At 71.2% G+C, this 56,724-nt stretch carries 50 protein-coding genes, 1 tRNA gene and 1 other RNA gene (1 of these 52 only partly in view); 16 read left to right on the top strand and 36 right to left on the bottom strand.

Features of this window, described 5'->3' with window-relative positions:
* A protein-coding gene (locus ACFP1K_RS13025) for an aldehyde dehydrogenase (protein ID WP_380751318.1) crosses the window boundary here: on the top strand, positions 1-1,244 show its 3' portion. 193 nt of this gene lie to the left of the window's left edge; only the last 1,244 of its 1,437 coding nucleotides appear in the window; its start codon lies beyond the left edge, outside the window; its stop codon occupies positions 1,242-1,244.
* A 162-nt stretch (positions 1,245-1,406) separates the two neighbouring features.
* Here ACFP1K_RS13025 and ACFP1K_RS13020 read toward each other — a convergent pair whose 3' ends face one another.
* Both ACFP1K_RS13020 and ACFP1K_RS13015 read right to left on the bottom strand, forming a co-directional pair.
* On the bottom strand, positions 1,407-2,531 hold the full coding sequence (locus ACFP1K_RS13020; RefSeq protein WP_380751315.1) for an acetate/propionate family kinase: 1,125 nt from the start codon (positions 2,529-2,531) through the stop codon (positions 1,407-1,409).
* Positions 2,532-2,642: 111 nt separating this feature from the next.
* Complete coding sequence (locus ACFP1K_RS13015) at positions 2,643-3,434, bottom strand: alpha/beta hydrolase (RefSeq protein ID WP_380751312.1); 792 nt, start codon at positions 3,432-3,434, stop codon at positions 2,643-2,645.
* 411 nt (positions 3,435-3,845) lie between these two features.
* Here ACFP1K_RS13015 and typA point away from each other — a divergent pair, with 411 nt between their 5' ends.
* On the top strand, positions 3,846-5,696 hold the full coding sequence (gene typA / locus ACFP1K_RS13010) for a translational GTPase TypA (RefSeq protein WP_380751309.1): 1,851 nt from the start codon (positions 3,846-3,848) through the stop codon (positions 5,694-5,696).
* A gap of 22 nt (positions 5,697-5,718) precedes the next feature.
* On the opposite strand, the gene ACFP1K_RS13005 is transcribed toward typA, so the two are convergent.
* From ACFP1K_RS13005 to ACFP1K_RS12995, 3 genes are all read right to left on the bottom strand, one after another.
* Positions 5,719-6,588 (bottom strand): polysaccharide deacetylase family protein, encoded by an 870-nt coding sequence (locus ACFP1K_RS13005; protein ID WP_380751306.1) that lies wholly within the window; start codon positions 6,586-6,588, stop codon positions 5,719-5,721.
* A gap of 30 nt (positions 6,589-6,618) precedes the next feature.
* On the bottom strand, positions 6,619-6,924 hold the full coding sequence (locus ACFP1K_RS13000; protein WP_380751303.1) for a hypothetical protein: 306 nt from the start codon (positions 6,922-6,924) through the stop codon (positions 6,619-6,621).
* A gap of 137 nt (positions 6,925-7,061) precedes the next feature.
* A complete protein-coding gene (locus tag ACFP1K_RS12995) occupies positions 7,062-7,643 on the bottom strand; it encodes a helix-turn-helix domain-containing protein (RefSeq protein WP_380751300.1) in 582 nt (193 codons plus the stop codon).
* Between the two features lie 92 nt (positions 7,644-7,735).
* On the opposite strand from ACFP1K_RS12995, the gene ACFP1K_RS12990 reads away from it, so the two are divergent.
* Entirely contained in the window at positions 7,736-8,569 is an 834-nt protein-coding gene (locus tag ACFP1K_RS12990; protein ID WP_380751297.1) for an EamA family transporter, read from the top strand.
* A gap of 111 nt (positions 8,570-8,680) precedes the next feature.
* Here the strand turns inward: ACFP1K_RS12990 and ACFP1K_RS12985 are convergent, their stop codons facing one another.
* A complete protein-coding gene (locus ACFP1K_RS12985) occupies positions 8,681-9,277 on the bottom strand; it encodes a sigma-70 family RNA polymerase sigma factor (RefSeq protein WP_380751294.1) in 597 nt (198 codons plus the stop codon).
* A 286-nt stretch (positions 9,278-9,563) separates the two neighbouring features.
* On the opposite strand from ACFP1K_RS12985, the gene ACFP1K_RS12980 reads away from it, so the two are divergent.
* Positions 9,564-10,634 (top strand): PLP-dependent cysteine synthase family protein, encoded by a 1,071-nt coding sequence (locus ACFP1K_RS12980; RefSeq protein ID WP_380751291.1) that lies wholly within the window; start codon positions 9,564-9,566, stop codon positions 10,632-10,634.
* Between the two features lie 79 nt (positions 10,635-10,713).
* On the opposite strand, the gene ftsY is transcribed toward ACFP1K_RS12980, so the two are convergent.
* The 12 genes from ftsY to ACFP1K_RS12920 form a co-directional block, all read right to left on the bottom strand.
* Positions 10,714-11,826 (bottom strand): signal recognition particle-docking protein FtsY, encoded by a 1,113-nt coding sequence (ftsY, locus tag ACFP1K_RS12975; protein WP_380751573.1) that lies wholly within the window; start codon positions 11,824-11,826, stop codon positions 10,714-10,716.
* 168 nt (positions 11,827-11,994) lie between these two features.
* The gene (smc, locus tag ACFP1K_RS12970) at positions 11,995-15,675 is read right to left on the bottom strand and encodes a chromosome segregation protein SMC (RefSeq protein WP_380751288.1); all 3,681 of its coding nucleotides are present in this window, start codon (positions 15,673-15,675) and stop codon (positions 11,995-11,997) included.
* A 229-nt stretch (positions 15,676-15,904) separates the two neighbouring features.
* Positions 15,905-16,099, bottom strand: a complete 195-nt coding sequence (locus ACFP1K_RS12965; RefSeq protein WP_248958190.1) for a hypothetical protein — start codon at positions 16,097-16,099, stop codon at positions 15,905-15,907.
* Positions 16,100-16,288: 189 nt separating this feature from the next.
* On the bottom strand, positions 16,289-16,573 hold the full coding sequence (locus tag ACFP1K_RS12960) for an acylphosphatase (RefSeq protein WP_380751570.1): 285 nt from the start codon (positions 16,571-16,573) through the stop codon (positions 16,289-16,291).
* On the bottom strand, positions 16,573-17,451 hold the full coding sequence (gene mutM / locus ACFP1K_RS12955; protein WP_380751284.1) for a bifunctional DNA-formamidopyrimidine glycosylase/DNA-(apurinic or apyrimidinic site) lyase: 879 nt from the start codon (positions 17,449-17,451) through the stop codon (positions 16,573-16,575). Before mutM ends, ACFP1K_RS12960 begins: the two co-directional genes overlap by 1 nt.
* Before the next feature lie 4 nt (positions 17,452-17,455).
* Positions 17,456-18,181, bottom strand: coding sequence for a ribonuclease III (gene rnc / locus ACFP1K_RS12950; protein ID WP_380751567.1), 726 nt, complete (start codon positions 18,179-18,181; stop codon positions 17,456-17,458).
* Positions 18,182-18,434: 253 nt separating this feature from the next.
* Positions 18,435-18,614 carry a 50S ribosomal protein L32 gene (gene rpmF, locus ACFP1K_RS12945; RefSeq protein ID WP_380751281.1) on the bottom strand — a complete coding sequence of 60 codons (180 nt, stop codon included), beginning with the start codon at positions 18,612-18,614 and terminating at the stop codon, positions 18,435-18,437.
* A 1-nt stretch (position 18,615) separates the two neighbouring features.
* Positions 18,616-19,191, bottom strand: coding sequence for a YceD family protein (locus tag ACFP1K_RS12940; RefSeq protein ID WP_380751278.1), 576 nt, complete (start codon positions 19,189-19,191; stop codon positions 18,616-18,618).
* Between the two features lie 48 nt (positions 19,192-19,239).
* The gene (coaD, locus tag ACFP1K_RS12935) at positions 19,240-19,716 is read right to left on the bottom strand and encodes a pantetheine-phosphate adenylyltransferase (RefSeq protein WP_380751275.1); all 477 of its coding nucleotides are present in this window, start codon (positions 19,714-19,716) and stop codon (positions 19,240-19,242) included.
* A gap of 1,423 nt (positions 19,717-21,139) precedes the next feature.
* Positions 21,140-21,700 carry a 16S rRNA (guanine(966)-N(2))-methyltransferase RsmD gene (gene rsmD / locus ACFP1K_RS12930; protein WP_380751272.1) on the bottom strand — a complete coding sequence of 187 codons (561 nt, stop codon included), beginning with the start codon at positions 21,698-21,700 and terminating at the stop codon, positions 21,140-21,142.
* 1,303 nt (positions 21,701-23,003) lie between these two features.
* Entirely contained in the window at positions 23,004-25,181 is a 2,178-nt protein-coding gene (gene recG / locus ACFP1K_RS12925) for an ATP-dependent DNA helicase RecG (RefSeq protein WP_380751269.1), read from the bottom strand.
* Between the two features lie 81 nt (positions 25,182-25,262).
* Complete coding sequence (locus ACFP1K_RS12920; RefSeq protein WP_380751266.1) at positions 25,263-26,861, bottom strand: DAK2 domain-containing protein; 1,599 nt, start codon at positions 26,859-26,861, stop codon at positions 25,263-25,265.
* A 272-nt stretch (positions 26,862-27,133) separates the two neighbouring features.
* On the opposite strand from ACFP1K_RS12920, the gene rpmB reads away from it, so the two are divergent.
* Positions 27,134-27,319, top strand: coding sequence for a 50S ribosomal protein L28 (rpmB, locus tag ACFP1K_RS12915; RefSeq protein WP_184985553.1), 186 nt, complete (start codon positions 27,134-27,136; stop codon positions 27,317-27,319).
* Between the two features lie 66 nt (positions 27,320-27,385).
* Here rpmB and thiD read toward each other — a convergent pair whose 3' ends face one another.
* The 3 genes from thiD to ACFP1K_RS12900 form a co-directional block, all read right to left on the bottom strand.
* Complete coding sequence (gene thiD / locus ACFP1K_RS12910) at positions 27,386-28,171, bottom strand: bifunctional hydroxymethylpyrimidine kinase/phosphomethylpyrimidine kinase (protein WP_380751263.1); 786 nt, start codon at positions 28,169-28,171, stop codon at positions 27,386-27,388.
* A 33-nt stretch (positions 28,172-28,204) separates the two neighbouring features.
* Positions 28,205-30,007 carry a hypothetical protein gene (locus ACFP1K_RS12905; RefSeq protein ID WP_380751260.1) on the bottom strand — a complete coding sequence of 601 codons (1,803 nt, stop codon included), beginning with the start codon at positions 30,005-30,007 and terminating at the stop codon, positions 28,205-28,207.
* A 78-nt stretch (positions 30,008-30,085) separates the two neighbouring features.
* Positions 30,086-31,048 (bottom strand): thiamine-phosphate kinase, encoded by a 963-nt coding sequence (locus tag ACFP1K_RS12900; protein ID WP_380751564.1) that lies wholly within the window; start codon positions 31,046-31,048, stop codon positions 30,086-30,088.
* Between the two features lie 76 nt (positions 31,049-31,124).
* Between ACFP1K_RS12900 and ACFP1K_RS12895 the strand changes: the two genes are divergently transcribed.
* Both ACFP1K_RS12895 and ACFP1K_RS12890 read left to right on the top strand, forming a co-directional pair.
* On the top strand, positions 31,125-31,358 hold the full coding sequence (locus ACFP1K_RS12895) for an Lrp/AsnC family transcriptional regulator (RefSeq protein ID WP_380751257.1): 234 nt from the start codon (positions 31,125-31,127) through the stop codon (positions 31,356-31,358).
* Positions 31,359-31,382: 24 nt separating this feature from the next.
* Positions 31,383-31,811, top strand: coding sequence for a DUF3515 family protein (locus ACFP1K_RS12890; protein ID WP_380751254.1), 429 nt, complete (start codon positions 31,383-31,385; stop codon positions 31,809-31,811).
* 35 nt (positions 31,812-31,846) lie between these two features.
* Here the strand turns inward: ACFP1K_RS12890 and ACFP1K_RS12885 are convergent, their stop codons facing one another.
* Genes ACFP1K_RS12885 through ACFP1K_RS12870 form a run of 4 tightly spaced genes read right to left on the bottom strand, consistent with a single transcriptional unit; the run spans position 31,847 to position 36,048 of the window.
* The gene (locus ACFP1K_RS12885; protein ID WP_380751251.1) at positions 31,847-32,962 is read right to left on the bottom strand and encodes a D-alanine--D-alanine ligase family protein; all 1,116 of its coding nucleotides are present in this window, start codon (positions 32,960-32,962) and stop codon (positions 31,847-31,849) included.
* Between the two features lie 56 nt (positions 32,963-33,018).
* Positions 33,019-34,254, bottom strand: coding sequence for a trans-sulfuration enzyme family protein (locus tag ACFP1K_RS12880; RefSeq protein WP_380751561.1), 1,236 nt, complete (start codon positions 34,252-34,254; stop codon positions 33,019-33,021).
* 14 nt (positions 34,255-34,268) lie between these two features.
* Entirely contained in the window at positions 34,269-35,276 is a 1,008-nt protein-coding gene (locus tag ACFP1K_RS12875) for an NAD(P)H-dependent glycerol-3-phosphate dehydrogenase (protein WP_380751248.1), read from the bottom strand.
* Positions 35,277-35,328: 52 nt separating this feature from the next.
* On the bottom strand, positions 35,329-36,048 hold the full coding sequence (locus ACFP1K_RS12870; protein ID WP_380751245.1) for a lysophospholipid acyltransferase family protein: 720 nt from the start codon (positions 36,046-36,048) through the stop codon (positions 35,329-35,331).
* 80 nt (positions 36,049-36,128) lie between these two features.
* Here ACFP1K_RS12870 and cofC point away from each other — a divergent pair, with 80 nt between their 5' ends.
* Positions 36,129-36,812: a 2-phospho-L-lactate guanylyltransferase gene (cofC, locus tag ACFP1K_RS12865; protein WP_380751242.1), complete on the top strand. Its 684-nt coding sequence runs from the start codon at positions 36,129-36,131 to the stop codon at positions 36,810-36,812.
* Between the two features lie 126 nt (positions 36,813-36,938).
* On the opposite strand, the gene ACFP1K_RS12860 is transcribed toward cofC, so the two are convergent.
* Positions 36,939-38,648 carry an MFS transporter gene (locus ACFP1K_RS12860; RefSeq protein WP_380751239.1) on the bottom strand — a complete coding sequence of 570 codons (1,710 nt, stop codon included), beginning with the start codon at positions 38,646-38,648 and terminating at the stop codon, positions 36,939-36,941.
* Positions 38,649-38,909: 261 nt separating this feature from the next.
* On the opposite strand from ACFP1K_RS12860, the gene ACFP1K_RS12855 reads away from it, so the two are divergent.
* On the top strand, positions 38,910-39,755 hold the full coding sequence (locus ACFP1K_RS12855) for a TetR/AcrR family transcriptional regulator (RefSeq protein ID WP_380751236.1): 846 nt from the start codon (positions 38,910-38,912) through the stop codon (positions 39,753-39,755).
* 22 nt (positions 39,756-39,777) lie between these two features.
* Positions 39,778-40,746: an endonuclease/exonuclease/phosphatase family protein gene (locus ACFP1K_RS12850; RefSeq protein ID WP_380751233.1), complete on the top strand. Its 969-nt coding sequence runs from the start codon at positions 39,778-39,780 to the stop codon at positions 40,744-40,746.
* A gap of 1,309 nt (positions 40,747-42,055) precedes the next feature.
* Here ACFP1K_RS12850 and ACFP1K_RS12845 read toward each other — a convergent pair.
* Both ACFP1K_RS12845 and ACFP1K_RS12840 read right to left on the bottom strand, forming a co-directional pair.
* Entirely contained in the window at positions 42,056-42,922 is an 867-nt protein-coding gene (locus ACFP1K_RS12845) for a GNAT family N-acetyltransferase (RefSeq protein WP_380751230.1), read from the bottom strand.
* Positions 42,919-43,992 (bottom strand): dipeptidase, encoded by a 1,074-nt coding sequence (locus ACFP1K_RS12840; RefSeq protein WP_380751227.1) that lies wholly within the window; start codon positions 43,990-43,992, stop codon positions 42,919-42,921. The genes ACFP1K_RS12845 and ACFP1K_RS12840 overlap by 4 nt, the downstream gene beginning before the upstream one ends.
* 106 nt (positions 43,993-44,098) lie before the next feature.
* On the opposite strand from ACFP1K_RS12840, the gene ACFP1K_RS12835 reads away from it, so the two are divergent.
* The 4 genes from ACFP1K_RS12835 to rnpB all read left to right on the top strand — a co-directional run bounded on the left by ACFP1K_RS12835 (position 44,099) and on the right by rnpB (position 47,492).
* On the top strand, positions 44,099-44,938 hold the full coding sequence (locus tag ACFP1K_RS12835; protein WP_380751224.1) for a Nif3-like dinuclear metal center hexameric protein: 840 nt from the start codon (positions 44,099-44,101) through the stop codon (positions 44,936-44,938).
* Entirely contained in the window at positions 44,939-45,679 is a 741-nt protein-coding gene (locus ACFP1K_RS12830; protein ID WP_380751221.1) for a zinc ribbon domain-containing protein, read from the top strand.
* Entirely contained in the window at positions 45,637-47,043 is a 1,407-nt protein-coding gene (locus ACFP1K_RS12825; RefSeq protein WP_380751218.1) for a bifunctional RNase H/acid phosphatase, read from the top strand. Before ACFP1K_RS12830 ends, ACFP1K_RS12825 begins: the two co-directional genes overlap by 43 nt.
* A 49-nt stretch (positions 47,044-47,092) precedes the next feature.
* Positions 47,093-47,492: RNase P RNA component class A (rnpB, locus tag ACFP1K_RS12820), an RNA gene on the top strand.
* A gap of 925 nt (positions 47,493-48,417) precedes the next feature.
* Here the strand turns inward: rnpB and ACFP1K_RS12815 are convergent.
* From ACFP1K_RS12815 to ACFP1K_RS12795, 5 genes are all read right to left on the bottom strand, one after another.
* Positions 48,418-48,489, bottom strand: a tRNA-Ala gene (locus tag ACFP1K_RS12815).
* Between the two features lie 921 nt (positions 48,490-49,410).
* Complete coding sequence (locus ACFP1K_RS12810) at positions 49,411-50,592, bottom strand: hypothetical protein (RefSeq protein WP_380751215.1); 1,182 nt, start codon at positions 50,590-50,592, stop codon at positions 49,411-49,413.
* A 31-nt stretch (positions 50,593-50,623) separates the two neighbouring features.
* On the bottom strand, positions 50,624-51,019 hold the full coding sequence (locus ACFP1K_RS12805; RefSeq protein WP_380751212.1) for a RidA family protein: 396 nt from the start codon (positions 51,017-51,019) through the stop codon (positions 50,624-50,626).
* A 35-nt stretch (positions 51,020-51,054) separates the two neighbouring features.
* Positions 51,055-51,435, bottom strand: a complete 381-nt coding sequence (locus ACFP1K_RS12800; RefSeq protein ID WP_380751209.1) for a protoglobin domain-containing protein — start codon at positions 51,433-51,435, stop codon at positions 51,055-51,057.
* 373 nt (positions 51,436-51,808) lie between these two features.
* Positions 51,809-52,546: an SDR family NAD(P)-dependent oxidoreductase gene (locus tag ACFP1K_RS12795; protein WP_380751206.1), complete on the bottom strand. Its 738-nt coding sequence runs from the start codon at positions 52,544-52,546 to the stop codon at positions 51,809-51,811.
* 139 nt (positions 52,547-52,685) lie between these two features.
* Here ACFP1K_RS12795 and ACFP1K_RS12790 point away from each other — a divergent pair, with 139 nt between their 5' ends.
* Positions 52,686-53,333 (top strand): TetR/AcrR family transcriptional regulator, encoded by a 648-nt coding sequence (locus tag ACFP1K_RS12790; RefSeq protein ID WP_380751203.1) that lies wholly within the window; start codon positions 52,686-52,688, stop codon positions 53,331-53,333.
* 133 nt (positions 53,334-53,466) lie between these two features.
* Here ACFP1K_RS12790 and ACFP1K_RS12785 read toward each other — a convergent pair whose 3' ends face one another.
* On the bottom strand, positions 53,467-53,898 hold the full coding sequence (locus tag ACFP1K_RS12785; RefSeq protein ID WP_380751200.1) for a PPOX class F420-dependent oxidoreductase: 432 nt from the start codon (positions 53,896-53,898) through the stop codon (positions 53,467-53,469).
* 213 nt (positions 53,899-54,111) lie between these two features.
* Here ACFP1K_RS12785 and ACFP1K_RS12780 point away from each other — a divergent pair, with 213 nt between their 5' ends.
* Positions 54,112-55,113, top strand: coding sequence for a hypothetical protein (locus ACFP1K_RS12780; protein WP_380751197.1), 1,002 nt, complete (start codon positions 54,112-54,114; stop codon positions 55,111-55,113).
* On the opposite strand, the gene ACFP1K_RS12775 is transcribed toward ACFP1K_RS12780, so the two are convergent.
* On the bottom strand, positions 55,103-55,510 hold the full coding sequence (locus tag ACFP1K_RS12775) for an SgcJ/EcaC family oxidoreductase (RefSeq protein ID WP_380751194.1): 408 nt from the start codon (positions 55,508-55,510) through the stop codon (positions 55,103-55,105). The two genes, ACFP1K_RS12780 and ACFP1K_RS12775, sit on opposite strands and share 11 nt — an antisense overlap.
* Before the next feature lie 87 nt (positions 55,511-55,597).
* The coding region (gene groEL / locus ACFP1K_RS12770) for a chaperonin GroEL (protein WP_380751191.1) at positions 55,598-56,724 on the bottom strand (1,127 nt) is incomplete at its 5' end.

Here is a 56,724-nt window from a genome sequence, read left to right as displayed (position 1 = left end):
TGGCGGAGCGCGCCGGGATCGTCGACAGGCTGGCCGATCTGTACGCCGCCCGCCAGGCCGAGATGGCCGAGCTCATCACGATGGAGATGGGTTCCCCGATCACCTTCTCCCAGCTCGCCCAGGCGCCGCAGCCGCTCGGCATGCTCAAGTACTTCGCCGAGCTCGGGAAGACCTTCGCGGTCGAGGACGAGCGCCCCGGCCTGTTCGGCCCGGTGACGGTGCGCCGCGAGCCGGTCGGCGTGGTCGCCGCCGTGGTGCCGTGGAACGTCCCGCAGTTCGTCATCATGACCAAGCTCGCCCCCGCCCTGATCTCCGGCTGCACGGTCGTGGTCAAGCCCGCCCCGGAGACCCCGCTCGACTCCTACCTGCTCGCCGAGATGGTCAAGGAGGCGGGCATCCCGGACGGCGTCGTCAACATCGTGGCCGCCGGCCGCGAGGCGGGCGAGCACCTGGTGTCCCACCCCGGCGTGGACAAGGTGGCCTTCACCGGCTCCACCGCCGCCGGGCGCCGCATCGCGTCCATCTGCGGCGAGCAGCTCAAGCGGTGCAGCCTGGAGCTCGGCGGCAAGTCCGCGGCGATCATCCTGGACGACTGCGACCTCGGCGCGGCCATGGGCTTCCTGTCCATCGCCTCGCTGATGAACAACGGCCAGGCGTGCGTGGCGCAGACCCGCATCCTGGCCTCCACCTCGCGCTACGACGAGGTGGTGCAGGCCGTGGCCGACATGGTGGCCGGCCAGGCCGTCGGCGACCCGGCCGACCCCGCCACCGGCATCGGGCCCCTGGTGGCGCGGCGCCAGCAGGAGCGGGTCGAGGGCTACATCAAGATCGGCATCGACGAGGGCGCCAAGCCGGTGGTCGGCGGCCTGGACCGTCCGCACGACCGCGGGTGGTACGTCGCGCCGACCGTCTTCGCCGGGGTCTCCAACGACATGCGGATCGCCCGTGAAGAGATCTTCGGCCCGGTGCTCGCGGTGATCCCCTACGAGGACGAGGCCGACGCCGTGCGGATCGCCAACGACAGCGAGTACGGCCTGTCCGGCACGGTCTGGACCGGCGACACCGACCACGGCATGGACGTCGCCCGCCGGGTGCGCACCGGCACCTACGGCGTGAACATGATGAACACCATGGAGCCGTCCTCGCCGTTCGGCGGGTACAAGGCCAGCGGCATCGGCCGCGAGCTCGGCCCCGAGGGCCTGTCCGCCTACCTCGAGTACAAGTCGATCGCACGGCTCGGCTGACCGGCCGGGCGCACGGCCGCCGCCCAGCGCGCCCCCGCGTCGCTGGGCGGCGCCCCCGTCCGCCCTGGACGCGGGAGACCGCCCTGTCACAGGTATCACACCGGCCGCTACGGCACCGGTGGCCCCGGGGCGATCACCCACCTCCGGAGATGTAGACGACTTTTATTCGGAAAAGGTTCGATCCACCACGGTGGAAGTTTCCCGCGCGATCTCCAGCTCCTCGTCCGTCGGCACCACGAGGACGGCCACGGCGGAGTCGTCGGTGGAGACGATCCGCGCGCCGTCGGCCGCCGCGTTGCGCAGGGGGTCCAGCCGGATGCCGAGCGACCCGAGCCCGGCGAGCACCGTGCGCCGGACGAGCGCGGAGTTCTCCCCCACGCCTCCGGTGAAGACGACCATGTCCACCCGGCCGAGGACCGCGTAGTACGCCCCGATGTATTTGCGCAGCCGGTGGCAGTAGACCTCGTAGGCCAGCGTGGCCGCCGGGTCCTCCGCCTGCACGCGCTCGACGACGGCGCGCATGTCGTTGTCGCCGCACAGGCCGAGCAGCCCGGACCGGTGTTCCAGCATCGACTCCACCTCGTCGGGCGACATGCCTGCCCGGATCAGGTGGAAGATCACGGCGGGGTCCACGTCCCCGGAGCGGGTGCCCATGACCAGGCCCTCCAGCGGGGTCATGCCCATGGAGGTGTCCACGCACCGGTCGCCGTGGACGGCCGTGGCGCTCGCGCCGTTGCCGAGGTGCAGCACGATCCCCTTGGCCTCCGGCTTGCGCAGGAGCCGCCTGGCCACCCGGCTGACGTACGCCACGGAGATGCCGTGGAAGCCGTAGCGGCGCACGCCGTACCGCTCGGCGAGCCCGGCGTCGATCGCGTAGGTGCGGGCGGAGGGCGGCATCGTGGCGTGGAAGGCGGTGTCGAAGACCGCGACCTGGGGGAGGTCGGGGCGCAGGCGGCGGGCCACCTCGATGCCGGCGAGGTTGGCGGGGTTGTGCAGCGGGGCGAGGGACGCGATGTCGCACAACTGCTTGAACACGTCGTCATCGATCAGCGTGGGCTCGGTGAACAGCGGCCCGCCGTGCACGACGCGGTGCCCGACGGCGGTCAGCCGCGGCGACTCGATGTCCGCCGCCTCGCCGGCCAGGGCGAGCGCCGCCTCGTGGTCGGGGACGTCCGACCCCGGCTCCCCGATGCGCTCGATCTTGCCCGCCTTCACCCTGGTGGGGCCTGCCATGTCGATGAGCTGGTATTTCACTGACGAGGATCCCGAGTTGATCGCCAGGATCACTGGGTCCACCTCCCGGCCTGGGAATGCGGTGCCTCCACCGCGGGGGCGATGTCGCGGATCGGATAGGGCGGGCAAAAGGTGCTGTCAGGTGGGTGTTTCGCGAGGGAGCGTTTATCCGGCGGCGGGGGCCCGCCGCGGCTGGGCGCCGGAGGCGGGGACGGCGGCCGCCCAGGCGCCGATGCGGTGGATCAACTGGGGGGTGGCGGCGGACTCGGCGTGGCCGAACCCGCGTTCGATCCACAGTTCCTTGGGCTCGCGGGCGTTGTCGAAGAGCTGGTGGGCGTGCTCCAGGGGGAAGAACGCGTCGGCGTCGCCGTGCACGACCAGCAGCGGGGTGGGGGAGATCTTCGCGGCGGCCTCGTACGGCGGGAGCGGCACGGGATCCCACTGGCCGTTGCTGATGCGGGTGCGCTTGGCGACGCGGGCCACCAGGCGGCCCGAGGTGCGCTCGATGGCCCAGTGGACCTGCCGCATGGGCCTGGTGCCCCGGTAGTACCAGCGGGCGGGCCCGCTGACCGCGACCACGGCGTCGGTGCCCCGGTGCAGCGCGGCGTGGCGCACGGCCACGGCGGCGCCCATGGAGAAGCCCACGCTCACCACGCGGGAGTACCCGATGGAGCGGGCGTGCGCGACGGCGGCGTCCATGTCCAGTACCTCGGCGTCCCCCACGGTGGACCGGCCCCCCGACCTGCCGTGCCCGCGGAAGTCGAACGCCAGCACCCCGCCGTAGCCGCTCAGCACGTGCGCGATGCGCCGGGTGGTCTTCTCCCGCCACGAGCCGGTGAAGCCGTGCGCGAGGACGACGCCGAGATCCTCGTGGCCGCGCGAAGGCGTGTGCGCCGCGTCGATCCGGACGCCGTCCTTGGTCATCAGCGTCGCGGGGAAAGCTGTCGCGAGAGGCATGCGTCGAGCTTATGCTCCGCCGTCGCGGCGCACACCGTCCCCTGACCGCCCGCGTGGGCCTCGCCCCTGGCGGCCATCGGGGTGACGCACGCGGCGACGAACGCGACCACCACGACCGCCCACACCGCCAGCCGGCAGCGTTCTCCCATGTACCGCCTGCACGGGAACCGGCCGAGAGGTTCGACGGCCTGGCGCGCGGAGGCGGCGAGATGTGAGATTCCTTCGTCCACCATGTTCGCTGTCTGCCCGAGTCGTACGTCCTTAGTCCCTGACAGGCGAGACCAGAGTGGTTTTTAGGAGATATGTGGTGGTTTGCGAAGTGACGGCACCCGGCGGTAACAGCGATCACCTAAAATGGAGTCTGCCGCGACGTCCGCGGCGGCCTCCACGACCTCAGAGCGAGACCCCATCATGCCTTTGAACAGCCGCGACGACCTGCGGAACATCGCGATCATCGCGCACGTCGACCACGGCAAGACGACACTCGTCGACGCCATGCTGTGGCAATCCGGGGCGTTCCGCGCCAACCAGGACATCGACGAGCGGGTCATGGACTCCAACGACCTCGAACGCGAGAAGGGCATCACCATTCTCGCCAAGAACACCGCCGTCCGTCACGGCGGCATGACACTCAACATCATCGACACCCCGGGCCACGCCGACTTCGGCGGCGAGGTCGAGCGCGGGTTGTCCATGGTCGACGGCGTCGTGCTGCTGGTGGACGCCTCCGAGGGGCCGCTGCCACAGACTCGTTTCGTCCTGCGCAAGGCCCTCGGCGCCAAGATGCCGGTGATCCTGTGCATCAACAAGGTCGACCGCCCCGACTCCCGCATCAAGGAGGTCGTGGACGAGGTCTACGAGTTGTTCATGGACCTCGACGCGACCGAGGAGCAGATCGACTTCCCGATCGTCTACGCCTCGGCCAAGGCGGGCCGCGCGTCGCTGTCGCGCCCGCTGGACGGCGGCATGCCCGACGCGCCGGACCTCGAGCCGCTGTTCGAGACCATCGCGTCCACCATCCCCGCGCCGACCTACGACCCCGTCGCCCCGCTCCAGGCGCACGTCACCAACCTCGACGCCTCCAGCTACCTCGGCCGCATCGCGCTGTGCCGGGTCCACCAGGGCACCATCTCCAAGGGCCAGCAGGTCGCCTGGTGCCGCACCGACGGCACCATCCAGCGGGTCAAGATCAGCGAGCTGCTGATGACCGAGGCGCTGGAGCGCAAGCCCGCCGAATCCGCGGGCCCGGGCGACATCATCGCCATCGCCGGCATCCCGGACATCATGATCGGCGAGACGCTGGCCGACCCCGAGGACCCGCGCCCGCTGCCGCTGATCACGGTGGACGAACCCGCGATCTCGATGACCATCGGCACCAACACCAGCCCGCTGGTGGGCAAGCTGAAGGGCTCCAAGGTCACCGCCCGCATGGTCAAGGACCGCCTCGACAAGGAGCTCGTCGGCAACGTCTCGCTGCGCGTGCTGCCCACCGACCGGCCCGACGCCTGGGAGGTGCAGGGCCGCGGCGAGCTGGCGCTGGCCATCCTGGTCGAGCAGATGCGCCGTGAGGGGTTCGAGCTCACCGTCGGCAAGCCGCAGGTGGTCACCCGCGTCGTCGACGGCGCGGTGCACGAGCCGGTGGAGCGTCTGACCGTCGACGCCCCCGAGGAGTACCTCGGCGCGATCACCCAGCTCCTCGCGGTGCGCAAGGGCCGCATGGAGCACATGACCAACCACGGCACCGGCTGGATCCGCATGGAGTTCGTGGTCCCGGCCCGGGGCCTGATCGGCTTCCGCACCGAGTTCCTCACCGAGACCCGGGGCACCGGCCTGGTGCACCACGTCTTCGAGGCGTACGAGCCGTGGCACGGCGAGCTGCGCACCCGCAACACCGGGTCGCTGGTGGCCGACCGGCCGGGCGTGGTGACCGCGTTCGCCATGCTCAACCTCCAGGAGCGGGGCGCGCTGTTCGTCTCGCCCACCACCGAGGTGTACATGGGCATGATCGTCGGGGAGAACTCCCGGGCCGACGACATGGACGTGAACATCACCAAGGAGAAGAAGCTCACCAACATGCGCTCGTCCACCAGCGAGGAGACCGAGAAGGTCATCCCGCCGCGGGCGCTGTCGCTGGAGCAGGCGCTGGAGTTCTGCCGCGAGGACGAGTGCGTGGAGATCACGCCGCAGACCGTCCGCCTGCGCAAGGTGGTCCTGGACTCCGCCAGCCGCGCCCGCAGCACCGCCCGCGCCAAGCGCGGCTGACCCGGAGGGCGCTGGGCTCCGCTCAGCGCCGCCCGGTCGCGGCCTCCCCGGCGTAACGCTCGCCGGGGACCAGGGGGCGGGTGCCGTAGAGCTCGGAGACGGTGACGAAGGTGTAGCCCTTGGCGCGCAGCTCGCGCAGCAGCGTGGGCACGGCGTCGGCGGTGGTCTTGTGGATGTCGTGCAGCAGCACCACCGAACCCGCCCGCGCGCCGGCCGCGCGCCGGGCCACCAGGGGCGTGTTCCTGTCGCGCCAGTCCATGGTGTCCACGTCCCAGAGGATCTGCGCGAGCCCCTCGCGCTTGGCCTGCCCGGCCACCTTGCCGTCGGTGGCGCCGTACGGCGGGCGGAACAGGCGCATGGTCACGCCGGTGACCGCCCGCACCGCGTCCTGCGTGCGGGCCAGCTGCGTGTGCACGCCGTCCGCCGAGAGGCCGGGGAGCGCGGGGTGGTCCCAGGAGTGGTTGCCGAGCTCGTGGCCCTCGGAGACCATGCGGCGCAGCAGCGGCCCCGTGTGGTCGGTGACCATCTGGCCCACCACGAAGAACGTCGCGCGGGCGTTGTGCGTGGCCAGCATGTCGAGCACCGGCCCGGTGTGGTCGAAGGGCCCGTCGTCGAAGGTCAGCGCCACGCACTTGACCTGCGGGCAGCGGATCGCGCGGGGCGGGGGCGCGACCAGGGGTCTGCGTCCGCGCCAGCCGGGCTGGGCGAGCGTCAGGCGCAGCGCCATCAGCGCGGGGGCGGCGGGCCGCACCGGCGGGGTGGTCCGGACGCGTGAGGCGCCCTCGCGGCGGCTGAGGCCCATCGGCGCCACGACCTGGCCGCACGCCTGGAGTCCCAGGAGCAGCACGAACGACATCGGCAGCGACAGGACGTCTTTCCGGATACTCGCCATCCCCGTGCTCCCCCCGTGTCGCGGCAGGGGTCACGGATAGTGGTCGGCCGCGTCCCCTCGCGGAGTCGCGGTGAGGTCCTCCCACCAGGACGGGACGTTCGCCCGCAACTCCGCATGACGGCGCGCCACTCGAATGGCGCATCCAACCGCATCCGTACCCAAATGCCGCCTTTTACCCACTCCCTCCTGCCAGCGGTAGAAACCATCCTTATAACTGACAACTAGCCCGATCCATACGGAAAGTATTGCTTCATCACATACTTCATAGGCATCGGTCACCCCCAGGCCCACCAGCTCCACGCGGAGCTTCGCGATGGCCGCGCGGGCATCAGTCACGCGCCCACCTCCGCCGGCGGGCCCGCCGATTGGCACGAACTCCTGTCAGTGCTCACATTGGGGGTGTACCCCACATTTACCGGAGTTTTGCCTACAGCCGTAACACATTCCGGCTTATGGCGTCATTGCCCGGCCAGTCACTGGTCAGGGGTCTCCCGGGGTTCGGTGACCACCATGATGAAACGCAACGGCGCGTCACCCTCGTTGGCGTAGCGGTGCGGGCGGTCGGCGCTGAACAGCACCGCCTCGTCGCGGCGGATCACGTGCCGCTTGCCGTAGACCGACAGGCTCAGCTCGCCCTCCAGGATGGTGAGCATCTCGCGGGTGCCCGCCGGGTGCGCGTCGCCGTCGTGGTGCTCCCCCGGCCCAAGGCGCCAGTCCCACAGCTCGAGGATCGCCGGGGCGTCCGACCCGACCAGCAGGCGGGCCGAGCCGCCCTTGTCGCCGCGCCACAGGGTGGCCACGTCGGCCGAGTGGACCACGCGCACCACGGGGGTGTCGGAGACCTCCACCAGGCGGGCCACGGTCACCCCCAGGGCGTCCGCGATGCGGGTCAGCGTGGTGACGCTCGGGTTGGTGCGGCACTGCTCGATCTGGACGAGCATGCCCCGGCTCACCCCCGACCGGGCCGCCAGCGCGTCGAGGGTCAGGCCGCGGTGGGCGCGCTGCGCGCGGACGTTGTTGGCGATGGCCGCCGTGATGGTCTCCGGATCCGCCATGAGTGCAGTGTAGTGAAAAGCAGATGCAATGTAGTGGTCAAATAAAGCACTATATTGTGCTAACAGAACAGTCTGGAGAAGGGTGAGAGCGGATGACGGCCGTCCTGCTGGCGACGACCTGTGCCGTGGTGTACGGCACCGCGGACTTCTTCGGAGGCCTCGCCACCCGTCGCTCCCGCGTACTGGCCGTGGTGCTCCTCACCCAGCTCACCGGCCTGGTGTTCGTGCTGCCGCTCACGCCCCTGCTCCCCGGCGTCATCACCCCTGCCGCCCTCGCCTGGGGCATGGCCGCCGGCCTGGCCGGCGGCGCCGGGGTGATCCTCTTCTACCGCGCCCTGGCCGACGGCGTGATGTCCGTGGTGGCCCCCACCACCGCCACCACCTCGGCGGCACTCCCCGTGGTCTCCGGCCTCCTGATGGGCGAGCGACCCGAGCCCCTGGCCCTCGGCGGCGTGGCCCTGGCCCTGCTCGCGGTGATCCTGGTCAGCCGCACCCCCGGCACCGTCGGCAAGGTACGCCTGCGCCCCGTCCTCCAGGCCCTGGCGTCCGGCATCGGCTTCGGCGCGTTCTTCGTGCTCCTCAAGCAGGTACCCGCCGACGCCGGCGTATGGCCCCTGTTCGGCTCTCGACTTATGTCCGTGCTCCTGGTGGTGGTCCTCGCCCTCGCCACCCACCGCACCCTCCGCCCCGGCAAGGGCAGCCTGCCCGTGATCGTGGCCGCGGGCATCCTGGACATGGCGGCCAACGTCCTGTTCCTCCTGGCCGCCCAGCGCGGAATGCTGGTACTGGTCTCGGTCCTGGCCTCCCTCTACCCGGCCAGCACCCTCCTGCTGGCCCGCTACGTCCTCGGGGAACGCCTGAATCCCGTCCAGGCGACCGGCGTGGCCCTGGCCCTGGGCGCGGTGACCCTGATCGCGGGAGCCTGAAGCCCCTCAACAATCACGAACTCCGTCACCCGCCCGGGAACCCGCTCCATCGGCGTGAAAAAGCTCTGGGGCCGCCCCTCGCGGGGCGGCCCCAGAGGGTGGGCTCGGGGGTCAGGCGGCCTGGAACTCGGGGGAGGGGCGGAGGGCGCCTTCCTGGTGGGCGTAGTCCTCCAGGAGGGTGCGGAGCTGGCGGCGGCCCCGGTGCAGGCGGGACATCACGGTGCCGATGGGGGTGCCCATTCGCTCGGCGATCTCCTTGTAGGCGAAGCCCTCGATGTCGGCCAGGTAGACCGCCACGCGGAAGTCTTCGGGGAGGGAGCGGAGGGCGTTCATCACGACGCTGTCCGGCAGCTGCTCCAGGGCCTCGGTCTCGGCCGAGCGGAGGCCGGTGGAGGAGTGGGACTCGGCGGCGGCCAGCTGCCAGTCCTCGATGTCCTCGGCGGTGGAGAGCTTCGGGGAGCGCTGCTTCTTGCGGTAGTCGTTGATGAAGTTGTTGGTGAGGATCCGGTGCAGCCAGGCGCGCAGGTTGGTGCCGGGGCGGAACTGGTGGTACGAGGTGAAGGCCTTGGCGACGGTCTCCTGGACGAGGTCCTCGGCGTCGGCGGAGTTGCGGGTGAGTCGCATGGCGGACGCGTACAGCTGGCTCGTCACGGGCATGACGTCACGCTCGAACCACGCCTGCCGCTGCTGCTCTGTCATAGAGATCATCTCATCCCCCTCATCCTGCCTTGCCCCCGCTACCCATCCGGCATGAACCCATGCAGGGTCGGTAACCGCTTTACTCCATCTGACGGCTGATGCCATGCTCATGGTTCACCCATAAGGGCCACGTTAAGGGTTTCAGCTGGTCAGAAGGCCCCTGGAAGCGATTAGGCCCGGGGTGGCGTTGTCACACCTCAGGCCGGACAAGTCCCACTACAATAACAGATAACGCTCAAATTTGTGGAAATGTGACTAAGGTCACACAGAACGGACATACGTGGAGCTTGGCGGCATGATACAGGCGGACCGGCACGATCCCACGACCCGCGCCTGGGTGGCCGAAGCCATCAGGCGGGTGGAGGCCGACGCCAACCGCAGCTGCGACACCCACCTCCACGTCTTCCCGCTCCCGCAGCGCTGGGGCATCGACCTCTACCTCAAGGACGAGTCCGTCCACCCCACCGGCTCGCTCAAGCACCGCCTCGCCCGTTCACTGTTCCTGTACGGCCTGGCCAACGGCTGGATCGGGCCCGCCACCACCGTGATCGAGGCGTCCAGCGGATCCACCGCGGTCAGCGAGGCGTACTTCGCCCGCATGCTCGACCTGCCGTTCGTGGCGGTGATGCCCGCGTCCACCTCGCCGGAGAAGATCGCGCTCATCGAGTTCTACGGCGGCAAGTGCCGTCTGGTGGACGACCCGTCGGCGATCTACGAGGAGTCGCGGCGGCTGGCCGAGGAGACCGGCGGCCACTTCATGGATCAGTTCACCTACGCCGAGCGGGCCACCGACTGGCGGGGCAACAACAACATCGCCGAGAGCATCTACCAGCAGATGACGCTGGAACGCCACCCCGAGCCGTCCTGGATCGTCGTCGGCGCCGGCACCGGCGGCACCTCCGCCACCATCGGCCGCTACATCCGCTACCGCCGCCACGCCACCCGTCTCGCCGTCGTCGACCCCGAGGGCTCCGCCTTCTACCCCTCCTGGGTCACCGGCGACCCGGCCCCCGCCCGCGGCTCCCGCATCGAGGGCATCGGCCGCCCCCGCGTGGAGCCGTCCTTCCTCCCCACGGTCATCGACCGCATGATCCAGGTCCCCGACGCCGAGTCGATCGCCGCCATGCGGTGGGTCCACGAGGTCACCGGCCGCCACGTGGGCGGCTCCACCGGCACCAACGTCGCCGCCGCCGCCCGCCTCATCCAGGAGATGCGCGCCCACGGCCGGCAGGGCAGCGTCGTCACCCTGATCTGCGACGGCGGCGACCGCTACCACCACACCTACGGCGACGACTCCTGGCTGGCGAGCCAGGACATCGACATCACCGCCCCGCTCGCCGCCCTGCGCGCCTTCCCGACGAGCTGACGCCCCCTGGTCGGCACGGAGCCACCCCAGGGACGCCTGCCCACACGCACCCCCGGCTGCTGCGCCGCCGCCTTGGACGTCAGTCGCCCAGGATGGCGTCCACGAAGACCTCGGGGTCGAACGGGGCCAGGTCGTCCGGGCCCTCGCCCAGGCCGACGAGTTTCACCGGGACGCCGAGCTCGCGCTGCACCGAGATCACGATGCCGCCCTTGGCGGTGCCGTCGAGTTTGGTGAGCACGATGCCGGTGACGTTGACGGCCTCGGCGAAGACCTGGGCCTGGCGCATGCCGTTCTGACCGGTGGTGGCGTCGAGGACCAGCAGGACCTCGTCGACCGTGGCCTTCTTCTCGATGACGCGCTTGACCTTGCCGAGCTCGTCCATCAGGCCGGTCTTGGTGTGGAGGCGGCCGGCGGTGTCGACGATGACGGTGTCGACCTTGTCGGCGATGCCCTTGCTGACGGCGTCGAACGCCACCGAGGCGGGGTCGGCGCCCTCGTCCTTGCGGACGACCTCGGCGCCCACCCGATCGCCCCAGGTCTGGAGCTGGTCGGCGGCGGCGGCACGGAAGGTGTCGGCGGCGCCGAGCAGCACCCTCTGGCCGTCGCCGATCAGGGCGCGGGCGAGCTTGCCGGTGGTGGTGGTCTTGCCGGTGCCGTTGACGCCGACCACCAGGACGACGGCGGGGCGCTCGCCGTGAGGGGCGGTGTGCAGGGTGCGGTCGAGGTCGGCCCCGACCAGGATGAGCAGCTGCTCGCGCAGGAGCTTGCGCACCTCGTCGTGGCTCCGGGAGCCGAGCACCTTGACCTTGGTACGCAGTTCCCCGGTCATCGCCTGGGTGGGCGTGACCCCGACGTCCGCGGTGATCAGGGTGTCCTCGATCTCGTCCCAGGCGGCGTCGTCCAGGCGGTCACGGGACAGCAGGTCGAGCAGGCCCCGGCCGAGCGAGCTCTGCGAACGGGCCAGCCGGGCGCGCAGCCGGACCATGCGGCCCGCCGACGGCGGCGGGATCTCGATGACCGGCGCGGGCGGCGCCACCGGCTCGACCGGTTTGGCGGGTGGCGGGATGGTGGTCGTCGCCGCTTCGTCCTCGACGACACCGGCCGGTGCGCCGCCCTCTCCGGTGAGGTCCGGCGCGCGCGGCGGCGTGACCGGCGGAGCCTCCCGGCCGCGCGGCCGGAACAGCAGAAGCATGCCTCCGACCGCGAACACCGCGATCAAGACGACGATCAGGATGATGCCGATATACCCGTCCACGGACGTCAGTTTCCCAGACGACCGCCCATGGTCACGCCCCGGCCCGCTGTCCTTGTGGACAACCCGATGATGTTTCCCGGTGGACGGGCCCCCGCGCGGGAGGCGTCAGGCGGTCTCGCGGTCACGCATGCGCTGGCTGACGACCTGGGTGACGCCGTCGCCGCGCATGCTCACGCCGTACAGCGCGTCGGCGATCTCCATGGTGCGCTTCTGGTGGGTGATGACGATGAGCTGGGAGCTCTGGCGCAGCTCCTCGAAGAGGGTGAGGAGGCGCTGGGTGTTGGTGTCGTCCAGCGCGGCCTCGACCTCGTCCATGACGTAGAAGGGCGACGGGCGGGCCTTGAAGATGGAGATGAGGAACGCCACCGCGGTCAGGGAGCGCTCGCCGCCGGACAGCAGCGAGAGGCGCTTCACCTTCTTGCCGGGCGGGCGGGCCTCGACGTCCACGCCGGTGGTCAGCATGTCGGACGGGTCGGTGAGCACCAGGCGGCCCTCGCCGCCGGGGAACACCCGGGTGAAGATCGTCTCGAACTCGCGGGCGACGTCCTCGTAGGCGGCCGTGAAGACCTGCTCCACCCGCTCGTCGACCTCCTTGACCACGGTCAGCAGGTCGCGGCGGGTCTTGCGCAGGTCCTCCAGCTGGGAGTTCAGGAAGGTGTGCCGTTCCTCCAGCGCCGCGTACTCCTCCAGCGCCAGGGGGTTCACCTTGCCGAGCTGGGTCATCTGCCGGTCCGCCGCCCTGGCCCGCTTCTCCTGCTCCTCGCGGACGTACGGCACCGGGTCGCCCTCGGCGAGCGGCACGGGCTGGTCGGGGCCGTACTCGCGGATCAGCGCCTCGGTCTCGACGCCGTACTCTTCGAGGGCCCTGGTCTCCATCTGCTCCAGGCGCATCCGCCGCTCGGTGCGGGCCACCTCGTTGCCGTGCGCCCGGTTGACCAGGCGGTCCAGCTCGGTGGACAGCTCGCGGACCCGTACCCGCACCGCCTTGAGCTCGGTGTCGATCTCGCCGCGCGCCGTCTCGGCCTCGGCCCGCTCGCTCTCGGCCAGGCGGAGCGAGTAGTCCAGCGCGCCGAGGGCCCGCTTGGCGCCACGCAGCACCGCCTCGGCGACCTCGGCCTGCGCCCGGCGCCTGGCCCGCAGCGCGGCGGCGCCTGCCCGCTCCTCGCGCTCGCGGCGCGCGGCCCGCGTGAGCTGCTCGGCGCGGCCCGCGATGCCCCGCACCCGCTCCTCGGCGGTGCGGACGGCCAGGCGGGCCTCCATCTCGGCCTGCCGGGTCACCGCGCACGCGGTGGCGAGCGTGTCGCGGGTCTCGGTGGTGGGCTCGGCGGTCAGTTCGTCGGCGTACTCGGCCTCGGCGAGGCTTTCCTCGAGCTCGGTCACCCCGGCCAGGTGGCGGTCGCGCGCCTCGCGGGCCGCGGTGACGCTCGCGGCCAGGCGCTCGCACTCGTCCCTGGCGGCCCGGGCCGCCGCGTCCAGCTGGGCCAGCCGCCGGGCCGCGACCGCGACCCGCTGGTCGGCCTCGCGCTGCCGCCCGCGCACGGCGTCCAGGGATCCCTGGGCGGTGTTCACCCCGGCCTGGGCGGCGTCGGCGGCCGTGCGCGCCTGGGCGGCGTGGGCCTGGGCGGCCTCCACGGCGGCCTGCGCGACATGCTCGGCCTCGGCCGCCAGCGCCATCGCGCCGGTGGTGCGCCCGGCGGCGAGGCGGGCCTCCTCGAGGCCGGCGGACGCCTGGTCCAGCGCCGCGCGGACCTGGAGCACCGAGGTGACGCTCCCCGAGCCGCCCTGGGCGTGGTACGCGCCCACCAGGTCGCCGGTCCAGGTGACCGCGCGCAGGTCGGGACGCTCCTCCACCAGCTTGCGGGCCACCGCCACGTCGTCCGCGACGACCACGCCGTACAACAGGGTGTCCACGGCCGCCCGGAAGGGGTCGGCCACCTCCACCAGGTCGGCGGCCCAGCGGGCGCCGTCCACCGGGGCGGGCCTCGGCACGGCGGCGTCGGAGGCGACGACGAGGGACGCGCGCCCGGAATCGTCGGCGCGCAGCAGCTCGACCGCGTCGACCACCGTGGACAGCGACTCGACCGCGACCGCCTCGGCGGCGGCGCCGAGCACCGCCGCGACCGCGGCCTCGGCCCCGGCCTGGACGGTCATCATCGCCGCCAGCGGGCCGAGCACGCCGGCCAGCCCGGCCGCCAGCAGGGCCGCGCCGCCGTCCGCGCCGCTCGACAGGCTCATCTCAAGGGCGTCGCGCCTGGCCTCCAGCGCGGCGACCGCCCGCTGCGCCTCCTGGTCGGCCGTGCGCGCCGTGCCGACGGCCGTCCGCGCCTCGGCGAGTGCCCTGCGCGGGCCCTCGGCGGCGGCCCTGGCCTCGTCGGCGACGGCTCTGGCCTCGTCGACCGCGGCCCTGGCCTCGTCGAGGCCGGCCTGCGCGCGGGCCAGCTCGGCGGCGAGCTCGGGGTCGGCGGCGGGCTCGGCCAGCTCCAGCTCGTCGTGTTCCTCCTGGGCGCGGGCGCTGCGCTGCCCGGCCTCGTCCAGGGCCTTGGTGAGGCGGCCGATCTCTTCCTCGGCCGCCCTGGCGCGCCCGCGCACCGTGGCGACCTCGCCGCGCAGCCGGGCCAGGCCCTCGCGGCGGTCCGCCGCGGCCCGGGCGGCGGCGGCCAGGCGACGTTCCTCGGTCTCCAGCGAGCCCTCGGCCTCGGTGCGCCGCCACACCGCCTGTTCCAGGATCTCTTCGGCGACGTCCAGCTCGCCCTTGAGCGCCTGCTCGCGCTCGCGCACCTCGGCGGCCTCGCGCTCGTAGTCCTCCGGGTCGCGCCCGCGCCGCTCGATGGTGGCGGCCTCCATGGCGTGCCGGTGGCGCTCGGCGGCCAGGGTCTCGACGCTGTGCAGGCGTTCCTTCAGCCCGGCCAGGCGGTAGTAGGTCTCCTGGGCCGTGGCCAGGCGCGGCTGCGCGGTGGCCTCGGCCGCCTCCAGCTCCGCCTCCCTGGCCTGGCCCTGCGCGAGCTCGGTCTCGACCTGGGCGCGCCGGGCGAGGACGGCCGTCTCGTCGGCGGCCTCCTTGTCCAGGTGGTCGCGCAGGCGCACGACGTCGTCGGCCAGCAGGCGCAGCCGGGCGTCGCGCAGGTCGGCCTGGATCACGGCCGCCTTCCTGGCGATCTCGGCCTGGCGGCCGAGGGGCTTGAGCTGGCGCCGGAGTTCGTTGGCGAGGTCCTGGACGCGGGTGAGGTTGGCCTGCATGGCGTCGAGCTTGCGCAGCGCCTTCTCTTTGCGCTTGCGGTGCTTGAGTACGCCCGCGGCCTCCTCGATGAACGCCCGGCGCTCCTCGGGGCCCGCGTGCAGCACGGTGTCGAGCTGGCCCTGGCCGACGATCACGTGCATCTCGCGGCCGATGCCGGAGTCCGACAGCAGCTCCTGGATGTCCAGCAGGCGGCAGGTGTCGCCGTTGATGGCGTACTCGCTCTGGCCTGATCGGAACATCAGCCGGCTGATGGTGACCTCGGTGTAGTCGATCGGCAGGGCGCCGTCGGTGTTGTCGATGGTCAGCGTCACCTCGGCCCGGCCGAGCGGGGGCCGGGAGGAGGTGCCGGCGAAGATGACGTCCTCCATCTTGCCGCCGCGCAGGGACTTGGCGCTGTGCTCGCCCATGACCCAGGCGAGGGCGTCCACGACGTTGGACTTGCCCGAGCCGTTGGGGCCGACCACGCAGGTGATGCCGGGCTCGAACCGCAGGGCGGTGGCCGAGGCGAAGGATTTGAAGCCGCGCAGGGTGAGGTTCTTGAGGTACAACCCGCCGCCTCCCCCTCTGCCGGGCGACCGCCGTTCCGGGCGATCCCTGCGGGGCAGACTATCGGCTCACGGCTTCCCGGGCGGCCAACCGGCGGCGCAGTGCCAGGAAAACATGACGATCATCGCCGTGGAGGGTTGAAACCGGGCGGATCCGGGTACCTGCGGAGCGACAAATGACTAGGGACGCCTTTGCGGGGCGTCCCTGACACGTTGTACTGCCGTACCGACCTCAGGTGAGGGCCGGCTCGCGATCTTGCAAACGCGAGAACGCCTCATCGCGCGACTGCGCGGCGAGAGCGTCGTTCTGCGCCTGGAGCCTGGTGAGCTCTGCCTCCAGATCCCGGATTCGCTGCTGGAGACGGCGCATTTCCGAGACCATTCGAGGGTCAAGACCGCCGACGTGGCCGAGTAGAGCCTTCGCCATGGTTAAGGGTCCTCCACGCTGAGTGACCAAACTGGTTCGCGCACTTCTTGCCGCGGGAGGGGTGCGCGTGTTTCCTCTCAAGAGTCGCACTGGCGATGGAGGCGGTCAAGTTGAACGCTCCCCATGAATGCACCAATGGGCACTCCCGACATGTAAATATACCGCATTTGTGGGGTTTTAGGGAAGCGGCTACCGCTCGACAAATCCGCCAAAACCTCCACGGGCCTGCGACCAGCGCTCCACGACGGTGTCCACCCGCCCAGGGGTGGCACCCCCTCTGAGCAGGGCGAGGAGCCGTTCGCAGGCCTCCCGCGGCCCCTCGGCGACGACCTCCACCCGGCCGTCCGCGAGGTTGGACGCCGCGCCCACCAGGCCGAGTTCCAGCGCCCGCGCCCGCGTCCACCAGCGGAAACCCACCCCCTGCACCCGGCCGCGCACCCACGCGTTGAGCCGGACCTGCCCGGTGGGTCCCATCATGCGCGGACCCGGGGTTGACAACGAGGGCAACTGTAGGAGGACCTGTTCATGAAGGCCTCGCGCAGCACCGGGGCGCCGCACCGGCCGCACGGCTCGCCCTCGCGTCCGTAAACGTTCAGCGAGCGGTCGAAATACCCGCTCTCACCGTTCACGTTGACGTAGAGGCTGTCGAACGACGTGCCGCCCTGGCCGAGCGCCTCCCCCATCACCGCGCGCACCGCCGCCAGCAGCTCGTCGACCTTGGCCCGGCCGAGCGACCGGGTGGGCACGCCGCCGTGCAGGCCGGCCCGCCAGAGCGCCTCGTCGGCGTAGATGTTGCCGACACCGCTGATCAGCGACTGGTCGAGCAGGGCGCGCTTGATCTCGGTCTGCCGGGCGGCCAGGCGCAGCGCGAACACCTCGTCGTCGAACACGTCCTCGAACGGATCGGCGGCGATGTGCGCGATCGGCTCGGGCACCGGGCGCCCGCCGTAAAGCTTCGAGGGCACCAGCGGCGCCACCAGCAGGTGCCCGAACGTGCGCTGATCGACGAACCGCAGCTCACCGCCGGCGTCGGTGAAGCCCAACCGGACCCGCAGATGCTTCTCCGCCGGGGAGTCCGGCCCGATGACAAGGAGCTGGCCGCTCATCCCGAGGTGCGCCAGCAGCGCGTCCCCGCCCGCCTCCGACTCGCCGAGCGGCATCCACAGGTATTTGCCGCGGCGCTCCGCCGAGCGGATCATGCGTCCCTTCAGGCGGGCCGCGAACTCGGCCGGGCCCGGCACATGCCTGCGGACCGCACGCGAGTGCAACACCTCGGCGCCGGTGACGGTGCGACCCGCCACCCAGCGCGACAGGCCGTCACGGACGACCTCTACCTCCGGCAACTCGGGCATGGCGTCAGGTGGTCGCCTTCTCCAGGCTCTCGTCGGCGTCGCGGCGGGCGCGGATCGCGTTCCACGCGGCCTCCGCGGCCTGCTGCTCGGCCTCTTTCTTGCTGCGGCCGGCACCCGAGCCGTACTCCTGGCCGCCGACGCGCACCACCGCGGTGAACGACTTGGCGTGGTCGGGCCCGCTCTCGTCCACGTGGTACTCGGGGACGCCCAGCATCTCCGACGCGGTCAGCTCCTGCAGGGAGGTCTTCCAGTCCAGGCCGGCGCCGAGCGAGGCCGAACGCTTGATCAGCGGGTCGAACAGCAGGTGGACCACGCGGAACGCCTCGTCCAGCCCCTTGTCGACGTACACCGCGCCGATCAGCGCCTCCAGGGTGTCGGCGAGGATCGACGACTTGTCCCTGCCGCCGGTGCCCTCCTCGCCCCGGCCGAGCCGCATGAAGCGGCCGAGACCGAGGGCGCGGGCCACGTCGGCGAGCGCGCGCATGTTGACCACCGCCGCGCGGAGCTTGGCCAGCTGGCCCTCCGGCAGGTCGGGGTGGCCGCGGAACAGGGTGTCGGTGACCACCAGGCCCAGCACCGAGTCGCCGAGGAACTCCAGGCGCTCGTTGGTGGGCAGGCCACCGTTCTCGTAAGCGTAGGAGCGGTGGGTCAGCGCCCGCTCCAGCAGATCTTCGTTCAGCTGGACGCCCAGCTCGCGGTCGAGTTCGTCTTTCGCGATCTCCACAGCGATCGGCTTACCACCTGCGGCCACGTCTCCTCCTCGGACGGAATCTCCGGCCGTCACGCAGCACTACCACGTCACGACCATGGTCGCGATGGCGGATGGAACACGGGCCCGAAAACGTGGTGGACGCCGGGAGATTGCGGCAGCCCCGGCGCCCACCACGGCCGCGGGCGAACCGCCACCGCACGCCTTCGACGGGGTCGGTCTTCCCGGCCGGACGCGCCTCGCATCCGGCCGGATCACCGGCCGATCGAGGGCGTCAGGCCGACGGCTCGATGACCTGACGGCGGTTGTAGGTGCCGCAGGTCGGGCAGGCGATGTGCGGCAGCTTCGGCGAGCGGCACTGGTTGCACTTCACGAGCACGGGCGCGGTGGTCTTCCACTGCGCGCGGCGGGAGCGGGTGTTGCTCCGCGACATCTTCCGCTTCGGGACGGCCACGTCAACCCTCCTGGTCCTTGGTGTTCGATTCGGTTCTAAGGCCCTGCAACGCCGCCCAGCGGGCGTCGGTCAAGTCGTGCCTGTGGTCCGGGCCGGCTTCCGCCAGCTTCGTCCCGCATTCCACGCACAACCCGGGGCAGTCTTCACCGCACACCGGGCTGAGCGGCAGTGCGAGCACCACCGCGTCGCGGAAGATCGGCTCAAGATCGAGGAGTTCACCGTCGAGGAGTGAGTCGTCCTCGGCGGCGTCTTCCGCCGAGTAGAAGTAGAGCTCCTGGAAACCGACCTCGATCTCCGAGGTCAGCGGATCCAGGCAACGCGAGCACTCGCCGCTGAGCGGAGCCCGCGCCGTGCCCGTGACGAGCACGCCCTCCATCACTGCCTCAAGCCGGATGTCCAGCTCGATATCGGCACCTTCTGGGACGCCGATCATGTCCACAGAGAGATTCACCGGAGCCGGGAGCACAGGAGAGAGCCGCCGCATGGACCCCGGCCGCCGGCCCAGATCATGGGTGGAGATAACCCAGGGGGCTCGGGGGTCGAGGCTGTGCAGCGTCTTCCTGCTCTCATGAGGCATGGCGAATCACCGCCGTCGTACAAGGCCGAATAGAAACAATACCAGGACTCAGCCGCGCAACCGCTCGACCAGCATCCGTCGTACCAGATCGGGCACCAGGCCCGACACGTCGCCACCGTACCTGGCGATCTCCTTCAGCCTGCTCGACGACAGGAAGGAGTACTCGGGGTTGGTCGACATGAAGAGCGTCTCCACGCCGGACATGCGGTAGTTGAGCTGCGCCATCTGCAACTCGTAGTCGAAGTCGCTGACCGCGCGCAGCCCTTTGACGATCGCCGGGATCCCCTGCTGCTTGCAGAAGTCGACCAGCAGCCCGTGGAACTTCTCCACGCGCACGTTGCCGTACTCCAGGGTGACCGTCTGCAACGTCTCGACCCGCTCGTCGACCGTGAACAGGCTCTTCTTCTCGACATTGATCAGCACCGCGACGACGACCTCGTCGTACAACCGAGACGTCCGCCCGATGATGTCCAGATGACCATTGGTCACAGGGTCAAACGACCCCGGACAAACAACCCGCCGCAAGTCCTACCCCCACCATCCCAAGCTTCCCGGCGCCGCGACCGTACCAAACACTAGCTTCCCCCCACCCACCCCTCCCCCTTCCCCCACCCTCACTGTCCCCCCACCTACCCATCCACCCCCCACACTGTGCCCCCGCCCACCCAATCCGTCACCCACCCACCCCAAACCGTCACCCCCGCGCGCGATCCGGCCCGGGGGCGGTGGGGACTCGGCCATGCAGCGAGCCCGTCACCCCCGCGCGCGATCCGGCCCCAAGCCCTCCATCCCCGCCCCCCACGTGATCGGCCCCAAGCCCAGGGGCCTCACCCCACCCGCCCCCCACCCGGCCCAAGCCCCCCACCCCGGGCCGCCCACCGCGCGCATCCGTAGTCCTCGCTCACTCCCCCGGCGCCGGTACGGCGGAACGTGGTACGGCGAATCCGGCGCCCGCCGTACGGCGAACAACCCGGCGTGTGCGCGGCGCCGGTGAAACGGTCCTCGCGGGAGGCCGCGCTTCGCGCGGAAGGCGCAAGGGCTGTTCTCATGCGGGGGACACCCCCGCACCTCCGGGTCCTGCCGGGCTCATGGTGCTCCACTGCGACGCGTTCCGCCGGGCCGGTGTCCCGCCGTACGAGGGCGCCGTGTTCGCCGTTCACCCTCCCGCCGACCCGGCGCCGGAAGACGAACCGGACGAGGCGACGGGGCTCCGGCGGCGCCGCTTTACGACGGGAAGCCCGTCGTGTGTGCGGGGTCGGTGAAATGGTCCTCGCGGAGGGGCGCGCTTCGCGCGGAAGGCGCGCGAGGGCTGATCTCATACGGGGGACACCCCCGCACCCCCGAGTCCTGCCGGGCCCATAGTGCTCCACCGCGACCCCTTGGCACGCCGAGACGCTGACCGCCTTCAAGTGGACCGTGAAGACCGAGGAACGGCCTCGTCTTCGGCTATGAGGCACTATCGCCTGCTGGATCACGCCGGTGCTGGTCGGCGAGAAGTCCGGCGGCGACGGCTACGGCGTGGGCTTCGACGAGAGGCTGCCCGTCCGCGACAAGGCCGGCATCGACGCGGCCCTCACGGTCCAGCTTGGGTGTCCCGCCGTACAGCGGCGCCGAATTCGCCGTACCACGTCCCGCCGACTCGGCGCCGGTAAGACGAACCCGGACGAGGCAACGGCTTCGGTGGGACGGGGAGGACGCCGCAGGGCAACGGGCTCCGTGGGGCAAGGACGCCACGGAGCAACGAGCTTCATTGAGGCGGGGAGCAGGCCACGGCGCGAGGAGCAGGCCACGGCGCGAGGAGCAGGCCACGGCGCGAGGAGCAGGCCACGGCGCGAGGAGCAGGCCACGGGGCGACGGGCTTCGGCTGCGCCGGGGCTCCCGCGGCTTCACCGCCGACGGCACCGGCTCCCATTGGTGGCGGCGCCGTATGGGGGGTCGGGCTCGCCTTCTACACCGCGCGGGCGTACCAAACGGCCGCTTCTCCGTACCGGCGGACCTTCTCCGGCTCGTACCCCGGGGGCCACTCGAGATCCGCCCCCCGGGACTCCCGCTCCACCGCGACCAGCGCGTCCTCAGCCAGCCACCCATTGGTGACCAGGAGCCCCAGAACCCGCCGCACGGCCTCATCCCCCACCGCGTACGGCGGATCCGCGAACACGAAGTCGTACGGCTCGTCGCAGGGGCCCCCCACCACCCGCTCGACCTTGTCGAGGACCACGACCGCCCCGTCCAGCCCCAGTGTCCCCACGTTCCCCCGTATCGTCCGTGCCGCCCGTGCGTCCGACTCCACCAGCAGCGCGTGCGAAGCCCCCCGGGACAACGCTTCCAGCCCCACCGCCCCCGACCCCGCGTACAGATCGAGCACCCGAGCCCCGTCCAACTCTCCGAACAGGGATCCGACGGTGGAGAACACCCCCTCCCGGGCACGATCACTCGTAGGACGAGTCCCCCGACCCGGCGGCACCGCGATCCGCCGCCCTCCCGCACTCCCCGCAATGACCCGGCTCACCCACCCATTCTTACCGCCCCGCCCCCCAGGCCGATCCGCCGTCCGCCAGAGTCAAGAGTCCCCAAGTGTCGGCGACGAATGAGCAAGGGTCGTTCCCCCCGCCCGCCCGAACCCACATGATGAGTTCTGCGGCCTTCATGGTGACCCAGGGGAAGGCCGACCGGCGTGATCGTGAGCCCTTCCGCGCGCCGGTGCCCTCGGCACCTGACCCGAGGGTGGGCCCAGCCAGGGACGGCATTCGGGGGGAGGCCGTCCCAAGGCTGGGCCCTGGGTCATTTACCCCCGACACCCGGCCGGGCCTGGCGCGACCCGACGGGCATGGACCGAGCCAACGGGCATGGACCGAGCCGACGGGCATGGACCGAGCCGACGAGCGTGAATCGAGCCGGTGGGCGGGCACCGCATCGCGGCGAACGGAACGCAGCACGGTGAGCCCGGCCCCGCAGTACTAGTTCACCATGCCCAACCACTTCGGGCTCTCCCACGAGCGCCTGACCTGGAACACCACCGGCTTGACCGCATTCCTCTACGGCAGGCCCCGGAGATGCGGGGATGTCCCCCGCACGAAACAGCCCTCGCGCGCCTTCCGCGCGAAGCGCGCCCCTCCGCGAGGAGCATTTCATCGGCCCCGCATACACGACGGGCTTCCCGCCGTAAGGCGGCGCCGCCGGAGCCCCGTCGCCTGGTCCGGTTCGTCTTCCGGCGCCGGGTCGGCGGGAGGGTGAACGGCGAACACGGCGCCCTCGTACGGCGGGACAGCCCTACGGAACGCCTCGCGGTGGAGCACCATGAGCCCGGCAGGACCCCGGGGGCGCGGGGGTGTCCCCCGCATGAGCACAGCCCTCGCGCCTCCCGCGCGAAGCGCGCCCCTCCACGAGGACCACTTCATCGGCCCCGCATACACGACGGGCTTCCCGCCGTAAGGCGGCGCCGCCGGAGCCCCGTCGCCTGGTCCGGTTCGTCTTCCGGCGCCGGGTCGGCGGGAGGGTGGACGGCGAACACGGCGCCGTCGTACGGCGGGACACCGGCCCTACGGAACGCGTCGCGGTGGAGCACCATGAGCCCGGCAGGACCCGGGGGCGCGGGGGTGTCCCCCGCATGAGCACAGCCCTTGCGCCTTCCGCGCGAAGCGCGCCCCCTCGCGAGGACCATTTCACCGGCGCCGCACACACGACGGGTTGTCCGCCGTACGGCGGCGCCGGATTCGCCGCGCCACGACCCGCCGTATCGGCGCCGGAAGGACAGTCCGCTGTGCGTGCCGATCACGGTGGTGTGGCGGGACCGCAGGGCGGGGGGTCGGGGGTCAGGTTTTTTCTAGGTAGTCGGCGCGGGAGTCGTCTAGGAGGCGGGTTATTTCGGCTTTTAGGTGGGGGTGGGTGGTTAGGTGGGGGTCGGTGGTCAGGAGGGTGGTGGCTTCGTCTCGGGCCTGGTGGATTACCTCCTCGTCGCGGAGGAGTTGGAGCATTTTCAGGGAGGAGCGGCGGCCTGACTGGGCGGCGCCGAGGACGTCGCCTTCGCGGCGTTGTTCCAGGTCCACCCGGGAGAGTTCGAAGCCGTCGACGGTGGCGGCGACGGCGTCCAGGCGCTCGCGGGCGGGGGTGCCGGTGGGGAAGTCGGTCACCAGGAGGCAGAGGCCGGGGAGGCCGCCTCGGCCTACTCGGCCGCGGAGCTGGTGGAGTTGGGACACGCCGAAGCGGTCGGCGTCCATGATGACCATGACGGAGGAGTTGGGGACGTCCACGCCCACCTCGATCACGGTGGTGGAGACCAGGACGTCGATCTCACCCTGGGTGAAGGAGCGCATCACGGCGTCCTTCTCGTCGGGGGGGAGGCGGCCGTGCAGGATCTCGATCCGCAGGCCCTGCAAGGGGCCGGCGGCCAGGGTGGTGGCGACCTCGGACACCGACAGGGGCGGGCGGCGCTCCTCGTCGGACGGCATGCCGGACAGGACGTCCTCGTCGCTCTCGTCGTCGCCGATGCGCGGGCACACCACGTACGCCTGGCGGCCCAGGCCGACTTCCTCGCGGACCCGCTCCCAGGCCCGCTCCAGGTAGTGGGGCTTGTCGGCGGCGGGCACCACGTGGGTCGTGATCGGCGCCCGGCCGGCGGGGAGCTGGCTGAGCGTGGACACCTCCAGGTCGCCGAAGACGGTCATGGCGACGGTGCGCGGGATGGGTGTGGCGGTCATCACCAGCACGTGCGGACGGCCGTCGCCGGCCTTCTCGCGCAGCGCGTCCCGCTGCTCGACGCCGAAGCGGTGCTGCTCGTCGACCACAACCAGGCCGAGGTCGGCGAACTGGACGTGCTCCTGGAGCAGCGCGTGGGTGCCCACCACGATGCCCGAGGCGCCGGACGCGGCGTCCAGCAGCGCCCGGCGCCGTGCGGGCGCGCCCATGGAGCCGGTGAGCAGGGTGACGCCGGTGCCGCCGAACACCCCGCCGGTGCCGAGGTCGCCCAGCATGCGGGTGATCGACCGGTGGTGCTGCTGCGCCAGGACCTCGGTGGGGGCGAGCAGCGCCGCCTGTCCCCCGGCGTCGACCACCTGGAGCATCGCGCGCAGCGCCACCACGGTCTTCCCTGCGCCGACCTCGCCCTGGAGCAGGCGGTGCATGGGGTGGTCGCGGGCCAGCTCGGCGGCGACGCGCTCCCCCACCTCGACCTGCCCCTCGGTGAGGCTGAACGGCAGGCGGCCGTCGAAGTCGGCCAGCAGGCCGTCCTCGCGGCGTGGCCTCGGCGTGGCGGGCCACGCGGCGGCGGCCTGGCGCCGCTGGGCGAGCACCGCCTGCAGGACGAAGGCCTCGTCGAACTTGAGCCGTTTGCGCGCCTTGCCGATGTCGGCCTGGTCCCGGGGCCGGTGGACGGCCTCCAGCGCCTCGGCCAGGCCGGTCAGCTGGTGCCGGGCCCGCACCTCGGCGGGGAGCGGGTCGGGCAGGGGGCCCAGCGTGTCGAGGACGACGGCGATCGCGCGGCGGATGACCCAGGACGACACCCCGGCCGAGGCCGGGTAGATGGGGACCGGCGCGGCGGCGAACTCGGCGGCGGAGGACTCGGTCTCCTCGAAGAGCTCGAAGTCGGGATGGTTGAGCTGCCAGCGCCCGCGGTCGCCGCGCCCGAACCGCCCGGCCTTCCCGGAGAACATCGCCCTGGTTCCGGGCTTCAGCCGGCTCTCCACCACGTGGGACACCTTGCCGAAGTAGGACAGGTAGATCTTGTTGCGCCGGCCGTCGACGACCTCGACCTCCAGCCAGGTGCCGCCCCGGTTGCGCATGGGTTTACGCATCAGCCGGGACACCTCGCCCACGACCGTGACGAAGTCGTCCACCTGAAGGGCGTCGAGCGCGGTCAGCTCGCCGCGCTCGGCGTACCGCCGGGGGTAGTGCCGTAGCAGCTCGCCCACCGTGGTGAGGTTGAGCGAACTCTCCAGCGGCTTGGCCGTCTTCGGATCAAGCGCCTTTCCGAGCGGCTCCTCAAAACGCGTCACGCCACCAAGTTCTACCGCCCCGGCACGACAACCACACTCTCCATCGTCCCACCTGTGGATAACTCCGATCGCGTGACCGCGTCACTCGACGCCGATCAGCAGGGGGTACCCGCCCTGGCCGCCGGTGTAGGTGGTCATCTCCAGGTCCGGGCGCTGCCCGGCCAGGTGGGACTGGACCGTCGCGGCCAGCCGGGGACCCGGGCCGGAGCCGACGATCAGGGTCACCAGTTCGGTGCTGCCGGAGAGCATCCTTCCCGCGATCTCCGTCGCGACCTGCTCGGGGTCGGAGCCGATCAGGGCCACGTCCCCCTCGATGACGCCCACCACGTCCCCGGGACGGCAGACGCCCGCGCTGGTCATGGCCTCGCGGTCGGCGATCCACACGTGCCCGTGGCGGGTGTGGACGGCGGCGCCCGTCATGGCCACCACGTCGTCGTCGAAGCGCCGCAGGGGGTCGTGCACGGCGAGGGCGGCCAGACCCTGCACGGTGGCCTTGGTGGGGAGGACGGCCACGACCGTGCCTTCCTCCCGGGCGATCTCGGCGGCGGCGGTCGCGACGGCGTAGGCACCGTCGTCGTTGGGCAGCACGGCGACCTCGGTCCCCGCGGCGTGAACGGCGTCCAGGACGGCGGCCAGGGTGGGGGCGGCGCCGGGGGTGCGGCGGACGGCCACGGCGCCCGCGCTCTCGAAAAGGGCCGCGATCTCGTCCCCGGCGGCGACGGCGACGACCCCTCTGCCGGTGCCCGCCTGGCGGTGCGTGCGGGCGGGGGCCGCCAGGTAGGCGATCTTGACGCGGTACGGCCGGCCCGCCCGCATGCCGGCCTCGACGGCGGCGCCCGCGTCGTCCACGTGGACGTGGACGTTCCACAGGCCCTCGCCGCCGACGACCACCAGGGAGTCCCCGAGGGCGTCCAGCTCGCCCCGCAGCGCCGCGACGGCGTCGTCCCCGGCCTCCAGGAGGTACATGACCTCGTAGCCCGGACCTTCGCCCGCGGCGACCGGCACGAACTTCGCGGCGGGCCTCGGGACCTCGTACCGGCCCGCGTACGAGCGGGTGATCACCGCGGCCAGGCTCTCCACGATCACGGTCAGCCCGGCGGCGCCCGCGTCCACGACGCCGTTGCGGGCCAGGACGTCCAGCTGCCCGGTCGTGCGGCCGAGCGCGACGCGGGCGGCGGCGGCCGCGCGGGCCGCCACGTCCGCCAGCTCGTCCGAGGTGTCCTGCACGGCCCCCGCCACGGCGGTGAGCACGCTGAGCACGGTCCCCTCGACCGGCCGCGCGACGGAGCTCCTCGCCATCTCGGCGGCTCTGGTCAGCCCTTCCCGCAGGTCCCGGCCGCCCCCCTTGGTACGCCTGAGCACCTCGGCCATGCCGCGCAGCGCCTGGCTGAGGATCACCCCCGAGTTGCCCCTGGCCCCGAGGAGCGCCCCGTGCGCCAGCGTGCGCCAGGTGGTCTCGGTGTCGGCGTCCTCGGGGAGGTCGTCGAGCGCCTCGGCCGCCGAGAGCATCGTCAGGTGGAGGTTCGTCCCGGTGTCCCCGTCCGGCACCGGGAAGACGTTCAACGCGTCGATCTCCGCCCGCGCCCCGCCGAGCGCGTCCGCGCACACCCGCGACCAGCGCCGTACGGCGGCCGCGTCCAGCACTTCGAGCGCCGCCGTCCCGGACTGCTCAGAACCCATCCCACTCCCCTGCCGCCGCGTCCGCCTGCCCATCGCCCGCGCCTCTCCACCCACCTGCCGACAAGAACGGGCGCCGTGGCTTGGGGAGCGGGGGTGGGAGGCGGTGCGGTACGGTGGGTGTCACGAGACTATCCCCGCCGGTGGTGCTTCCGTTTCGCGTGCACTCGGGGGGTTCGGATATCCTCGTACGGCCAGCCGGTTGTCCCGGCATGCCCGACCACCGCCTCCGGATGTCGGTTCGGGCTGATCGACTGATCTAAGGAGCGATTACCGTGGCTTCCGTCTGCGACGTTTGCGGCAAGGGGCCGATCTTCGGCAACAACATCTCCCACTCGCACCGCCGCACCCGGCGCCGCTGGAACCCCAACATCCAGCGCGTCCGTGCCATGGTGGGCAGCACCCCGAAGCGGCTGAACGTCTGCACCTCCTGCATCAAGGCCGGCAAGATCACTCGCTAGGCTTCGCCCCACGGCATCCCAGCCCGTCCCCGCAGGGGGCGGGCTGTCGTCGTTTCCAGGCGCGGCTCAGCGCAGGCGCCAGGCGTGGTCCACGGGGCCGATGCCCGCCCCGAGGGGGAAGCCGTGGGCGATGGCGCCGGTGACGTACTCCTTGGCCTTCCGCACGGCGGTGGGCACGTCGTCGCCGAGGGCCAGGTGGGAGGCGATGGCCGAGGCGAGGGTGCAGCCGGTGCCGTGGGTGTGGCGGTTGTCGTGGCGGTCGGCGATGAGGCGGAACTCGTCGGTGCCGTCGGTGAGCAGGTCGACCGGCGGGCCCGGGAGGTGGCCGCCCTTGATCAGCACCCAGGTGGGGCCGAGGGCCAGCAGCGCCTCGGCGGCCGGGCGCATGCCGTCCTCGTCCTCCACCTTGATCGAGGTGAGCTGCTCCACCTCCCAGAGGTTGGGCGTGACGACGGTCGCCACCGGCAGCAGCCGCGTGACGACCGTGTGCACGGCCTCGGGGGCGAGCAGCGGGTCACCGTGCTTGGAGACCCCGACCGGGTCGACCACCACCGGGGCCGCCACGCCGGCCAGCACGTCCGCCACCACCTCGACCAGCGCCGGCGAGGCCAGCATGCCGGTCTTGACGGCCTGCGCGCCGATGTCGCCGAGCACCGAGTCGAGCTGGGCCCGCACCGCCTCGGGGGGAAGCTCCCAATACCCCTGCACGCCGACGGAGTTCTGCGCGGTCACCGCCGCGATGACGCTCATGCCGTGCACCCCGAGCGCCAGCATGGTCTTCAGGTCGGCCTGGATGCCCGCGCCTCCCCCGGAGTCGGAGCCTGCGACGGTCAGCACGCGGGGAGGAGTCATGCCCCCATGAAACCAGCACCGGACGAGGGCGCCTCACTCGGCACGGAAGCGGCAGTCGCCGTCGGCCAGCTCGCACGAGTCGGGGGTACCGGGGTCGCCTTCGGCGCTGAAGGTCACCACGAGGCTCTCGTCCGCGCCGAGAGGCGTCGCGGAGCTGAGCACGAGGGTGCGGCCCTCCTGCGCCCAGTCGGCGCCGTCCGCGCCGACGACGTCGCCGCCGACCCGGAACCGTACCTGCCAGCCGTCCAGGGCCCGGCCGGTGTTGGTGATGGTGACCTGGCCGACGTAGCCGGTGCCGGTCAGGGCGGACACGCTGAAGCCGACGGACACCTGGCCGGTGGTGGCGAACGGCTGGTCGGAGCTCGGCGGGTCGTTCGGCGACGTGACGTCGGTGTCCTCGGGGGACGGCTCGGGGTCGGGAGTGTCGGGGCTGGGGTCGGGCACGGGGTCCAGGTCGGCGGTGGGACGCTGGGTGGGCCGGGGCCGGTCGGTGGTGCGGCTGGCGCGCGGCGTGGGCCGTACGGCGGTCGGCCGGCTGGTCGGCTTCCGGGCGGCGGGTGAGTCCTTGGCGTCCGGTGTCGCCGGGTCGTCCGCCGCGGGGGGCTCGGTGGCCAGGGGGTCGGTGTCGGCCGTGCCGGGCAGCGCCAGGCCGTTGTTCGGCTTGTCCGTGGCGACCGCCGCGCAGACCTCGTCGGGGCCGCAGCCGGGTGCCTCGGTGAGGGTCAGCGGGCCCGAGGCGAGCCGCATCCCGATGACGACGCTGCCGACGGCGGCCACGACCGCGACCGCGCACATCGCGACGAGCCGCTTCCCCCGCCAGACCTTGGCCTGCCCGCGCCGCGCCCCCTTGGCCCTCCGCGACCGCGTCCTCCCGGCGTCCCGGCCCTCCGGCCCGTCACCGGCGTCCGCGTCATCCGGCTCGGGGGCACTGCCCAGCCTGATGTCCGGCCCTTCCCAGGCGTCGATGCCCGGCCCGTCCGCCCAAGCCGGCACCTTGGCCGGCTCGGCCATCGGCCCCTCCGCCCAGGCGGGGGCGTCGGGCGCGCGGGTCCCCCCGGACGCGCCTTCCGCCCAGACCGGCGCTCTGACCGGCTCGGGGGGCGCACCCAGAAGCTCGGCAGGCATATCGAGAGGGCCGGTGGGCGCGGCGAGGGCCCCGGTGGCCGCACCGGGCGTCCCGGTGGCCGTACCGAAGGGCTCAGGGGCCGCGAACGGCTCGGCGGCCATGCCGAACGGCTCAGCGGGCGTCCCGAACGCCGCAGCGGGCCCACCGAAGGGCTCCGCGGGCCTGCTGAACGACTCAGCGGGCGTCCCGAACGAATCAGCGGGCCCGCTGAACGACTCAGCGGGCGTCCGGAACGGCTCGGCTGGCCCACCGAAGGGCTCCCCGGGCCTGCCGAAGGGCTCGGGGGCCGGCCCGAAGGGTTCGGCGGGCGTCCTGAACGGTTCAGCGGGCGTGCCTGGTGCGGCGGTGAGTGGGCCGTGCGGCGTACCGGGCACCTCTGCGGCCATACCGATCGGCCCCGGGGGCGGCCCGGCGGTCACGCCGGGCGGCGCGTCGTTCCGGTCGCCGGGGACATCGGCCCGCTCGTCCGGGGCGAAGGCGGACTGGTCGGCGGCGTCGTCCCACGCGCTGGGCCAGGACGGGAGCTCTCTGTCCCAGGCGCTGGAGCGGCGGGGGGAGCCGTCCGGGGTGGGCTCCACGGGGCGGTACGCAATGGACCAGTCCACTTCGTCCGGGAGCTCCGGCAGGACCTGGTCGCCGGGGTCCGGTACCCCTGATGGGTCGGGGGTGCGGTCCTGGCCGCGGGATGACGTGTGGCGTCCCCGTCGCATGAAGCGCCTTTCTCCTAGAAACCTCGGCGCCCCACTTCATAACACCTTTGATACTTCTTTGTCACAATTTTCGCGTTGTTAACGGAAGTGATCCCAGCCACCCTGAGCCCCGGCATGCCCTCTGACCTGCACACCTTCCCCCTCCACGACCCGCCCGACGATCAACCACTCCGAGGGGAGAACGGCCGTGCTGGGGAACGCCGCCACCAGCGCGTGATCGTCCCCGCCGGTCAGCATCCACTCCAGCGGGTCCTCGCCGAGACGCTCCCCGGCGGCGGCCAGGGACGCGGGCACCGGGAAAGCATCGGCGTCCATCTCGACCAGGACGCCGCTCGAAGAGGCGATGTGCCCCACGTCCTGCACCAGCCCGTCGCTGACGTCGGCCATCGCGGTGGCCCCGAGCGCGGCGGCCTCGGGCCCCCGGGCGTACGGAGGCATCGGACGCCGGTGCGCGCCGGAAAGCTCGGGGAACGCCTCGGGCAGGCCGGCCTGGAGCAGCGCCAGCCCGGCCGCCGCGTGCCCCACCCGCCCGGTCAGGGCCACCACGTCCCCGGGACGGGCCCCCGCCCGGGTGACGGGAGGCCGGTCGTCCAGGGTGCCGAGCGCGGTCACCCCGAGCACCACCTGCTCGGACCGGGAGATGTCCCCACCGGCTACACTCGCCCCGACCGGCGCGCATTCGTCCCGGAACCCGTCGGTGAGGCCGTCCAGCCACTCCACCGGAAGGTCCCCCGGGAGCCCCAGCCCGACGAAGAGGGCCGTGGGCGAGGCGCCCATGGCGGCGATGTCGGCGAGGTTCTGCGCCGCGGCCTTGCGGCCGATGTCGTACGCACTGGACCAATCGCGCCGGAAGTGCCTACCCTCAAGTAGGAGGTCAGTCGTCACGACCACACGTCCGCCGGGAGCAGCCAGCACCGCCGCGTCATCACCAGGACCGAGCAATACAGTCGGAGATTGTGGCAAGCGTCCGACAATACGTGCAATGATCCCGAATTCGCCAAGATCTGCGACTGTGATAGCACACCTCCAGGTGTGTTCCATGTACGGTGGCGATTCGCGCACTGATCTAGATTGGGCGATTTGAACCATGGCAGCTCGCCCCACCCGGGAGGACGTGATGGTGCAGGCCTACATCCTTATCCAGACCGAGGTCGGCAAGGCCGCCGAGGTCGCCGGAGCGATCGCGTCGATCACCGGTGTGACCCAGGCAGAGGACGTCACAGGACCGTACGACGTGATCGTGCGGGCCGAGGCGAACAACGTCGACGAACTGGGCAAACTTGTGGTCGCGCAGATCCAGTCGGTGGAGGGGATCACGCGTACCCTTACATGTCCGATCGTGCACATCTGATCGTCGTGTCCTGCGGGGGGAGCCTTGATCCGGGTCGTGATGGCCGCGCTGGCCCTTCTGGTGCTGGCCGGCTGCGGCGGCGCGGTCCGGGTGGACCCCCCGAGCCCGGCGGGCGCCACCGCGCAGTCCTGCCGCACGCTGACCGGTCGCCTGCCGCGCGCCCTTGACGGCGCCGAGCGGGTGCCGTCCGAGCCGCCCTCGCCGTATGTCGTGGTGTGGGGGGAGGCGGAGATCGCGCTGCGCTGCGGCGTGCCCAGGCCCGCCGCGATGGACCCGCAGGAGCAGGTGACCGAGGTGGACGGCGTGGCCTGGTACAACGACCCGGCCCGGCCCGCGCTGTTCACCGCGCTGGCCAGGGACGGGTACGTCGAGGTCACGATCTCCGCGCGCCACCAGCCGGCCGGCGTGCTGGTCGACCTGGCCGCCCCGATCAAGGCGGCCTTCGGCGGCTGAACCCGCCAGACCGGCCGGAACCGCCGCTGAGACGGTCAGCGCAGCCCCGTGGGCCTCTGCAGCGCGAGCTGGAGCAGCCGGTCCACCAGCTCGGCGTACGGCAGCCCGGACGCGGCCCACAGCTGCGGCGCCACCGACATCGAGGTGAAGCCGGGCATGGTGTTGATCTCGTTGAGGATCAGGCTGCCCGACGGGGTGTAGAAGAAGTCCACCCGCGACAGCCCTTCGCAGCCGAGCGCCTCGTACGCCCGCACCGCCATCTGCCGCAGCTCCTCGCTCACCCCGTCCGGGATGTCCGCGGGCACCTTGAGCGACATGTCCGACCCGATGTACTTGGCGGAGAAGTCGAAGAACTCGTGGTCCTCGCTGACCAGCACCTCACCGGGCTGACTGGCCGCCGGCGGCTCGTCCCCGGGCGACTCCAGCACCGCGCACTCGATCTCGCGCCCCTCGATCGCCGCCTCGACGAGCACCTTGGGGTCGTGCTCACGGGCCGCCTCCACGGCCGCCACCAGCTCGGCGAGGTCCCCGGCCCGGGAGATGCCCTGGCTGGACCCGGCCCTGGACGGCTTGACGAACACCGGCCAGCCGAGCGCCTCGACGTCCTTGAGCACCCGCTCGCGGTCCAGCCGCCACTCGCGGTCCCGCACCACCACGTACGGCCCCACCGGCAGCCCCGCCGCGGCGAGCAGCGCCTTCATGTACGCCTTGTCCATGCCGACCGCGCTGGCGAGCACCCCGGAGCCGACGTACCGCACGCCCGCCATCTCGAGCAGCCCCTGGATGGTGCCGTCCTCGCCGAAGGGCCCGTGCAGCATGGGGAAGACCACGTCCACCTCGCCGAGGGAGGCGGGGATGCGCCCCGCGTCCAGCGCGACCAGCCTGCCGGTGCCGGACGGCAGCGCTAGCGCCGCGCCCGCCCCGGCGACCATCGGCAGCTCGCCGTCCTCGATCTGGTAGCTCTGATCCTCGGGCGCCAGCACCCACCGGCCGTCGGTCGCGATACCGACCGGGATCACCTCGTACCTGGACCGGTCGATGGCCGCGAGTACGCTGCCCGCGCCCATGAGGGAGACCGCGTGCTCGGAGTTGCGCCCGCCGAACACCACCGCGACCCGGACCCGACGCCGGGAATCATGCTGCTCGTTCATGATGACCGAATCTACCGTGCGTACCCATCGTCCCAGGTTGTCGGGTCAGGCCGGGATCAGCTCCGTCCGACGGGTCCCGAGCGCAGTGCGTCGAGGGCCTCGGTGACGTCCGCGATGAGGTCCTCGGCGTCCTCCAGGCCCACCGAGAAGCGCACGGCGCCCGCGTCCACGCCGGAAGCCGTGAGGGCCGCCTCGTCGAGCTGGCGGTGGGTCGTGGAGGCGACGTGGGCCACCTTGGTGTGCGTGCCGCCGATCGAGGTGGCGATGCGGGACAGCCGCACGGTGTCGGCGAGCATGACCCCGGCCTCGTACCCCCCGTGCGGGGTGACCGTGACGACGGCGCCGAACCTGGTGCCCTCGGGCCCGGAGTCGAACAGCTGGCGGGCGAGCTGGTGGCCGGGGTGGCCGGGCAGCCCGGGGTAGTCGACGCGGCGCACCGCGGGGTGCTTGGCCACGGCGGCGGCGAACACCATCGCGGTGGCGCACATGCGGCGCACCCGCAGCGGCAGGGTCTCCAGGCCGCGGCGCAGCAGGAACGCCTCGTCGGGCGACAGGGTGGCGCCGGTGTCGATGCGCGTCTCGCGGATCTTGGCGATGAGGTCGGGACGGCCGACCACGGCCCCGCCGGTGCAGTCGTCGTGGCCGCCGATGTACTTGGTGGCGGAGTGCACGACGAGGTCGGCGCCGTGCTCCAGGGGGCGGCACACCACAGGGGTGGCGAAGGTCGAGTCGACCACGAGCAGCGCCCCGGCGTCCCTGGCGATGCGGTACAGGCCGCGGATGTCGGCGACCGCCATGGTGGGGTTGCTCATCGTCTCGGCATAGATGATCTTGGTGGCGGATCGCACGGTGCCGTGCACCCGCCGCAGGTCGGAGTAGTCGACGAAGTCCACGGACACGCCGAACCGCCCGAGCACGTTGGACAACATCGAGTACGTGCCGCCGTACACCGGCGCCGGGGCCACCACGTGCGCCCCCGCCCGCAGGAAGGTCAGCAGCACCGTGCTCACCGCCGCCATGCCGGACGAGAACGCCTGGCCGGCGACGTCCTCGGGGGCGGCGGCGCCCTCCAGGGAGGCGATCCCTGAGGCGAACGCCGCCACGGTGGGGTTGTCGATGCGGCTGTAGGCGAACCCCGGGGCGCGGTCGCCGAGCACGTCGCCGTACTCGGCCGAGCTGCCGAAGCTCCACGCGGCGCTGCGCCACACCGGCAGCCCCATGGGGGCCTGGCGCGGCACGGGGGCGGGCGGCAGGTGCACCGCGCGGGTGTTCTCGCCGAGTCTCCTGCGCATCCGCCGGGAGGGACTCACACTCCGTACCGTTCGGGCTTCGGTGTGCGTGACATGAGCAGCATGGCGGCCTCGCTCGGGCTCATTCCGTCGTGCACGACGCCGACGACCACCTCGGTGATCGGCATCTCGATGTCGTGCTTCCTGGCCAGGTCTAGGACCGACTCACAGGACTTGACCCCCTCCGCGGTCTGCTTCGTCGCGGCGATGGTCTCGGCCATGGTCATCCCTCTGCCCAGATTCTCACCGAAAGTACGGTTCCGGGACAACGGGGAAGTACAGGTGGCCACCAGATCGCCCATGCCGGCCAGCCCCGCGAAGGTGTGGGGGTCGGCGCCGAGCGCCGCGCCGAGCCGGGAGATCTCCGCCAGCCCGCGCGTCATCAGCATCGCCCGGACGTTGTCGCCGAGGCCCATGCCCGCGGCCACGCCCACCGCGAGCGCGATGACGTTCTTCACCGCGCCGCCGAGCTCCACCCCCACGACGTCGGGGTTGGTGTAGGCCCGGAACCACGGCAGGTGGCAAGCCTCCTGGAGGCGCACGGTGACCTTCTCGTCCACGCCGGCGACCACCGTGGCGGCCGGCTCGTGGCGGATCAGCTCACCCACCAGGTTGGGGCCGGAGACCACCGCGACCCGCTCGGCCGGCACGCCCGCGACCTCGCGAATCACCTCGCTCATCCGGCGGCAGGTGCGCAGCTCGACGCCTTTCATCAGGCTGACCAGCACCGCGTCCTCGGGGATGTACGGCCGCCACGCCGCGAGGTTGCCGCGCAGGGTCTGGGACGGCACGGCGAGGACCACGAAGTCCGCGCCCTCCATGGCCAGGGCCGGGTCGGTGGTGGCGCGCAGCGACTCGGGGAGCCGGATGCCCGGCAGGTACTCGGGGTTCTCGTGCCGGCGGTCGATGGCCTCGACCACCTCGGCCCGCCGTCCCCACAGCGTCGTCGTGGTCCCCGCCTCCGCCAGGATCATCGCGAAAGTGGTGCCCCACGAACCTGTTCCGAAAACGACGGCCTTGGTCATCTGCTCACCGTACGCTCACTAAGGTCGACCGGCTGACTGTTGATCGCCGCCGCTAACCCGCGCGGCTCTCCCCCGGCTCGAACGGCGCGTCCGGCGCCTTCTCGCCGCGCAGCTCGGCCAGCTGTGCCGTGATGGCGGCCATGATGTCGGTGGTGGCCTCCTTGAGCACCTTGCCGCGCAGCGGCAGGCCCTCGTACTTCGACAGGTCGACCGGCGGTCCCGCGATGACGTGGAAAGTCTTGCGCGGCAGCAGCTTCGGCGCCTTCTTCCCGTACGGCAGCAGCTCCTGCGCGCCCCAGTGGGCCACCGGGATCACCGGCATGCCGGTCATCAGCGCCAGCCGGGCCACGCCCGTCTTGCCGGCCATGGGCCACAGCTCGGGGTCGCGGGTGATGGTGCCCTCGGGGTAGAAGATCACGCACGAGCCCTCACGCAGCGCGTCCTCGGCCATCTTCAGCGAGCGGGCCGCGTCGGTGCTGCCGCGGAACACCGGGATCTGCTTGCAGTTGCGGACGATCCACCCGATGACCGGGATGTCGAACACGCCGGACTTGGCGAGGTACACCGGCCAGCGACCGTTGTCGTAGGTGAAGTGCGCGAGCAGCAGGGGATCGCTCCAGGAAAGGTGGTTCGCCGCGACGATCACACCGCCGGTGCGAGGAAGGTTGGCGCGTCCCCTCCAGTCCCGTTTGGAGAACAGATAGAGAAACGCCTTCACGATGACCACGACGAAGGCTTCCAAGGGGATGGACGGACGTCCGGGGCGGCTCAATTGACTCCTCCAGTCATGCCTCGTGCGCCACCAGTCTCCCGGTTGGCTCCGCGTGCTGTCGAGGCGCGATGCTAAAGGCTATGCGTGGTGAGCTACATGGTGACGCCGCCGTACGGCGTGGCTGGACCCTCGTGGTGCCGGTGAAGACGCTGATCGCCGCCAAGACCCGGCTCGCCGACGCCGCCGGGCCCCATCGTGCCGCGCTCGCCGTGGCCGTCGCCTGCGACACCGTCGCAGCGGCTCTGAGCTGCCCGGACGTGGCCAGGGTCGTGGTGGTGACGGCCGATCCCGTGCCCGCCGCGGCACTGTCGGCGCTCGGGGCGCACGTGGTGCCCGACCCGGACGCGGGCCTCAACGCGGCGCTGCGGGCCGGGGGCGCCGCGGCGGTGCGGCTGGCGCCCGGCGACCCGGTGGGGGCGCTCCAGGCGGATCTGCCCGCGCTGCGGCCCGCGGAGCTCTCCGTGGTGCTGACGGCGGCGGCCGACTTCGATCAGGCGTTCGTGCCGGACGCCGCCGAGGTGGGGACCACCTTCTACGGCGTGCGGGCCGGGGTGGCGTTCCGGCCCCGCTTCGGCGGCGAGTCGCGGGCCAGGCACCTCGGCGGCGGGGCCAAGGAACTGGCCCTCACGGGCGTGGCGTCGATGCGGCGGGACGTGGACACCCCGGCCGACCTGCTGGAGGCGCTAGCCCTCGGGGTCGGGCCGCACACGGCGGCGGTGGTAGAGACGATGCGGGGGCCCACCGGACGGTGGACCCCCGCGTGACAGGCCTGGCAGGCAGGTTCGACGCCGGTTTCTCGGACGACCGGCCTGGCCTCCTTCACGGCCTTCGCGTAGCGACCGGCCGGCGGACCCCTGTGACCGCCGGCCGGTGACGCCGTCCCGTGCCGCTCAGTGGCCGGCCGCGTCGCCCTCGCGGGCGTGCTTGGGCAGCAGGAAGGCCACCAGGAAGGTCAGCAGCAGCATGCCGTCCACCACCAGCAGGATGGTCTTCATCGCGCCGCCGAAGCCCTCCTTGCCGGCCTCCGTCCCCGCCGTCATGACGGCCTTCTGGATCGCGGCGCCGGACTCGGGCGAGGTCGCCGCCGCCCGCGCGGACTGCTCCAGCCGCACGCACGACGCCGGGACCTGCTCCGGGTCCTTGGCGACCGCGCGGTCGTGCCCGCAGGCCCGCAGGTCGGCCACGATCGCGTCCTGCCTGGCGCCCGTCACCTGCACCGCGGCCAGGTCGGCCCGCAGCTTCGGGGTGACGTCGTCCGCGGCGGCGGCCACGTTGCCGCCGAGCAGGCCGAAGAACACCGTGCCGAGCAGCGCGACGCCGAAGGCGCTGCCGAGCTGCTGGACGGCGGTCAGCGTGCCGGAGGCCGAACCGGTCTCGTGCTGCTCCACCCCGGCGAGCACGATGTCGAAGAACGGCGCCATCAGCATGCCCATGCCGATGCCCGTGACCAGCAGCGCGGGCGCGAGCTGCCAGGGGGTGACCCCGATGCCCGCGACGTTGAGGGTGATCAGGATGGCGAGCACGCCGAGCGCCATGAGGATCGTGCCGCCGTGCAGCAGCTTGCGGCCGTACTTCTGCAGCGGCTGGGCGAGGCCGAAGCCGACGACCATGCCGAGCGACCACGGCACCATGGACAGGCCCGCCGTCAGGGTGGAGTAGCCGAGGCCGATCTGGGTGTACAGGTTGAACACCAGCGAGAAGCCGATCATGCCGGAGAAGAACACCAGGCCGGTGACCAGGCCGCCGGTGAAGGCGCGCTTGCGGAACAGGCTGGGTACCACCAGCGGGTCCCCGCCCCTCCTGCTCTTGCGCGCCTCGTACCACCCGAAGATCGCGAACACCGCGATCGACCCCGCGATCATCAGGAACGACCACAGCGGCCAGTCGTGCTCGCGGCCCTGCACCAGGGGGAAGACGATCAGCAGGCCCGCCAGGGACGCCAGAAGCATGCCGGGGAAGTCGAGCTTGAGCGGGTGTGGCGATCGGGACTCGGGCAGGTAGCGCAGGCCCGCGATCACCGCGGCGGCACCGAGGGGGATGTTGATCAGGAAGATCATGCGCCAGCCGGTGCCGAAGAAGTCGGCGTCGATCAGCCATCCGGCCAGCACCGGGCCGCCCACCGAGGACAGGCCCATGACCGGGCCGAACATGCCGAACGCGGCCTGCATCTCCTTGGGCGGGAACATCTCCTTGATCATGCCGAGGCCCTGCGGGAGCATCACCGCGCCGAACAGGCCCTGCACGACCCGCGCGCCGACCAGCAGCTCCGGGCTCTGGGCCACGGCGCACAGCAGCGAGCCGACGGTGAAGCCGATCGCGCCGATCAGGAACATCCTCTTGCGGCCGTAGATGTCGCCCAGCCGGCCGCCGGTGATCAGTCCAACCGCCATCGACAAGGTGTAGGCCGCGCCGAGCCACTGGATGGTGGCCGCGCTGCCCCCGAGCTCGACGCGGATGGTGGGTCCCGCGATGTTGGTGACCAGGGCGTCCAGCATGTCCATCACCTCGGCGGCGAGGATGACGAACAGCGCGGCCCACCGCCATCGGTACGGCGCGGGCCCGGGTGGGGCGTTCGTGAGGGAAGTGTCGATCGTCGTCATGGGGGCTCCTCGGGCCGGCGTCCGCCAGGCGGGGCAGAACAGTGTTCAGTAATGTTAGCAGTGTTCTATACTCGAACAGTGTTCGCCGCGAAGTGCGGCGTTCTTAAGATATGTCGCGTCGACCTCAGAAGACAAGATATATCGTGAAACTGGTGAGAGAGTTCCCGATTCCGGCCCCGATCTCGGCCGGATCGGGGGCCCGGATCACCGCACTAGACTCCGGAGTAAGCCATCACCAGGGACCCCGAGGGGCGGTGAAGCATGACCCGTCCACCCCGCCACGAACGGGACACCTCCCCGTCCGGACACCAGGCGGACGGCTCCTCCGAACCCCGGCAGGACGCTTCGTCCGGCAGCCGGGACGACGCCGCCACCCCGGCCGGCCGGGTCGACATCCCGCCGCCCCCGCCGCCCTGGGACCGTGGCCGCAAGCGGCCCGCCCCCGCCCGTGTCCCGCTCACCCAGGAGCGCATCGTCGAGGCCGCGTACGTCGTCCTCGACCGCGAGGGCTACGACGGGCTCAGCATGCGGCAGGTCGCCGCGGAGCTCGGCGTCGCCGTCTCGGCGCTGTACGCCCACGTCTCAGGCAAGGACGACCTGCTCCAGCTCATGTACGAGCGGCTTTTCGAGGGCTACGAGCTCCCCGCCCCCGACCCCGAACGCTGGACGCAGCAGGTCACGGACTTCGCGCACGACTGGCGCGCCCTCCTGCTCCGCCACCGCGACATGGCCCGCATCTCCATGGCCCAGGTCCCCTTCACCCCGGCCATGCTCCCCACCGTCGAGAAGCTCTTCGCCATCTTCCGCGCCGCGGGCCTCCCCGACGAGATCGCGGGCACCGCAGGCGACATCCTCGCCACCTACATCGACGGCTTCTCCTACGAGGAGAGCATGTGGGAGGAACGCCAGCGCGACTCCGCCGCCGCCAACTGGGACGAGATGCGCACCACCCTCATGACCTACTTCGCGTCCCTCCCCCCCGACCACTTCCCCAGCCTGGTGGCCCTCTCCGACCACCTGTTCCACACCGACAACGACGCCCGCTTCTCCCTGGGCCTCGACATCCTCCTCCGCGGCCTGTCGACCTTCATCCCCAAGCCCCCTTGACCCCTCCTGCGACAATCCCCGCGTGATCGACGAACCGGCCGCCGTGCGGCGGCGCTGGGTGACCGTCCTGGCCTGGCTGTCCTTCGTGCCGTTCGCCACGTGGACCGTCCTCCGCCTCACCGGGTGGGACCTCGGCCTGTACTGGATCCAGCTCGTGGCCTTCACCCCGCTGGTCGCCGCCGCCTCGCCCGTCGTGCCACTGGCCGCCCTGCTCCTGCGCCGCCGGCAGGTCGTGGCCGCGAGCGCGCTGGTGACGGCGGTGCTGGGCGCGTGCGTGCTGCCCCGGGCACTGGCCGAAGGCAATCCCCCGGCCGCCGGGCGGGAGCTCCGGGTCATGTCCACCAACATGGCCGTGGGCGCGGCCTCGTCACAGGAGATCGTCAGCCTGGCACGGCGGCTGAAGCCGGACGTCCTGACGATTCAGGAGCTCACACACGATGCGGTGGAGAGCTTGAAGAAGGCCGGTCTGGAGGATCTCCTCCCCCACCGCACCGGGAGCCCCGCGAACGGCCCATGGGGTTCGGGCATCTACGCCCGCTTCCCGCTCCACGCCGGCTCCGTCATCGAGTACGGCAACTTCCGCCAGGCCGATGCCGTCCTGAAGATCCCCGGCGGCCCCGATGTGTACGTGGCGTCAGTACACCCGTGCGCCCCCCGCTTCGCCTACAAGGTGCCCTGCTGGGCCCAGGGCCTGCGCGCCCTTCCCCCCGCCACCCCCCGGGCCGGGATACGCATCCTGGCCGGCGACTTCAACGCCACCCTGGACCACGGCGCCCTGAGACGCCTGCTCGCCACCGGCTACCGGGACGCCGCCGACGTCACCGGCCAGGGCCTGACCCCCACCTGGCCCGCCAAAGGCTGGAAGCCGATCCCCGGCGTGACCCTCGACCACATCCTGACCGACCCCCGCATAGCCATCCACACCTACAGCACCCACCCAATCCCCCTAACCGACCACCACACCATCTCCGCCCACCTGACACTCCCCTGACCCCCACACAAAGTGCCCAACCACAGACAACCTGACCCACCGGCGCCCCCCTCGTGTCCCAGACGCGTCGGTCGAAACCGACGCAAGTACGCAGGGAAGTGACACGGCGAAGTCGGCGCCGTCGTACGGCGGACAACCCGTGGTGTGTGCGGCGCCGCTGGAATGGTCCTTGCCAGAGGGCGCGCTCCGCGCGGAAAGGGCGCAAGGGCTGTTCTCCTGCGGGGGACTCCCCCGCACCCCCGGGCCCTGCCGGGCTCACCGCGCTCCACCGCGACACGTCCCGGTCCACCCCCAACGTCCCGGTCCACATCGACCATCTGGGTCCACCCCCAACGTCCCGGTCTACACCGACCATCTGGGTCCACCCCCAACGTCCCGGTCCACACCGACCATCTGGATCCACACTCACCTTCCCGGTCCACGCCGCCCGACCCGGCTCTACTCCCCGCTGTGCGGCCCCGGCCCTCCCCGCTGTGCGGCCCCGGCCCTCCCCGCCCCATGAGGGTTTTGCGCATCGGCGCCGCGACGGCGGGACGTCGTACGGCGAAGTCGGCGCCGCCTTACGGCGGACAACCCGGCGTGCGTGCGGCGCCGGTGAAATGGTCCTCGCGGGAGGCCGCGCTCCGCGCGAAGGGCGCAAGGGCTGTGCTCATGCGGGGGACACCCCCGCACCCCCGGGTCCTGCCGGGCTCATGATGCTCCACAGCGACACGTTCCGGGCCGGTGTCCCGCCGTACGAAGGCGCCGTAATCGCCGTCCACCCTCCCGCCGACCCGGCGCCGGAAGAAGACGAACCCGACGAGGCGACGCGGCTCTGGCGGCGCCGCCTTATGGCGGACAACCGTGGGTGTGCATGGCGTCGGTGATGGTCCTTGCCGGGGGCGCGCTTCGCGCGCAAGCCGCAAGGCCTGCGCTCATGCAGGGGACACTCCGCACCCGCGCACCCGCGCCACCGGGCACCCGCGCCACCGGGCACCCGCGCCACCGGGCACCCCGCACCTGCGCACCCGCGCACCCCGGGCCTGCCGGGCTCAACGGGCCCCACCGCGACACGTTGGTAACGTCCCGCCAGGTGGTGTGATTTCCGTGATCATGAACGCGCCGCCCTAGGCGCCAGGTGGCGGGCCATCGACACCCTTCACGAAGATCCCCAGGAGTTACACCACTTCAGGGGACGTCACCGACACGCTCCGTCCATGCCTCGTCCTTGCTCCCACCACCCGTGCTGTGCTCGTCCTGAACGGCGCCGGGCCGGCGGGGTCGGATTGCGGCGCCGACGTACGGTGGCCTGCGTGGGCCTATCGGGAGGTCACCGGCACTCCACCAGGTACTCGCCCGCCGAGGTGAGCCCCGTCACCCGGCCGCCACGTCGCATCAGGCCGCCGAGTGACTCACGTACCGCGTACCGCCACGCCCTGGCAGCCTCGGGGTCGGTGCGTCGCAGGGTCTCGATGTCCTGCGGCGTCGCCACCAGCGCGGTCCCGCCGCGCACCGCCGTCGCCACCGGCCGTCCGTGCTCGGAGCGCACCGCGGCCACCGAACTCTTGGGGGCGACGGCCGCGGCCAGGGTGTGCGGCGCGGTGAGGCGCCACACCACGAGCAGGCGGTCGGACTCGTCCCCGGCGTTGATGGCGTCCGCCATGGAGCCGTAGAACGACGGCAGGTACTCCTCGGGCCGCGCGCCGAGCTTGGTGAGGTTGAAGTGAGCGTTGCGGCGGACCAGGGGATCGAAGGTCCAGCTGATGTGCCCGAGCCCCCGGGTGAGGGCCCACGCCCGCTGGTGCAGCTTCAACGCGAAACCCACCCCGCGCCCGGCCACCGCCCCGGTCACATGGGAGTGCAGCCCCCCATGAGGGGGCCCGGCGAGGAACCCGACGGACGCGCCCACCATCTCGTCCCCGTCGAACGCGGCGGCCACGTAGTTCCCGCTGTGCGACAACGCCCGCATCAACTCCACGCTGATCGGCGCGTTGGCCGGATCCGACCGCCAGATGCGGTCGAACAGCCGGAACACCCGCTCGAACTCCCCGAGCTCGTCCAGCAGGCGCACCGACACCCCGCTCCGCCGCGCCGCCGACTCCGCCTCCCGAACCGCCGACTCCGCGTCCGGCACCGATTCCGCCTCCCGTACGGCCGGCTCCTCCCGGATGGCGTCCCCCTCAGTCGTGGCGGTCACCGTGACCCGGCGGGCACCGCGACCACGCGCTCGGCGGCGGGCCGCCCCAGCTCGGCACGGAACAGGCGCATGACGTTCCCCCCGAGGATCGCCCGGATGCGCTCCTCCGGAATCCCGCGCCGCACCAGCTCCCCGGTCACCATCGGCAGCCCCCGCGGCCCGTCCAGCCCGGGAACGGCCGCCAGAACGTCGCTGGCACCGGGCGCGGGATCCTCACAGCACGGCGGAGTCAGATCGATCATGACCTCCCGCACGAAGTCAGGCCCGAGCCCGGCATGCTCGTCCCCGGCGACGTCCGCGATGTGCAGGATGTGGTCGGCGAGCCGCTCCACCGTGTACCCCTCGGGGCTCTCCGCGATGAACGGCGCGAAGAAGTTCGCGCAGATCACCCCACCCCCGGCCGCCACGGCACGCAACTGCTCGTCCGTCAGATTACGGTGATGCTCACGCAGCGCCCTGGCGGACGAATGCGTGGCGATGACCGGCCGCGTGGCGAGCTCCAGCACATGCGCCACCCCGGACGCCCCGAGATGCGACACGTCGAAGATCATCCCCAGCCGTTCCATCTCCCGCAGCGCCGCCACCCCCGCCTCGGTGAGCCGGCTCCCGGTGGCGTCCTCCCCGCTGCCGTCCCCGAGGGGCGTGCGCCGCCAGTGCGCGATGGACGCCACCCGCACCCCGAGCCGGAACATCGTCGGGATCAGCTCCACGCTCGCGTCCAGCCCCGGCATGCTCTCCATCGCGATGACCAGCGCGATCTTCCCCTGCGCCAGCGCCTCGTCGATCTGCCCCCCGTCCAGGCAGATGCTCACCTCGTCCGGGTTGCCCTCCGCCAGCACGTGCGCGCACTCGATCATGCGCAGCGTCTGCCGCAGCGCCCCCTCGGGACGGTACTGATCGTCGATGAACACCGGCAGGACCTGCACATCGACGCCGCCTTCCCGCAGCTGGGGCAGCCATCGCTCCCGGAAGAAGGACGCCCACCGCCCCGGCGGCCGGGCGGAGACCGCCATGAGAAGGTCATTGTGCGTATCGGCGACGACGGCATCCCGATGCAGGTCAACGGACACGTTGTGCTCCTTTCCCGGCTCAGCCTACGGCGCCCGCCTCATGCTGCCACCCCCACCTTCCACCGGGCGGACACCGACCGGCCGATCACCCCGGTAGTCTGCGCAGGTGTCCCCGTCAGCCCTGTCCGCCGTCGTCGCGGAGATCGAGTCGTTGTACGACCCCACCTGGGCCGAGTCCTGGGACGCCGTCGGCCTGGTCTGCGGCGATCCCACCCGCCCGGTGCGCAAGATCCTCTTCGCCGTCGACCCGGTGACCGCCGTCGGCGACGAGGCGGCCGGCTGGGGCGCCGACCTGATCGTCACCCACCACCCCCTGTACCTCCGCGGCACCACCACCGTCGCCGCGACCACCCCCAAGGGTGCCCTGATCCACCGCCTGATCAAGAACGACATCGCCCTGTACACCGCCCACACCAACGCCGACGTCGCCGACCCCGGCGTCTCCGATGCCCTGGCCCGCGCCGTCGGTCTCACCGGCGACCTGCGCCCCCTGCGGCCCTCGCCGGACGACCCCCGCCGCGGCCTCGGCCGCGTAGGCGACCTCGCCGCCCCGATGACGCTGCGCGCGTTCGCCGACCAGGCCGCCCGCGGGCTGCCCCGCACCGCGTGGGGCCTGCGCGTCTCCGGCGACCCCGGCCGCTCCGTCCGCACGGTGGCGGTCAGCGGCGGCGCGGGGGACTCGCTGCTCGGCGAGGCCCGGGGCGCCGACGTCTTCCTCACCGCCGACCTCAGGCACCACCCGGCCAGCGAGTTCGCCGAGGCGGGCGCCTTCTCCGGCGGGCCGGCGCTGATCGACGCCGCCCACTGGGCGACCGAATGGCCCTGGCTGGCTGATGCCGCACGGCTTGTTTCGTCCGGCTTGGCGGCCAAGGGGATTAATGTTGAGACGCGAGTCTCCGCGACGGTCACGGATGCCTGGACTACAACAGCACAGTGCGAGGAATAAGTGAAAGCAGCCCCGGAAGCCCAGAAGCGCCTGCTCCAGCTGGCCGAGCTCGACTCCGTCCTCGACAGGCTGGCCCACCGCCGACGCACGCTGCCCGAGCTCGCCGAGATCGCCGAGCGGTCCACCCGGCTGGCGCGCCTGGCCACGGACGTGATCACCGCGGAGACGGAGGCCGGTGACCTCGCCAGAGAGCAGGCCAAGGCCGAGTCCGACGTCGAGGCGGTACGCGTCCGCGCCGACCGCGACCAGAAGCGGCTGGACTCCGGCCAGGTCTCCTCGGCCAAAGATCTGTCCAACCTCCAGTCCGAGATCGCCTCGCTGCACCGCCGCCAGAACGACCTCGAGGACGTGGTGCTGGAGATCATGGAGCGCCGCGAGGCCGCCGACGCCGAGGCCACCCGGCTGGCCGCCGAGCGCGCCGAGCTCACCGCCGGCCTCGCCACCATCGAGGAGAAGCGGGACGTCGCGCTGTCCGCCATCGACGAGGAGGACGGCCAGGCCAAGGGACGCCGCGGCGGCATCACCCCCGACATCCCCGCCGACCTGCTCGCCCTCTACGAGAAGCTGCGCGACCAGTACGGCATCGGCGCCGCCATGTTGCAGCACGGCCGCTGCCAGGGCTGCAAGGTCTCCCTGTCCATCGCCGACCTCAACCGCATCCGCGCCGCCGCCCCCGACGAGGTGATTCGCTGCGAGGAATGCCGCCGCATCCTCGTCCGCACCCCCGAGTCGGGCCTGTGAAGCTCGTCGTCGAAGCGGACGGCGGCTCGCGGGGCAACCCCGGCCCCGCCGGCTACGGCGCGGTGGTCAAGGCCCCCGACGGCGAGATCCTCGTCGAGACCGCCGACGCCCTCGGTGTCGCCACCAACAACGTCGCCGAGTACCAAGGCCTGATCGCGGGCCTGCGTTCCGCGCTCGCCCTGGCCGGCGACGGCGCCACCGTCGAGGTCCGCATGGACTCCAAGCTGGTCATCGAGCAGATGGCCGGCCGCTGGAAGATCAAGAACGAAGGCCTCCGCCCCCTGGCCCTGGAAGCCGGCACCCTGGCCCGCCGCCTCCGCGTCACCTGGAAGTGGATCCCCCGCGAACGCAACCGCGACGCCGACCGCCTGGCCAACGAGGCGATGGACGCCGCCGCCAAGGGCGCCACCTGGCAGTCGAAGTCCCTCCCCGCCACCACCCCCCGCCCCACGACGTCCACCACAGCACCCACCAACTCGCGCAAAACGACGTCCCCCCGCGAACCCTCATCAGGCACGGCACCCACCGCGCCGTCCGGCGGAGGAACCTCCTCCACCCGCCAGCGCCCCAAGTCCTCGACCGCCGAGCCTCTGTTCGACCTCACCCCCGATGGCGCACCCCCGTCCAAGGCTCCCGTCGAACCGGCCACCTCCGCCCCTTCGTCCAGTCCTCCCGCCACGGGGGCCAAACTCGGTACGGGTACGGGCACCGGCCCTGGGCGCGGAAGCGGCTGGCGGGCGTCGTCCACCACCGCGACGTCCCTCCTGCTCCTCCGCCACGGCGAGACCCCGTTCTCCGTCGAACGCCGCTTCTCCGGCATCGGCGACCCCGAACTCACCGCCACCGGCCTGCGCCAGGCCGAGGCCGCCGCCACCCGCCTCTCCCGCGCCCCCTACGCCGTCGACGTGATCGTCAGCTCCCCCCTGAGCCGCGCCCGCGCCACCGCCGAGGCCGTGGCGACCCGCACCGGCGTCGAGGTCCTCATCGAGGACGGCCTCCGCGAGCTCGACTTCGGCGACTGGGAGGGCCAGACCTTCACCGAGATCCAGCGCCACTGGCCCACCGAACTGAAGGACTGGCTCGCCGACCCCTCCGCCGCCCCACCCGGTGGCGAGAGCTTCTCCCAGGCCGCCGACCGCGTGAGCACCGTCAAGGAGAAGCTCCTCCTCGACCACAAGGGCAAAACCGTCCTGGTCGTCTCCCACGTCACCCCCATCAAGCTCCTCCTTCGCTTCGCCCTCCTGGCCCCCCCGGAGGTCCTCTACCGCATCCACCTGGACGTGGCCTCCCTCTCCGCCGTCGACTACTTCCCCGACGGCCCCGAGCTCGTCACCTCGATCAACGACACCGCTCACCTCCGCTGACCTGGGACACCCCGCCCTCTTTGATCCGTTAGGCTGGAACCACGGCGGGCGAGCCGGCCGGGCGGCCGCGTCGGGGCCCATGGCCCCGCCGAGGAAGGTCCGGGCTCCGCAGGGCATGGTGGTCGGTAACGCCGACCCGGGGTGACCCGCGGGACAGTGCCACAGAAAACAAACCGCCCTCCCTGCCTAACCGCAGGAGGGGTAAGGGTGAAACGGTGGTGTAAGAGACCACCAGCGCCCACGGCGACGTGGGCGGCTAGGTAAACCCCACCAGGAGCAAGGTCAAGAAGGGGCTCCCGCAAGGGATCCCCGCGCGCGGCGCCCGAGGGTGACCCGCCCGAGCCGCGCGGGTAGACCGCTCGAGGACGTCGGCAACGACGCCCCTAGATGGATGGCCGCCCCTTCGCAAAAGCGAAGGACAAAACCCGGCCTACAGGCCGACTCGCCCGCCCTCGGCCCTCTGACCAGCATCTTTCCCGGCGCTAGCAAGATCAGGGCACTTTCAGGGCACACGCAACGCCCGCTTGAACGCTGCATCCATCGCCGTCCGAGCCCGCCGCGACGCTTCCGGAACGAGATGCCCGTACAGATCCACAGTGGTAGTGATCGACTCGTGCCCAAGCCACCGAGACACCTCGGAGACGGGCACGCCGGCCCGGCATGGCTACGCCTGCCCGACGAGGAGATGAACCACCCAAGATGACGGCTGACGCCAGGGTCGTTGACAGATCCGATGTGGTGGACATGCTGTCTACTTGGCAGGACGCCAGCCAGTCTTGCCGCTCGCTCCATGTATAGATTGATCTCTGATGTCGCCGCTTTTATCGTAGGTAATCTCACCCGTATAAGCGTTTCGCCATACCTCGCGGTAGACGCCGCGATCTCGATCCAGAAGCGTGGTTGAGATCTCCAGTTGACCTCTATCGTGGCGCCAGGTTACCCGCTCGCGAACCTCTACCAGTGGACGATTCAATGGGTAGATGCGCGCTCTGACCAGAGACTCTGCGGGAGGAGTAGGAAGTTGCTGAACTCGACCGCCAATGATCCTAGCGCGGACGGCATGCGGCATAACCTTGACGTCCTGCCTGAGGTTCCCTTGCCCCGGGTTGCATTTGCTGCACAGAAGTAGACCGCTATCACGAGGTGCGCCGCACAGGCCACAAGGACGATCCCGGAACATGGATAGATCATAGCTTCAATGTGTCCAACACCCGCGGTTCAAGCCTGTAGTGCACATCGAGGGCACCCGATGATTTGCCCCGGGCAGCCTGCCCGGCATGGCTGCGCCTGCCCGACGAGGAGATGGACCAGCCCATGGACGACTGACGCCATGTGGGAGGGCCGGGAGTGGAGGCTTCACGCTCCCGGCCCTCCAAGCCTGAGCAGGAGTCGAACCCGCATCTCCCCCTTGCGAAAGGGGCGCTCTATCCGTTGAGCTATCAGGAGCTTTGCTGGCCAGTGCCAGTGAACCGGAACAATGATTGCAGTCTACCGCAATGATCATGGTCGTTCGCGCCAAGCCAGGGCACATCGAGGGCACATGGCACCCGGAGACGACATCAAACGTAGGCATACGATCACCGCGAACTCGCAGGTCGGAGTGAAGCGTGCGAGCAGTAAAGCAGGTCACAGACCTGCCGAATTACCCGGCCTACAGGCCGACTCGCCCGTCCCTAGCCTTCTGGCCAGCACCTTAGGGGCCATGGGCGGCCTCTGTTCCGCTGCCGTTCCGGGCGCCGAGTTTGATCATGGCGTCAATGGCGCCCCGACCAAGATCGGCATCGTCCGGAAATAGATGCCCGTATGTGTCCATGTCGATGCCTTGGTCTTCAGCGGGGACAGAACTCCCTTACCAACCACCGCCAGGCATCCGGCGCAGCGGCCCCGGCCTGAGCCGGTAGGCCGATCCATCGGTGCGGTCAGGTCGATCCACCGTACCGGCCGGCGGTCCAGACGATGTGCTTGAACTGCGCCGGGGTCAACGGCTGCCCGGGTGCGATGCCAGCGGGTTGTTCCCCTTCTTGGAAGTACACGATGGCGCACCTGTAGCAGTACCAGTCCATGCGCTGCCGTCTCGGTGGAGCGCGCGGCGGCGTAGGCGGCAGGCACGCTCAGGACACTGTCGCTGTACCCGCACCGGGAACACGGCGTGAGCCGACCCTCGTGAACTTTGGCACCCATCAGATCCCACCCACCGGTCGTCGGGTCCGTACGTCGTGGCGGCTCGGACGCACCGGGCATGCGACGGCTGCGCCAATCCCATAGTCGTTCCTTACGGTGAGCTGTCCACTCGCACGCCAAGTGGGTGAGACAGAACCATGAAGCCGCCGGGGATGCCGGTCGACATGCGTCACCTGGAGGGTGGCCTCAGTGGTGGAGCCGCCATAGGGCCGAGGACTGGGTTCCGTGGGGGTTCCTGATGATGCCCAGGGCGTAGACGGTGGTGTCGACGGTGGTGAGGTCGGTGATCTCGTATGGTAGGTCGTTGTCGACTGGGAGGGATTCTCTGGTCCAGTGGCCTTTGGTCAGGTGCCATAGCTCGCCTTGGCCGTCGAAGGTGTGTTTTGTGTGGAGGGTCGTCCATAGGCCGCCGGAGCCGTCGGGTTCGGCGTCGGAGAATCCCTGGTTGTGTTCTGCGGACGGGCCCCATGTGCAGGTCCATCCGGTGGTGGTGTGGTGGAGGGCGACGGGTCTGGGGTGGCTTACCGGCTCGTCGCCGTCGGGGGGGTACTCGTGCCAGCGGTAGTCGGCCAGTAACCAGAACTCGGTGTCGGTTGTCGGTACGACGCCGCCTGGGAGTAGCCGGCCCTTGTCCGAGGGGACCGGGGTGGCGTCGGGGGGGAGCGGCATGGTGGGGAGGTCGACTCGTTGCCATGTTGTGCCGGTCCACCTGGCCAGTTCCGCGACCGGTTCGTGCTCGCCTCGGGAGGTGAAGCCGCCGAGCAGCCAGGGGGCCTGGTCGGTTCCGCTCATCTTGCCGCTGCTGTCGATGGGAAGCGGGGCGAGTTGCCAGGTCGTGCCGTTCCAGTGGGCCGACGTGGTGTGGTTGGCCGCCCAGCGGCCGCGGGCGGTGAGTACGGAGCCGTTCGCCTCGTCGAGTGTGAGCGGGGGAGGCTGCCGGCGCCATGCCGTGCCGTTCCAGAACTGCGTGGTCTGGCCGAAGACCCAGATGTGCTGGGCGTCGGCGACGGTGTACGGCCATAGGGCGCTGTCGCCTGGCATGGCCGGGAGCTTGGTCCATCTCTGGCCGTCCCACCGCATGAGGATGTTCTGCGAGCCCTCGGCGGGGGGGACGTGCATGGCCCACAGGGAGTCGTCGGCGGCCGTGCCGGTGTACAGGCCTCCGCCGGGTGCGCTCCACACCAGTTCCCAGCCGGAGGCCGCCTCCCGCGGGGCGAACTGGTTCACCCGCCGGGGCGGGCTGGGGCAGGAGTCCGTCGTTTCCAGGGGGTCGGCCACGGCGGTGGCCGGCGGGGCGGTGGAACGTGCAGGTGATGCGGTGGTGCCGCAGCCCGCGACAAGCAGAGCCAGGATCAGGACTCGCTTCATACGGGACGAGTCTGGCAGACGTCTGAGGTGATCAGACGGTGGCGATGCAGTCGATTTCGATGTCGAAGGTTCCCGGCCAGGCCGGGACGCACACGAATATCCGGGCGGGCGGCTCGGCGGGGAAGTAGCGGGCGTAGACCGTGTTGACCGCGGCGAATTTCTCGACCGATGTGCAGTACACGTTGCATTTGAGAACGCCTGCCAGAGAAGACCCCGCCGTCTCCAGGCAGAGCTTCATCTGTTCCAGCACCAGCTCGGTTTGCCGTTCGATCGAGGCTCCATGGACGACCTTGCCGGTGTCGGGGTCGAACGGCGGGAATCCCGAGACGTACAGGGTGTCGCCACTGCGTGTGACGGCCGAGGTGGGTGCTTTCCACCGTTCGAGGTAGGTCGACAGCGGCTCGACACGGATGATCTCTCTCGTCATCGCTGGTTCTCCGCTCGGTCTGCCTGGTGGGGCGGTCACCAGGCGGCGGCGTCCACGTAAGGCCGGGTCCAGACCATGACGTGCAACATGACGGCTTTGGTGAAGGCGGCGTGCATGCGGTCGACCTGCTCGGACGAGGCGCCCTTGGCGGCCAGGTACTCACGCGAGGTGGTGATGACCACGGCGGTGAAGGCGAGTAGGTAGCGCATGGGGATGTGGTCGACGGAGTCGGCGTGGTCGGTGGCGTTCTTCTTGGCGCGGGTGTGGCGCAGCCCGATCTCGTGCTGGTAGTTCAGCCAGTTCTGATCCAGCGGCCGGGTACAGGCGTCGATGATGAACCGGTCGAACCGCGGTTTGGTGGCGGCTCCGTATTCGGGGTTGGGCGTGCCGTCGGGATGGCCGGAGAACGGTCGCATGAACGGCAACTAGCCGAGCCGCGTGCGCCACGCGCCGACCATGTCGTCGGCCTGGTCGGCGAGAATCCCGGCGGCTTCCCGCAAGGCCCGCTCGTCGTCCGCGGTCAGCCCGACCGCCTCCTTCAACCGTCGCAGATCCTCAAGGGTCAGCGGTGAGGTGTGGCGGCCTCGGCGGTGCCGTAGGTGTAGCCGGGGATCTGCTCGGGATGGTCGGTCACCGATTCCGGTGTCGAGGTGTGAGTGCGCATCGCAAAGCCTCCCTTGATACCCAGAAAGCGTGACGAAGGGTAACAAATCACCCATATCTGCACATTACCGGAGGGACGCTTCGGCGACGGTCGAAGGGATGCGCGCGGGGTGGACCGGAGCCTGCCTACCGGGTCTGGTCGGTCGGACGGATGAGGATCTCGTTGACGGCCACGTGTTCCGGCTGGGTGAGTGCGTACACGATGGCGTTGGCGATGTCCTCGGGGTGGAGGATGCGCATGGAGGTGGCCATCTGCTGGGCGGCGGCCCGCATCGTGGGGTCCGTGATGTGGCTCGCCAGTTCGGTGGCGACGAAGCCGGGCTCTATGACCACGACGCGGACGCCCTGGGTGGTGACCTCCTGGCGCAGGGACTCGGCGAAGGCGGTTATGCCGAACTTCGTGGCGGCGTAGACGCCGCTGTTGGCCGAGGCGATGCGGCCCGAGGTGGAGGAGATCTGCAGGACGGTGCCTTTGCTTGCCAGCAGGTGTGGCAGCGCGGCGTGGACCGTGTACATCGAGCCGAGCAGGTTGGTCTCGACCATGCGGGTCCATTCGGTGGTGTCCGCGCCCGCGATCGGGCCGCTGAGCATCACCCCGGCGTTGTTCACCAGGACGTCCAGGGCGCCGAAGCGGTCGACGGTCGCCGCGACCGCGGCCCGTACGGACTCCGGGTCGGTCACGTCCAGTTCGAGGGTCAGGACCTCGCCGGGCGCCTTGCGTGCCAGAGACTCCAATCGGTCGGCGCGCCGGGCGCCGACCGCGACCAGGGCTCCTTCGGCGGAGAGGGCCAGCGCGGTGGCCTCGCCGATGCCTGACGATGCTCCGGTGACGAGGACGACTTTTCCATCCAGTGTGGTGCTCATGTGCTTCCTTCCGTGAGGGCTTCCGGCCCGCTTGACCAGCGGAAACGGCCTAAGCGGACCAGGTGGTCACGTTAGCGTAGCACCTATCCGGACCGGGTGGTCACCTTAGTCGGTAGACTGACGAACGGAAGGGAGGCGCATGACCGGAACCAAGTCCGCCGTCCCGTCGCGCAGTGACGCGGTGCGTAACCGGCGGCTGCTGCTGGACGCCGCGGCCAAGACGTTCGCCGAGCGCGGGGTCGACGTGTCCATCGGGGAGATCGCGCAACGTGCGGGGGTGGGGAAGGGCACGGTGTTCCGCCATTTCTCCTCCAAGGAGGAGCTGCTGGCGGCGATCATGCTCAGCATGCTCGACGAGCTGGTGGACACCGCCACCGCCCTGCTCGCCGCCGAGGATCCCGCTCAGGGGTTGCGGGACTTCATGACCGCGGGTGTGGGGATCTTCGTCAGGGATCGTGCGTTCTGCGAGGTCATCGGCCGCCCGTCCCTGCAGAACCCCGAGGTCCGTGACGCCATCGACCGCCTGTGCGACGTCGCCGAGGCCCTGACCGCACGCGCCCGCCACCATAACTCCGTCCGCCCCGACCTCACCGGCACCGACGTCGTCCTGCTCCTGGGCGGCATTCAACACACGGCGGCCCCCCTGCTGACCGCCAACCCGCAGGCCTGGCACCGCTACCTCGTCCTGACCCTCGACGCCCTCACCACCCACACGGGCGAGCCTCTCCCGCACCCGCCTCCACGCCACCTTCCGCTGACCCCGCCGGATCCCGGAAACGCGCGCTGAGCAGGCGGTATCAGGGGTTCCCGCACCCCGCCAAGATCTAGGCGCACGTGACGTCGCCGTGGCGGTGCCGAAGTGGGCCGAAGGTCGTGGGACGGGCGGGGTGCGGCGAGCGTGCGGGGGCTTCGGGGCGCGGTCAGCGGATCTTGGCGCCGTAGACGTGGTCGACGGTCATCGTCATGAGCACTCTGCGCTCGGAGATCATCGCGGAGCGGTATTCGTCCCAGTCGGGGTGTTCGCCGGCGGCGCTGCGGTAGTAGTTCACCAGGGCTTCGACCTCGGGGCCGTGAGGGTCGGTTCCCGGGCCGGTGAGGGTGGCTGTGCCTTCGGCGGTGGCCCAGGCGCCGCCGTCGGGACTGGTCACCTCCAGGGTGGCTCGGGGGTCTCGGCGGAGGTTGGCGGTTTTGGCTCGTCCTTCGGCCATTGAGACGTGGATGACGCCGGCTTCCCGGTCGTAGAAGGGGAGGACGGGGGAGAGCTGGGGGCGGCCGTCGGACTTGATCGTCGCCAGGACGCACAGGCGGGCTTCCGCGATCAGCGCGTGTGGGTCGAAGGGTGTGGTGGTCATGGTCTGAGCCTAGGCGTGATGGGGGCGGGTATTCCTGGCGATGCGCGTGGGTGTGGTCGTGTCTCCGCGGCTCGGGACACGCGTCGCCCGCGGGCCCGGGCTTCTCGCGGGGCGGGGGTTCTCGCGCCGCCGGTTCGGTGATTCCGAGCGCTCGGGAGCGAGTTCTTTTCTCTTCGGTATGAACTCGGGGTCTTTCGCGGGCGTCTTACTGGCATGCCGCAGATCTCCGTTCGCAAGGGCCTGTTGGCCGTGGTTCCGGGGCAGGTTCTGGTCGCCGGGGTTGTCGTCGCTCTGCTGGATCGGGCCGCGGTAGGCGCGCTTCCGGAGGGGATGCCGGACGGGGAGATCGGTCCGGTGTGGACGCGTCCGGCCACGTTGTTCTTCGGGGTCGTGGCGGTTCTGTTCGCGGCGGTGGTGGGGGCGTTGTGGCGTGGGTCGGCGCGGGGGGTGGCGGTGGGGCTGGCCGGGATGGGGGTGCTCACACCGGTTTACCTGGGGGGGCTGGTTGTGGTGGCGCTGATGGAGACGCATGTCTACGACGGGTTCTCGGTGGACGAGCGCTACTTTCCCCACTGGTATCCGCCGGGCCGCGCGGCGGTGCTGGGAGCGGCGGGGATGGCGTACCTGGTGAGTGTGGTCACGGTGGTCAGGGGGTTGGGTGGGAGAGGGCACGGTGGTCGGCCGTCCCGGCTGGTGGCGGTGATCTTGGGGCATCTGCCGCTGGTGGGGGTGAACATCACGATCCTCGATCTCGTGGCGGCCGGGCAGGCGGGGCCGATCGCGCGTGAGGAGGTGCGGGCCGCCCCCGCGGGGGAGTACGCGGGGGTGGGGGACTACTACTTGGGCCGGCTCGGGGAGCCCATCGCGATGTACGCCCTCCTGTTCGGGCTCGCCGGGGTGATCGCCCTGGTACTGGCCGGGATCGTCTGGCGGGCCGGGGTTTCCACGCCGCTGCTGGTCGTGCACGGGGTGATGGGGATCCCCCTGCTGGTTCTGCTGCTGATGACGTCGGCACTCACGCCGTTCGCGCTCAGCGGGGCCGGAGGGGAGCCCTTTCCTGAGGTACTCGCCTCAGGGCCCGGCTGGTATCTGCCCGCGGTTCTCACCCACACCACGCTCGGAGCCGCCGTCTACGTCGCGAGTGTGGTGCTGATGATCAGGGCGATGGGGAGAGCCACCGCCACGGAGAGGACGCGGGAATCGGTCACGTCCTGATCGGGGTGGTCTGCGCGGACAGGATGAGCCAAGTGTCCTGTTCCCTGACCACCACATAGGTCAGCCATCCCGAGGACGAAGGCAGGGCCGTCCCGGGAGCGTCCCGCACCGCCGCCTCCCGCCCGTCGGTCACATGCTTGACGCCGGCCACGATCGCGACACCGGGACGGGCGAACCGGATGTCCGCGACCTCGACCGTCGTGGTCACGTCCGCCAGCGGCGTCTTCAGGGCGGCCTCCATCGCCTGACGGAGGGCGTCCTTTCCCCGCACACGGCGCCCCCCGAAGTTGACGATGCTCACCTCGTCCGCGTGCAGAGCGAGGAACCGTTCGACGTCGCCCTGGGACTCCTGCGCGTCGGCGACCAGTTGACGTATGGCCGCGATCTCGTCATCCATACGGCCCAACGTAGAACCTCAACTTCGCTTGAGGTCAACCTCCTGAGGGAGCCGGGGAGCGGGAGGCGGCTTTCGGTCCGGGGTGGTTCAGAAGTCCATGTCGCCGCCGGGCATGGCGGGGGCCGGGTTCTTCTCCGGCTTCTCGGCGATGACGGCCTCAGTGGTGAGGAACAGGGCGGCGATGGAGGCGGCGTTCTGCAGAGCTGAGCGGGTGACCTTGGCGGGGTCGATTATGCCTGCTTCGAGCATGTTGACGTACTCGCCGGTGGCGGCGTTGAGGCCTAGGCCTGGCTCCAGGTTGCGGACGTGTTCTACTACTACGCCGCCTTCCAGGCCGGCGTTGATCGCTATCTGCTTCAGGGGTTCCTCCAGGGCGCGTTTGACGATGTTCGCGCCGGTGGCCTCGTCGCCGGGCAGTTCCAGGGTGGGGAAGACCCTGGTGCCGGCCTGGATCAGGGCTACGCCGCCGCCGGGGACGATGCCCTCCTCGACGGCTGCCTTGGCGTTGCGGACGGCGTCTTCGATGCGGTGTTTGCGTTCCTTGAGTTCGACTTCGGTGGCGGCGCCGGCCTTGATGACGGCGACGCCGCCGGCCAGTTTGGCGAGGCGCTCCTGGAGCTTCTCGCGGTCGTAGTCGGAGTCGGTGTTCTCGATCTCGTTGCGGATCTGGTTGACGCGGCCGGCGATCTGCTCGGGGTCGCCGGCGCCGTCGACGATGGTGGTCTCGTCCTTGGTGACGATGACCTGGCGGGCGCGGCCGAGCAGGGCGAGGGTGGTGTTCTCCAGTTTGAGGCCCAGTTCCTCGGAGACGACGTGGCCGCCGGTGAGGGTGGCGATGTCCTGGAGCATGGCCTTGCGGCGGTCGCCGAAGCCGGGGGCCTTGACGGCGACGGACCTGAAGATGCCGCGGGCCTTGTTGAGGATGAGGGTGGCGAGCGCCTCGGTCTCGACGTCCTCGGCGACGATCACCAGCGGCTTGCCCGTCTGCATGACCGCCTCCAGGACCGGGAGCAGGTCCTTGGCCGCCGACACCTTGGCGGCGGTCAGCAGGATGTAGGGCTCCTCCAGGACCGCTTCGAGGCGCTCGGGGTCGGTCATGAAGTGCGGGGCGATGTATCCCTTGTCGAAGCGCATGCCCTCGGTGAGCTCGAGCTCCAGGCCGAAGGCGTTGCTCTCCTCGACGGTGATGACGCCTTCCTTGCCCACCTTGTCCA

The organism is Sphaerisporangium aureirubrum (assembly GCF_042658925.1).
Classification (GTDB): Bacteria; Actinomycetota; Actinomycetes; order Streptosporangiales; family Streptosporangiaceae; genus Sphaerisporangium; species Sphaerisporangium aureirubrum.
This window is presented reverse-complemented; position numbering and strand designations above follow the sequence as displayed.

Excerpts from the sequence above, each read along its gene's own strand:
- ACFP1K_RS13015 (WP_380751312.1), bottom strand. The coding sequence starts at position 3,434 with ATGCCTCTCGCGACAGCTTTCCCCGCGACGCTGATGACCAAGGACGGC.
- typA (WP_380751309.1), top strand. The coding sequence starts at position 3,846 with ATGCCTTTGAACAGCCGCGACGACCTGCGGAACATCGCGATCATCGCG.
- ACFP1K_RS13005 (WP_380751306.1), bottom strand. The coding sequence starts at position 6,588 with ATGGCGAGTATCCGGAAAGACGTCCTGTCGCTGCCGATGTCGTTCGTG.
- ACFP1K_RS12995 (WP_380751300.1), bottom strand. The coding sequence starts at position 7,643 with ATGGCGGATCCGGAGACCATCACGGCGGCCATCGCCAACAACGTCCGC.
- ACFP1K_RS12990 (WP_380751297.1), top strand. The coding sequence starts at position 7,736 with ATGACGGCCGTCCTGCTGGCGACGACCTGTGCCGTGGTGTACGGCACC.
- ACFP1K_RS12985 (WP_380751294.1), bottom strand. The coding sequence starts at position 9,277 with ATGATCTCTATGACAGAGCAGCAGCGGCAGGCGTGGTTCGAGCGTGAC.
- ACFP1K_RS12980 (WP_380751291.1), top strand. The coding sequence starts at position 9,564 with ATGATACAGGCGGACCGGCACGATCCCACGACCCGCGCCTGGGTGGCC.
- ftsY (WP_380751573.1), bottom strand. The coding sequence starts at position 11,826 with ATGCTTCTGCTGTTCCGGCCGCGCGGCCGGGAGGCTCCGCCGGTCACG.
- ACFP1K_RS12965 (WP_248958190.1), bottom strand. The coding sequence starts at position 16,099 with ATGGCGAAGGCTCTACTCGGCCACGTCGGCGGTCTTGACCCTCGAATG.
- ACFP1K_RS12960 (WP_380751570.1), bottom strand. The coding sequence starts at position 16,573 with ATGGGACCCACCGGGCAGGTCCGGCTCAACGCGTGGGTGCGCGGCCGG.
- mutM (WP_380751284.1), bottom strand. The coding sequence starts at position 17,451 with ATGCCCGAGTTGCCGGAGGTAGAGGTCGTCCGTGACGGCCTGTCGCGC.
- ACFP1K_RS12940 (WP_380751278.1), bottom strand. The coding sequence starts at position 19,191 with ATGCCTCATGAGAGCAGGAAGACGCTGCACAGCCTCGACCCCCGAGCC.
- ACFP1K_RS12920 (WP_380751266.1), bottom strand. The coding sequence starts at position 26,861 with ATGGGTTCTGAGCAGTCCGGGACGGCGGCGCTCGAAGTGCTGGACGCG.
- thiD (WP_380751263.1), bottom strand. The coding sequence starts at position 28,171 with ATGACTCCTCCCCGCGTGCTGACCGTCGCAGGCTCCGACTCCGGGGGA.
- ACFP1K_RS12905 (WP_380751260.1), bottom strand. The coding sequence starts at position 30,007 with ATGCGACGGGGACGCCACACGTCATCCCGCGGCCAGGACCGCACCCCC.
- ACFP1K_RS12900 (WP_380751564.1), bottom strand. The coding sequence starts at position 31,048 with ATGGAACACACCTGGAGGTGTGCTATCACAGTCGCAGATCTTGGCGAA.
- ACFP1K_RS12895 (WP_380751257.1), top strand. The coding sequence starts at position 31,125 with ATGGTGCAGGCCTACATCCTTATCCAGACCGAGGTCGGCAAGGCCGCC.
- ACFP1K_RS12885 (WP_380751251.1), bottom strand. The coding sequence starts at position 32,962 with ATGAACGAGCAGCATGATTCCCGGCGTCGGGTCCGGGTCGCGGTGGTG.
- ACFP1K_RS12880 (WP_380751561.1), bottom strand. The coding sequence starts at position 34,254 with ATGCGCAGGAGACTCGGCGAGAACACCCGCGCGGTGCACCTGCCGCCC.
- ACFP1K_RS12875 (WP_380751248.1), bottom strand. The coding sequence starts at position 35,276 with ATGACCAAGGCCGTCGTTTTCGGAACAGGTTCGTGGGGCACCACTTTC.
- cofC (WP_380751242.1), top strand. The coding sequence starts at position 36,129 with ATGCGTGGTGAGCTACATGGTGACGCCGCCGTACGGCGTGGCTGGACC.
- ACFP1K_RS12860 (WP_380751239.1), bottom strand. The coding sequence starts at position 38,648 with ATGACGACGATCGACACTTCCCTCACGAACGCCCCACCCGGGCCCGCG.
- ACFP1K_RS12855 (WP_380751236.1), top strand. The coding sequence starts at position 38,910 with ATGACCCGTCCACCCCGCCACGAACGGGACACCTCCCCGTCCGGACAC.
- ACFP1K_RS12825 (WP_380751218.1), top strand. The coding sequence starts at position 45,637 with ATGCCGCCGCATCCTCGTCCGCACCCCCGAGTCGGGCCTGTGAAGCTC.
- ACFP1K_RS12810 (WP_380751215.1), bottom strand. The coding sequence starts at position 50,592 with ATGAAGCGAGTCCTGATCCTGGCTCTGCTTGTCGCGGGCTGCGGCACC.
- ACFP1K_RS12805 (WP_380751212.1), bottom strand. The coding sequence starts at position 51,019 with ATGACGAGAGAGATCATCCGTGTCGAGCCGCTGTCGACCTACCTCGAA.
- ACFP1K_RS12800 (WP_380751209.1), bottom strand. The coding sequence starts at position 51,435 with ATGCGACCGTTCTCCGGCCATCCCGACGGCACGCCCAACCCCGAATAC.
- ACFP1K_RS12795 (WP_380751206.1), bottom strand. The coding sequence starts at position 52,546 with ATGAGCACCACACTGGATGGAAAAGTCGTCCTCGTCACCGGAGCATCG.
- ACFP1K_RS12790 (WP_380751203.1), top strand. The coding sequence starts at position 52,686 with ATGACCGGAACCAAGTCCGCCGTCCCGTCGCGCAGTGACGCGGTGCGT.
- ACFP1K_RS12785 (WP_380751200.1), bottom strand. The coding sequence starts at position 53,898 with ATGACCACCACACCCTTCGACCCACACGCGCTGATCGCGGAAGCCCGC.
- ACFP1K_RS12780 (WP_380751197.1), top strand. The coding sequence starts at position 54,112 with ATGCCGCAGATCTCCGTTCGCAAGGGCCTGTTGGCCGTGGTTCCGGGG.
- ACFP1K_RS12775 (WP_380751194.1), bottom strand. The coding sequence starts at position 55,510 with ATGGATGACGAGATCGCGGCCATACGTCAACTGGTCGCCGACGCGCAG.